The organism is Marisediminitalea alba (genome assembly GCF_002993365.1).
Classification (GTDB): Bacteria; Pseudomonadota; Gammaproteobacteria; order Enterobacterales; family Alteromonadaceae; genus Alteromonas; species Alteromonas alba.
In genome coordinates this window covers 1-50,986 of record NZ_PVNP01000147.1, presented here as the reverse complement: position 1 = coordinate 50,986, position 50,986 = coordinate 1, and the positions used below count along the sequence as shown (strand labels likewise).

The window sequence follows — 50,986 nt, the reverse complement described above, 5'->3', positions numbered from 1 at the left end:
CCACCCTCAAACACAAAACAGGACTGACTGAGTATCGGGCTTCGCGCTATTTTGCACGCTTACCCTCCTGCCTTGCCGAATCAGGTTCACTTTCGTTGTGTACTTCTAACTTCCTATGGCTTCCTTCGAACCCTGCCGTTGGCCAGCAACGCCCTTGCCATTCGGATTATCTTCCCCTCAGTCAGGGTGATTCAGGTTTCTTTCAACCTGACGGGTTTGCCAGCTTCGCTGGGCAAACAAAAAAGGCCGCGAAAGGCGGCCTCAGAATGATAACGGGATCTTATCGAATATTCAGAATCGTCTGATTAAGCTGGTTGTTAACTTCCAGTGCCCGGGAGTTCGCCTGGAAGTTCCGCTGCGCAATAATCATGTCAATAAGTTCAGTAGTCAGGTTAACGTTAGCCTGTTCAAGGGCGGAGGAGTTAATTTCGCCAAAGGTCCCTGTGGTCGCCTCGCCGGCCAGCGCTTCGCCGGACTCGATTGACTCTTTCCAGGCAGTATTGCTTTGCTGGGTCAGGCCCTGCTCATTGGCAAATCGAACCAACGCAACGCGTACTACCGGCTCTGAGGTACCGTTAGAGAAAGTTGCTCTGACCAGGCCGTCTTCACCGATATCCACACCGGTTAAGCGGCCTACTGGCAGACCATCCTGCTCAAGTGAGGTTACTTCAAAGGCGGAGGCGTACTGAGTTGGCTCATTGATAGTCTGGCCACCCAGCGGATCCAGGTTGAAATCGATACCGATGGTTTGAGTTTGATCGGCACCACCAGTTAACGCAATCGCGGCGTCAGGCGAACCGTCATCCCCCAGTGGTACAGTCACGATGCCACCGGCAGGTATTTGCGAGGTAAAGTCCCCACTCTGGTTAAATGACAATCTGGCCGGTAACCAGGCCTCTGTGTTCCCCGGGTTTTGCGGGTCGTCCCTCGTTGGCAGCGGTACACTGGTATCACCGCCTGCAATATCTACCGGGGTATCATCAAGGGTGGCAAACATTAACCAGCTATTGAGCTGATCCGGGCCAGTTGGTGTCGACTGGTCGGTACCATCTTTCACAAAGTAATAAGTCATTATGTGACTTTCACCGAGTGAATCATAAACGGTTACCGAGGTTGCCGCGTTGTAGGTGAGCGTATCATCAGGATTAAATGCTGTCGGATCGAGATAATCGTCGTTCGCCGGCAGATTCATCCGCATGGTGACTTCCTGCGTTGCCTGCGGTGAGCCTGAGGAGTCGGGAATACGCACAGGTTCGGTAGTACTTAACGCCACTGACGAACTGGTGCCATCCGGGTTAACCGGAAAGCCCAGCAGGTTGTCGCCGCTGCTGTTAACCACAAAGTTGTTTTCGTCCAGCTTAAACTGACCGGCACGGGTAAAGGAAAAATCCCGCGAGGTGATATCGGGTACAGTGGCAAAGAAACCATTACCGGTAATGGCTAAATCCAGTGCCGTATTGGTAAACTGCAGGCTACCCTGACTGAACTGTTGGGCCACTTCCTGCGTGAGGACGCCATCACCTACTTTGGTTTTACCGCTGGCTAACAGTGAGGCGGCATATACATCACCAAACTCGGCCCGCGACTCTTTAAAACCTACCGTGTTCACATTGGCAATGTTATTTGCGGTAGTGTCTAAATCTTTTTGTGCGGCAGAGACGCCACTTAATGCAATGTTAAAAGACATGTGCTTTTCTCCTACTAACTGCCGATCTGGATAACGTCGTCAAGATTGATACTGACATCACCCTCTAAATTCAAAATAATGCCCTGGTTGCTGCCAGCCAGGCTTACACTGCTAACGTGGCGATGAATAGCGGTGGAAATTGCTACCCCTTCACCATTCACCTGGCCGTTTGCACTCACCAGATATTCGCCGGGCGGCATTAAATTGCCGCTGCGGTCGGTACCATCCCAGTTGAACTCAATGTTGCCGGCCCCCTGGGTGCCTGCGTCGATGGTTCTGACGACTTCACCGTTGGCATTGGTGATAGTAATTTCCATGTTCTGTACGGTTTGTTCGTTTACCACAAAACCACTGAGGCCGGCGCCTTCACTGCCCATGTAGCCTACGTTGGCTTCTACCAGCACATCCTGGCCAATCAGGCTGGAAGCCTGTAATGCCTGGTTCGACGTCATGAAGGTAGCGAAGCTTTCAAACTTCTCATTCAGTTTGCTGATGCCGTCGGCAGTGGTGAACTGGGTCATCTGCGAAACCATCTGATCGTTATCCACCGGCTTGGTAGGATCCTGATTAGACAGCTGCTCTGTTAACAGGGCGAAAAAGTCTTCCTGAGACAGGTTCTGCTCCGAGCCATCGGACACTTTGACCTTTTCTTCCTGCCAATAGAGGTCAGTATTGAGACCCTGCGTGTTGGTAATTGTACTCACGTTAGTATCCTCTTAATGACCGCTACTACTGACCACGGCCAAGGGTTAACACCCGACGGAAAATGCGCTTAGTGGTATCTGCCAGTTGGACGTTGGTTTCATAAGCTTTGGAGGCAGACATCATATCGGCCATCTCTTCCACGATATTGACGTTCGGCTTATAGATGTAACCATTTTCGTCAGCCAGGGGATTATGCGGTGCATACTCAGTTTGTAGCGGACGGTCGCTCTCGACCACACCCAGTACCTTAACTTCAGAGCCCTTGCTGTAATCATTGGTTGCGCGATTCAGCTCGGCAGCAAAAACAGCATGACGGGCACGATAGGTATCCTGCTCACTACTACTTACCGAATTGGCATTGGCAATATTACTTGCCGTGGTGTTCAGGCGTACGCTTTCAGCATGCATACCTGACGCAGAAATTGACATAACATCAAACAGACTCATTGACCTTGTCCTCCACTTAACGCTTTCTTCATGCCTTTCACTTTACCGTTGAGAAACTCAATAGTGGCCTGATAGCGCATACCTGTATCTAAGAATTCATTACGTTCGCGCTGGACTTCGACGGTATTGCCGTCGCCGGTATCCGGCTGAGAGGGGATCCTAAAGCCGATGTTTGTTGATGACACCATGCCGCCACTCATGTGTTTATCGTGAGTGCGTGTCATCGACTGGCCGCTGGAATTCTGAGCGCTGGCCATTGCTTTTTGAAAATCGATGCCGCGGGCTTTGTAACCCGGCGTGTTGGCATTGGCCAGATTACCGGCAATGACTTCCATCTTATCGTTGCGGATCTTCAAAGCGTTCTGATGAAAACCCACGAGCTTGTCTAAATTAATGGCCATAGCACTTCTCCTCTATCGCAAAGATAAAAGCAAACTAAGTGCCAACAAAAGCAGGAAGTAAGAAATACACGAAAAGAAAAAACTAACTATCTATTTTAATTAGTCTTTTTTGGTGTAATACAAGCCAGGGTTACATTTAACCATGCGGTAACAATCGGCCGCTGCGGCCACCGATTCCGACGCACCGAGAAACAGGATGCCGCCCGGGTTTAACTGGGCGGCAATTTGTTGCAGTATTTTTTGTTTCAGCTCTGTAGAGAAGTAAATCAGCACATTGCGGCAAAAGACAATATCGAACTTGCCCAGCGAAGAATAGCTGTGCAGCAGGTTCAGACTGCGAAAGCTGACCATACGGCGTACTTCAGGCTTCACCTGTAACATGCCGCTGGCATGCTGCTGGAAGTACCTTTGCCGGCGCTCGGCCGATAAACCGCGTGCCAGTGAGAGCTCATCGTAAGCGCCCTCTTCACACTTTCTCAGCATATTACTGGATAAGTCAGTGGCCAGAATCTCCGCAGACAACGAACCGGCGCCGGGGTTATTACGCTGATATTCCAGTAATGACATGGCAATGGAATAAGGCTCCTGACCAGAGGAGCATGCTGCACTCCAGATCCGAATACGTCGTTGCCGGGTGGCAAGGGTGGGCAGTATTTGCCGGATCAATAGTTCAAACGGGTAGCTGTCACGAAACCACAGGGTTTCGTTGGTGGTCATGGCATCGATAACCTGCTGTAGTAATCCGCGGTCGCGACCGGAGATGGATTGCCTTAACAGCTCATCGATATTAGTTAATTGGCGCTCGTGCAACAGCCCGCCCAAACGGCTTCGCACTAAGTACTGCTTATTATCGCCAAGCACGATACCGCACTGCTGTTCCAGAAACTCCCGGAACTGGCGGTACGCGTCAGGCGACACATCCTTATTAATCAATCAGTGTATACTCCGTTGATTATTCTTCAGGACCCAGCCATTTCTGAACAGCGCTAGCCAGTTCATCAGGATGAAATTTAGCAATAAAGTCGTCTGCGCCCACCTTTTTCACCATCGCCTGATTAAATACGCCACTTAAAGAAGTATGCAGAACCACATGCAGTTTTTGCAGCTCCGGGGTATTCTTAATTTCGGCAGTGAGGGTGTACCCATCCATTTCCGGCATTTCAATATCAGACACCAGCACCCCTACCTTGTCGGTAACATCACCGGTTTCCTCGGCAATCTCTTTCAGGCGCTTGAGCGCTTCCAGGCCATTTTTGGCCATTTCAATTTCCATTCCAAGGGTGGTCAGGGCCCTTTTCACCTGATTACGGGCAACGGAAGAATCGTCAGCAATAAAAATAATTTTATCTTTATGTGCGTCAGTATTAAGGGTCGATGCAACCTCAGCGCTCACTTCAGTATTCAGTGGGGAAATCTCATTGAGGATCTTTTCTACATCAAGGATTTCAACCAGTTCACCTTCAACTTCAGTCACGGCGGTCAGGTAGCTGGCCCTGCCGGTTCCCTGCGGGGGTGGCATGATGGCATCCCAATTGGTATTGATAATGCGCTCGACGGCCCCTACCAGAAAGCCTTGTACCGACCGGTTATATTCCGCAATCACAATAAACGCTGTTTTAAGGTCTTCTATGCGCCGTCCACCGGTTGCCATACTCAAATCGATCACTGAGATGGTCTGGCCGCGGATATGCGCAATGCCGCGCACCAATGGGTTCAGCTTGGGCATCGCAGTTAACGCCGGGCACTGTAAGACCTCGCGAACCTTAAACACATTGATGCCAAAACGTTGACGACCATTGAGACGAAACAGCAATAACTCCAGCCGGTTCTGGCCAACCAACTGCGTGCGTTGGTTCACCGAATCTAAAATTCCAGACATACATCACCTCGATATTTCAATATGGGCATAGAGTTTGCGTACTTATTTAATAACATGGGTTGCGTCAATTAACTGTCGCCGCATCTTTGATTAGCAAAACTCGCTGATTTGTATTTAATAATAGTCAAAATGAAAACGTCTGAACATGAAAATATTGAAAACATTACTCACGCCGGTGCGCCTGACTTTCATCTTGACCGCAGGTTTCACCTTAGCTCACTTTAACGCAATTGCCCAAGAAAAAGCCGAAACGGCCCACGAGCAATTGGCGCGCAATGTAGCAGAATATTTAACCCGGCAACTTGAGCCAGGTCAGCAAAATAATTTGGCAGATAATTTAACCATATCCGTAACACCTATTGATAGCCGGATAAACATTCCTGATTGCGATGTGCCCTTTAGCTTTGATGTTGCATCTGACACCTTACATTTAAGTTATCTGAATGTACGGGTTAGTTGCGACACCAGTAACTGGTATTTATTTTCCAGTGCCAAAGTCACCCGTACCCGCACTATCGTTGTCACCGCGTCAATGATTAGCCCGGATACGGTACTATCCGCCAGTCATTTAACGCTGGCAGAAGTAGACATTAAACAGTTACGTCATACGCCGTTTACCAGTATTGAGCAACTCTCGGGGGCACGTTTAAAGTACCGGGTTCGGGAAGGCCAGCCGGTACAAAGCAATATGCTGTGTTTTATATGTAAAGGTGATAAAATCACCATCAGTGGACAGGCGGGCGCAGTGCAGGTTAAAACATCCGGGATTGCACGGCAGGACGGTGTTATTGGCGACACCATTGAAGTCGTTAATGCCAGCTCCAATAAGTCGGTGATTGCCGAGGTGGCCAGCACTCAGGAAGTCATTGTTAACTTGTGATAAGGTTAACGCGCAGTGCAGGATGCGAAAGCGATAACCAGTCCTTTAATTTGATGCGATTTTTTATACAAAAAATGCTAATTTGGTCTAAAGAAAATCTACCCGCAGCCGATATAACTACTGAGGTGTAAAAGGTAGTGGAAACAAATTATGGCAATTAACAATGTAAACAATGGCTTACCAAAAGCGCCTGTTGATAATAACAAGGTCAACAGTCAGCAACAGCCAAAACAAAACCAAACAGCAGTCCAGCAGGCTGCCACATCAACTGCACAAGCTGCGAGCGCGCCGCGTCAGGATTCCGTGTCGTTGACACAATCTGCCCAGCAGTTAAATCAGGTGCAAAAGAAAAGTGCCGAAGCGCCGGTGAATGAGGAAAAAGTGGATAAGCTGAAAAAAGCGATCCAGAATGGCGAATACAAAGTTGACCCGCAGGCGCTGGCGAAAAAAATCGCCCGACTCGAGTCTGAAATTTTTGGTATCAAATCCTGATAAGTGAGTAATATGACGGCCACGCTAATTGATCAGCTAAAACTTCAAACTCAACAGCTCTCTTCATTTAAGGCGATGCTGGACAAAGAGTTACATCTGATCGGTAGCCGTGACGCCGAAGCACTGATGACGCTTCTGCATGACAAAGAAGCCCTTTTGTCCGCTATTCAGAACCTCGATGAGACCGTTAATCCCCAGTTGGCGGCGCTACAACAGGATGCGCCGTTGTCTGATGAAATACTCGCCCTGATTGAGCAATCCAAAACGCTGTTGATTGAATGTCAGTACTGTACAGAAGTAAACCAGAGAGCGATTGAACAAGGCCAGTTACGCTTAGCCCATTTACGTAATCTGATGATGGATATTCGTGCCAAAGAATCATTGACCTACGATAAGGCCGGTAAGAAAAAAGGCGGTTTTTCAGGTAAAGGCGTAAGCGCGTAAACCACAATAACTTAAACAATTAAATACGTGCCTTAAAGATTTTGCACACATAGGTTAAGTTATGCTGAACTTGCACGGTCTGTATTTCGCTCACATGCATAAACGGATTAGTCGGGACAGAACCGCTGCCGGCAAACACGAAGCACCTAACGCTGTTCAGCCAGAATGAAAGATCTATTAATTAAAAATATCAAAATCAGATTAATGAGTTCCTCATGACATACCAAACTGAGCAAGAAAATTTTTGGGCTGGAAACTTCGGCGAAGACTACATCAAAAGAAACAATTCTGAATCGCTGCTTAATTCTAAAGTTGCCATGTGGTCGCGAATGCTAAGGGCTGCACATAATGTGACTTCTGCTCAGGAACTTGGTTGTAACATTGGCCTCAACCTGGTTGCTCTGAAGCGCTTAAACCCCGCGCTTCAGCTCAGTGGTTACGAAATAAATGAATCAGCGGCTAAACAGGCTGAAAGTTTTGGTGTCGCCGACATTACTGTTGGTTCAATACTCGATTCTATTGAACATTCGCCTAAAGCAGACCTGACGTTTACCGCTGGCGTGCTTATTCATATCAACCCTGACTATTTAGATAACGTTTACCAGAATTTGGTAAATGGCTCTAATCGCTATGTGCTTGTGGCGGAATATTACAATCCATCGCCTACCCAAATCACCTATAAAGGCCATCAAAATAAGTTATTTAAACGTGATTTTGCCGGCGATTTGATTGATAACTATGGTTTGAAACTGATTGACTATGGGTTTATCTACAAGCGAGATAACTGGGCACCGCAAGATGACATCACCTGGTTCTTACTCGAAAAGTAAGCATTAATCCCCTTCCCGCCCGCTTAACCAGCCATTAATCAACCTGATTTAAGATGTTTCAACATACCTGGAACACGCAGGCTCAACACGATGATGACGGCGTCAAAAATGATCCTGGTGCTATTTAATTAGCGCACAATTTACCAACAATGCCAGGCTTAATACCGCTTATTATGATTTCTCTGGCTGAATACTATCCGGGCAATAATGAGTTGGGTCAGGTAATAACCGGTAGTGCCTTAATAATACTTTACCGTTTTTAAGCGCTGGGGGCGGGCTGTCGACACATAAATGTTATACACCTGCTGCATGTCGAGTTCCAGTTCGGTGGCATAGGTATCCTCCCCTACCGGATAGGCTTTTACTACCTTAGCGCCGCGGATCACCCCTTCTACCGATGCCTGCAACTGCGCGTTGTTAATAACCATGTTGGCCAGTGACTGCTGACCATTGATTCGTTGCCCGTAGACCTGTTCAGCCAGTTCTCGGTATGCATCGAGCTTTGATGCTTTCATGGCCATAATATTCTTTTCTGAATCGGAGCCGCCATGCTGCGAGGCGATTGGTGCATAGCCCACCGCGGTTAGCACAGGGTATTCGTCGGGCTCAACGGTTTCCCATTCGACATGCTTATCAAACATGGATGTGCAGCCACTGATGAATAACAGGCAGCCTAGCAAAGCAAGCGCTTTGTTAATGTGTGTTAAAACCGTCATAAAACCACCGTAATTTTGTGCAGTCTGAATAGTGCTGTTATCCGCTGCGCGTAACCAGGCGTTGGCAAAACGGACAATCACTTTGTACTTGTCAGAAGTTAGCAATATTTATGCCCAGTGACAGGATGAATTTTGGGAACGATATATGCAGAGCCAACTACAACAATGACTAAACGAGTCATAGGATTGACACTTTGCATACCGCTCACGGCTCCTCGGGGCTTTTGTATAAAGGGCGCAGCAAGAGCAATATCAGCAAACAACAAGCGCATTGCAACAGCCAATAAGTGGTGAGAGTAATAGTAATGAAGACAATGTACACACTGATTGCCCGGTTAACCGTTTTTTTATCGGCGACAACCTGCCTGCTATTAGCCTTTGCAGGGCAAAGTTATGCCGTTTGGTATGAGACCCAGGGGCAGTCAGTGGTATTAAACGGCAATAAGGTTCAGGCCAAACATCAGGCGACTGAAGAAGCTCTGCGCCAGGCCATGTTATTCGCCGGCGCTTCGGTACGCAGCGTTCAGCAGCTTACCGACGGCTTACTCAATGATGAACGCCTTGAGGTGAGCGCGTCGGGAGAAGTTCGCCAGTTAGAGCTTATCTCAGAAACCTGGCATGATAATGCGGTCACGGTACGGATCCGTGCCGATATCTTTCCCAGTCAACAACAGTGCTCTGCCGCCCCTTTCAGCAAAACCATTGCCACCAGCTATTTCCCGTTGCTTGAGCGTCAGCACGCCCAGGACGGTCAGATTCAGGAACTGGGGCGTCTCGTCACCGCCCGCTTAAAGCGTGAATTCGATCAATCAGCGCAACATGCAGTGATCAGCAGTATTGAGCCTTATGTAGTGCACTGGCAGTCCAGGCAAATTCGCGATCAGGCTACGGCTCTGGCTACGCAAACCAAAAGTCAGTTTGTTCTAACCGGCGTAATTGAGGACCTCAGCGTTTACCGGCCGGAAGGGAACGCCCTGGCTTTCTGGCAGGACGACTCGGCCACCCGGAGCTTTCGGTTAAGGGTAGAACTTATCGACGGTATCAATGGTGCCCCGCTATTAAATAAAACCTATGAGACCGAATCAGAATGGGAGTTCGACCGCTTCGCGCAACTCGATGCATCTTCCAACCAGTTCTGGCAAAGCGCCTATGGCCTGGCCCTGCAAAACCAGCTACGCCAGTTGCAAAGCGATGTAGACTCGACACTGGCCTGTGTCCCCGCCACAGGTCGGGTGATCAGTATCAACGGCGGCAATGAATTGAGTATCTCTCTGGGTCGCCAGCACGGTCTTAAACCGGGCGATACCCTGTCGATATATCAGATTCAGGAGGTCACCGATTATCGTGGTGTGAAATTTACCCAGTATCACCTGTATCCCGAAGAAGTAACAGTCATTGAAGCCTACGCCGATAACGCGCGGGTAAAAGCCGCCGAAGAGGGCCTTCTGGCCAATATTCAGCCAAACGACTTCGTTGCTAAGCGTTAGGGCTTTAGATTTTCGCCCGCCTATCTATAATGGGGATTCGTGTCCCCATAGTTTAACTGGATAAAACAAGAACCTCCTAAGTTTTAGATCTGCGTTCGAGTCGCGGTGGGGACGCCATCCAACTACTACAACTTCGATAAGTACTGAACTTTAACGCCAGTCGCGCGTAATATAAAACAGAGACTTAGTTGATCGGGGGAGATATGCGGGACGACGATCAGGATTTTGAACAACTGGATAGCTTTCAGGATTTCCTGCAGGAACTCGGCGATGTAAAACCGATAAAGTCTGACGATAAAGTTCACCTCCAGCAAACCCAGCAAGCCATTGAAAAGCAAATGCGTCGTGACGCCCTGCTAGCTCAGAAGCCCAAAGAAAGTCCGTTAACTTTTGAAGGAGTTAAACCGGTCAAGCCGGACGATTTTCTTGAATTTAAACAGGCCGGCATACAGGATGGCGTGTACAAAAATCTGCGCCAGGGCAAATATCCGATTGAGCAAAAAATTTCGCTGGCCGGGCTCTCATTGCGGGATTCCAGCATCACGCTGTATCAGAAGATTAATGCTGCCCATGAACGTGGCGCAAGAACTCTGTTGATTCAACATGGCAAGGGAGAGCAAAGTCAGCCCTTCCCCGCTTTGAAAAAATCTTACGTAAATCACTGGCTGGTGCAGTTTAATAACGTGATTGCCTTTCATACTGCCCAACCTATGCACGGCGGATTGGGGGCGACTTACGTTTTACTCAAGAAACACCCTAACCAAAAGATGATAAATCGCGAAAAACAGGCAAAACGATAACCTGCCATAAATGACATAATTATCGTTAACTAATTAATTTTATTAATTATTTTGAAGTGATTTGTTGAACTTCGGTAGATAATTCAGCTGACTGGGCGGAGGTTCCAAACGCTGCTGTAACGATCATAAGCAGCACTGCAACAGCCACGCCGGTTAAGCCGAAACCTTTTGAAGAACGATTCATATTCGTCTCTTATTATTTCTAGACCACTGTAAAATTGAGCACAGCGATGTTAACCCATCCCCTACAAGTCCTTGTAACCACACAGCATTCCATACTGCATGCACTACTTTAATGCAGTAGAAGGGCGCTGGCAAGGTGTCTGGACAATTATTTGACACCTTACCGTCATTTTTTTGAAATTAATCAACAAAACGCCGTGCATTGCGGAAAATGCGCATCCACGGAGAATCTTCCTGCCACTCATCAGCACGCCATGAGTTAGCTACCGCTCTGAATACACGCTCAGGGTGCGGCATCATGATAGTACAGCGGCCATCATCAGTCGTAAGGCCAGTGATCCCCATTGGCGAGCCATTCGGGTTAGCCGGATACTGAGACGCCACTTCGCCGTAGTTATTTACATAACGAAGAGCCACTTTGTCCTGTACCGACTGTAAGTCAGTTTGTGCTGCAAATTCTGCACGCCCTTCACCGTGAGAAACGGCAATCGGCATTCTCGAGCCTGCCATATCGGCAAACAGTACCGATTTGGACTGTTGCACCTCGACCATGGCAACGCGCGCTTCAAAGCGCTCTGACTTATTGGTTACAAAGTGTGGCCAATGTGCCGTTCCGGGGATCAGAGATTTAAGGTTCGACAGCATCTGACAACCATTACAAACCCCGAGGCTAAAGGTGTCGTCGCGGTGGAAGAAACCTTCAAACTGTTCACGGGCACGCTGATTAAACAGAATAGACTTCGCCCAGCCCTCACCAGCACCAAGCACGTCACCATAAGAGAAGCCACCACAGGCCGCCAGGCCTTTGAAGTCTTCCAGCGCAACAGCGCCCGACAGCACATCGCTCATGTGAACATCGATGGCGGTAAATCCGGCCCGGCTAAAGGCTGCCGCCATCTCCAGATGAGAGTTCACCCCCTGCTCGCGCAGGATAGCTATACGTGGCTTGATGCCCTTAGCAATATACGGTGCAGCCACATCATCGTTGATGTCGTAACTCAGTTTAGCGTGCAGGCCAGGATCTTTGGCGTCTTGTTTGGCTTTATGTTCCTCATCTGCACATTCCGGGTTATCCCGCAAACGCTGCATAGCGTGTGTGGTTTCGGCCCACATTGCACGGTAAGTGGTTCGTGCCTCGCTAAGCACAACTTCGCCGCCACGGGTAAACTCGATGGTATCAGTAGGATTTAATGTCCCTACGTTATGCACCATCTCGCCCAGGCCATTTGCGGCGAATACGGCAAGAACGCTCTCCACATCGTCAGCAGAGACCTGCAATACTGCACCCAGCTCTTCGCTGTATAGCGCTGCCAGGTCGTCATCGCCCAGCGAATCAAGCGCTACACTCACACCGGTTTTACCCGCAAAGGCCATTTCGGCTACGCTTACAAATAAACCACCGTCAGAGCGATCGTGATAGGCCAGCAGTTTGCCATCCGCCAGTAATACCTGCACGGCATTAAAGAAATTAAGCAGTAATTCCGGCGCATCCAGATCAACCGGCGTTTTTCCTAACTGGTTATAGACCTGAGCCAGACAGCTGGCGCCTAACCGGTTTTTACCTGCACCTAAGTCAACCAGCAATAAGGCTGTCTCGCCTTTGTCGGTGCGCAGTTGAGGCGTTACCGTTTTGCGAATATCCGTTGCTGCACCAAAGGCGGTGATCACCAGTGACAGTGGCGCGGTAACCGACTTATCTTCACCGTTGTCTTGCCAGGCGGTTTTCATCGACATAGAGTCTTTGCCCACCGGAATGGTCAGGCCCAGTGCCGGGCATAATTCTTCACCTACCGCTTTTACCGCTTCATATAAGCCCGCGTCTTCGCCCGGATGTCCGGCTGCCGCCATCCAGTTCGCCGACAATTTAATGCGTTTCATGTCACCAATGTGGGCGGCTGCGATATTGGTAATAGACTCACCTACTGCCAGTCGTGCAGAAGCTGCGTAATCGAGCAAGGCAACCGGGGTACGTTCACCCATCGCCATTGCTTCACCATGATAGGTGTCGAATGCCGATGCAGTTACGGCAACATCGGCAACCGGTACCTGCCAAGGGCCCACCATCTGGTCGCGGCTCACCAAACCGGTTACGCTGCGATCGCCTATAGTGATTAAGAATGTTTTCTCAGCTATGGCCGGTAAGCGCAGCAAACGCTCAGCGGCGTCGGCAACACTAATCTCTGCACAATCCAGTTCAGCTGAACTGTGTGTGGCGCTGGCCACATCCCGATGCATCTTAGGCGGCTTGCCTAATAAAACTTCCAGCGGTAAATCGATAGGCTGGTTATCAAAATGCTCGTCATTCAGCAACAGGTGTTGCGCTTCAGTGGCTTCGCCAATTACCGCGAAAGGCGCGCGCTCACGCTGACAAATAGCTTCGAACACAGCCAGTTTATCCGGCGCTACCGACATGACGTAACGTTCCTGGGATTCGTTACACCAGATTTCCAGTGGCGACATGCCCGGCTCGTCTGACAACACTTTACGCAGTTCAAAGCGTCCGCCGCGACCACCATCGTTCACCAGCTCCGGCATTGCGTTGGATAAACCACCCGCCCCCACATCGTGGATAAACTGAATAGGGTTGTCTTCACCTAACTGCCAGCAGGCGTCGATAACTTCCTGACAGCGGCGTTCCATCTCCGGGTTATCCCGTTGTACCGAGGCAAAGTCGAGATCTTCACTGGACTGCCCGGATGTCATGGAAGAAGCGGCACCGCCGCCCAGGCCAATGTTCATTGCCGGGCCGCCAAGAACGATGAGTTTAGCGCCAACTGTAATTTCACCTTTTTCGACGTGATCCTGACGAATGTTACCTAAACCACCGGCCAGCATAATCGGTTTGTGATAACCACGTACTTCGTTGCCGTTAAAGCTGTTTACTTCCTGCTCGTAGGTACGGAAATACCCTAACAGGTTAGGACGGCCAAACTCGTTGTTGAACGCGGCACCACCAAGTGGGCCATCGATCATAATATCCAGCGCGCTAACTATACGGGTAGGCTTGCCATAATCGACTTCCCATGGACGCACTGCATCAGGCAGTTTCAGGTTCGACACGGTAAAACCAACCAGACCGGCTTTTGGCTTAGAACCACGACCGGTAGCCCCTTCGTCACGAATTTCACCACCAGAACCCGTTGCAGCACCAGGGAATGGTGAAATTGCAGTGGGATGGTTGTGGGTTTCTACCTTCATCAGGATAGCGATATCTTCGTGATGATAAGTGTACTCATGAGACTGTGGCTCAGGGAAGAATCGGCCAGCCTGCCAGCCTTCCATTACCGCAGCGTTATCTTTATAGGCTGAGAATACATACTCCGGGCATAGCTCGAAGGTGTTCTTGATCATTTTGAACAATGACTTAGGCTGCACCTCGCCATCAATGGTCCAGTCGGCATTGAAAATTTTATGGCGACAGTGCTCAGAGTTAGCCTGAGCAAACATGTAAAGCTCAATATCGTTAGGGTTACGCCCCAACTTCACAAAATTATCAAACAGGTAGTCAATTTCGTCATCAGCCAGGGCCAGACCCAGCGTTTGGTTGGCTGAAACCAGCGCGTCTTTACCCGCGCCTAGAATATCTACCGAGTTGAACTCCCGGGGCTGATGCTTATCAAACAGTACCAACGCGTCCTCTGGCGCAGCAAATACGCTTTCGGTCATACGATCATGAAGCGCTGCGGCTACCAGCTTACGCTGTTCATCTGTGAACGGCTGTGCCGCTGTCACATAAAAAGCACAACCACGTTCAACCCGGGCAATCGCCGTTAATCCGCAGTTATAGGCAATGTCGGTAGCTTTACTTGACCACGGCGAGATAGTGCCGGGACGGGGAGTAACGAAAAAACATTCGCCGGTGGCAGCTTCCTGTGCCTGCTTCGGTCCATAGGTTAACAATTTATCCAACACCGATAATTGTTCTTCAGTTAACGCCTGTTGCGTATCCACTAGATGAACATATTCGCTGTAAAGGTGAGTAACGTCGACACCGGATTGCTGCAGTCGTTGGATTAATTTAGCTGTGCGGAAGTCAGATAACGCCGGAGCGCCACGTAGGACCAACATAGTTTGCTACCTAATTTGTGAGAACCGCCGGGTAGAAAACGCCAATCTGCCGTCGGTCCTGGTTGTGAACTTGTTTGGCGCGGATTATAGTGGAAAAGCGGCGGCTTGATAACCAGCAAGGGTTATTCAACCGTAATTTTTTTACCCAAATAACCCGATCCTGTGGTTTTAGCACTAACAGCAGTAATATAGAATAATAATGAATCCCCTACTTCACCACTTATCAGGCAAAGTCCTTCTGGTTGCAATCACCTTGAGCTGGTTGTTACCCGCCAGTGCCCAGGCCCAGTCCACGCTTAATACCGTTCTTGAGGAGCAGGTTTTGAAGGTTGGCCTGATTAATGACAGGCACCATTACCATCTGACCGGAGACGGCCCGACTGGTTTTGATTACGGCTATGCCCGTGGTCTGGCTGACTATCTGGGAGTCACTCTACAAGTCGTACCATTTTACAGCGAGGCAAAGCTCTACCAGGCACTTACCAATAACACTGTCCATATAGCAGCGCCTCGTTTTCGCCCTGCCGCCCTCAGGCCTGATCTGACCTATGGGCCGGTCTTGTTTACCGCAACGCTGGTTGAAATTGGGCCAGACAATGACGCCAGTCCCTGTGCCACGACAGAGCCACAGCAACGACGGGTACTACCATACTTGCAGGATACAGTGACGGCCATTACCGGTAGCGACTGGCAAAAATCCGACAGTGCCGACAGCGTAACACTATTAACTGAGATGCTCAGCCAGGCCGAATTCTGCACCATTCTTCCCAACACCTGGCGCGCTGCGCTCAAGGGGTATTTTCCATCCTTAAACGAGCAAGTATTGCCTGATGTCACGCTATCCAAGCAATGGTTGGTACGCGCTGAGGATACAGCGTTGCTTAGTACGCTATATGAATTTACTCATTTAAGCCGCACCAATGGCTCACTTGCCGTGCTGAAAGATAAGATACATGAACCGCAAAAAGTACTGGTGAAACCCGATCCCAGACAGCTGGTTGAGCATATCAATACCCGCTACCCGGCTATACAGCAGGCTGCTGAAGGGGTTCAAAGTACGCTGGACGGGGCTTACATCGCAGCTATCGATTACCTCCTCAACGATTGGCAAGCAGCGCAACATGAACAGGCCAAAGAAAACGAAAAGCCAGCCATAAGACTGGCACAGATAGGCCGCAAACTGGACACATTGCAAGCGCAATTACCCGCCCGGATCCAGGGCACTGACCGCACCTGGTTTATTCTGGCCGCCTATTATCTGGGGGCAGAGCATATCGACGATGCCAGGCAACTCACCGTTCAGGCCGGTGCAAACCCAGATTTATGGGTTGATGTAAAACAACAGTTACCCCTGCTACAGACTGATTACTCAGCCACGCGCGCGGGATTCGCTAATGGCGCGCAGGCCGTTACTTTTGTGGATCAGGTACGCTACGTAGCAGAAACGTTAACACTGTTAATGAAAGGCACTTGATCTTTTGTCATATCACCTTCATATATGTCTATTAGAGTGAACAAGGTAATCACTGGGTTGGAACAAGACAAATAACGCAACCCACTAATAATCATGGAGATTAATATGAAAAATACGAACAGAAGACGACATCAGATGCGTAAGACAAGCCAGAAAATTTTTCACAGACGCCGTCAGTTTTTGAATTTTGATCTGGTACAAATGGCAAAAGCAAATTAACCCACCGCTTTTGCCGCTTTCTTTTCTGCCCTTCGCCGTTTAAAAAACTCAGAAATAATTCCCCCGCACTCATCCGCTAATACACCACCGCTTATTTCAAGCTGATGGTTTAGCTGCGGATGCTGACACAGTTGCATGACACTGCCAGCCGCGCCGGTTTTAGCATCAAAGGCGCCGAATACTAACCGATTAATGCGGCTGTGCACAAGCAAACCTGCGCACATAGGGCAAGGTTCGAGAGTGACATATAGTGTTGCATTAATTACCCGGTAATTCTCAATGGTCCGAGCGGCCATGCGAATAGCTTTCATTTCTGCGTGAGCGGAAGGATCGTGATCCACAATAGGCGTATTGTATCCCTCACCGATTATCTGATCCTCGGCAACTACCACAGCACCTACCGGAATTTCGTTCATCGCTTCGGCCTTCGCGGCTAGCGATAATGCATAACGCATCCAGTGCTCGTCTTGACTAACTTGCTCACTCATTAGTGAAAAAACCCAATTCAATGGTCAAAATAGCGATAGCTATTATAGTTCCTTACCACAGAAATAACATAACTATATGTTTTAAAAACACTTTAAGTTTATGGCGAAGTACTTGCTATACTATTCCAAACGATGCTAACCGTCGCATCAACCACACCGATAAACTGGCCCGGTAAATGCGACGTTAAGCATCTGATTATACGAAACTGATTAACGAAGGGAAAATATTATGAGCTTTTGGACTGCAGTAGTTGTGATCGTTGCCATTTTAGCCGGCACCATTATTTCCACATCCAAGCATAAGGCAAAACATAATAGCGCAGATAATGACAAAACCAACGAGCTCGAAAAAGAAATCGAAGCGCTCAAAGCTCGCATTGTCACCTTAGAAAAAATTGTTACAGACCCTGGCTACGACCTGAAGAAGCAATTTAAAGATCTGGAAGATGACCGGGTTGCGTAATTTCCTGCTCAAGACAATGACACCAGCAGTAAAATGCTGGTGTCAGGCTATTAGCGCCTCACTATCATTCGCGCAACGCTTGTTGCGCTCTCCTTTCAAAGAGCTTCTGTAATTTAACGCTAACCACCCGAATATTAAGCCAAAATTCTTGCCAACGGCAGGTTAATACAATATCGTTATGGGCGAGTTTTCTTGCACACCGGCTGTAACAGGGAGTGGTTGTATGCGTCAGTCATCGGGTTTTACGTTAATCGAACTGATTATTGTTGTCGTGCTAATTGGCGTACTGTCGGTAGTTGCTCTGCCAAAGTTTATTGATTTTTCCGGCGATGCCAGCCAGGCGACATTTCGTTCAACCGCCAGCGCGTTTAAGTCCGGGGTCGAATTCATTCACCTGAAATGGCAAGTCGCGGGTAATAACCAAGCGCAGCAGGATTTTATCCCCATCGCTGATCCGGGCGTCGGCGGAGACTTAAGCGTTAATGCCAATGGCTTTCCGGCAGATACCCGCGGCACCAGCTTAACGCTCAATAGCGACAACGATTGCCTTGATGTGTGGCGGGCAGTGCTCAATACTCGTGATGCCAGTGTTGCAACGAATGACAGCGCCCTTTATGAGGCGCAGTACAATAACAACTTTACCTGCACCTACTCATTGGTAAGCAATCCTTCATTAACCGTTGATTATGATTCCACCAACGGAGAGGTAACCATTAATTTCTAACCTGTTAACGTATTTCAGTAACCATCCAGAAGGTAACGCTCGGCGCGTTCGATTCGCCTTGGCTTGCCAGCAATGACCAGAATATCGCCCGGTATTAGCCGCTCCTGAAAATCCTCGGCTGTAAATTCCTGGCCGGCGCGGCGCACCGACTTAATTTTGACCTTATCTATCATCGCGGTCAGTTCATGCAACTGCTTATCTACCGCAAACGCATCTGTGCCCAGTGCTATAGCATGGATAAACTCCAGTTTATCGGCGGTGTTATAGCTGATTTCGGTCGTCTCGCCGGGATAGAAACCGTGCAGGTGATCGTATCGCCCTTTACGTTCTTCACGCACCCGCTTAAGAATTTTTGACATCGGTACCCCGGCGTAATGCATCACCTGCGAGATAAGCATCAGGCTACCTTCCTGAAGTTCCGGCACTACCTGACTTGCCCCGGCGCTATAGAGCGCTTCGAGCTCCACATCCCGCGGCGTTCGTACCATCACATCAACGTCATCTTTTACCTGACGTGCGGCATTGATCACCAGCTTGGCTTTTTCTGCCTCAGAAAAAGTGACCAAAACCAATTTGGCTTGTTCTAAACGGGCGCTGTGCAGCAGGTCTTTTTGCGTGGCATCACCATAAATAACATGCTCACCGGCACTGCGGCTCTCAAAGACCCGGATCGGATCAACATCAATAACCAGATAAGTTACGTCTTCCATGCTGAGCATTCTGGCCACCGATTGCCCTACCCGACCAAAACCACAGATGATCACATGATCGCGCATACCGCTAACATCAATCTCAGGTACTTCCGGCTCAATATTATCGTGCGTTACAGAACTTAAACGCTGTGCTAATTCAAGGCTGTGCTCAACTAACCAGGGAGTCACAGCCATACTAATGACCCCCATGGAAATCAAAATCGACGACTGAGTCGGGCTAATCACTGAGTGACTGTTAGCCAAAGCCGCAATAACAAAGCTGAACTCCCCCACCTGACAAAGCTTTAACCCGGCCGACCAGCCATCAATAGAAGAAATAGAAAACACGCTGGCAGACAATCGCACGAGCACTACCTTGGTAACCATCAGCAGGATAACGCCAAGCACAATCCAGTGGCCGTAACTCATCAGCACAGAGAGCTCTAACTGCATTCCCACGGTGACGAAAAACAGTCCCATAAGGATGTCACGGAAGGGGCGGATATCGGCTTCCAGCTGATATTTGTACTGGCTTTCACCAAGCATCATCCCGGCCAGGAAAGCGCCCAGCGCCATAGACAAGCCAAAGGCATAGGTAAGACCGCCTGCCAGTAACGCTACCAGAATGGTACTCAGCACAAACAACTCATCGGTGCGGGTACGCGCCACTTCCCTGAAAACCCAGGGCAGCACCCATTTGCCCACAGACATGAGCATACCCACTACCAGTACGCCTTTTACCAGCGCCAGGGCCAGTGCCATTGCCAGACTGGTCTCGCTTTCCCCGGATAGCAGCGGAATAACTATCAGAAAAGGCACCACGGCGAGGTCCTGAAACAGCAGAATACTGACCGCCAGTTGCGTGCGGACATTATTTAATATGCCCATCTCAGTTACTTGCTTGATAACAATAGCAGTGGAACTAAGCGCCAGCATGCCGCCAATCACAATGGCCGCCGACAAGCTGGTATCCACCAGCATCCATACCGCTACTGAGCCCAGTACGGTGGTCAGCACCATCTGCATCAGCCCGGCGCCAAATACCAGCGAGCGCATTGCCATCAGTTTAGGCAATGAAAATTCAAGACCAAGGGAAAACAACAGAAAGACAATGCCAACTTCGGCGGCGAGATGCATGTCTTCAGGGTGAGAATAAAGGGCAAAGCTACTGGGACCAGCAATAATACCGGCAAATAAATAAGCGAGAATGGGTGGCAAATAGATCCGCTTGAATAAAGCCACACTCACCACTGCTATAAGCATTAACAGTACAATTTGAACGAAACCGTGTTCTACCACCTAAATTCCCCGCAATGCATTTTGGGCATGTGTTTTGCTTAGTTAATGGCAACGATACCATTAAGTCTAATCAAAGCACACATTTTCGCAAGAAACGACATTTTTTTGTCATCCTTAAAGTGAAGTGGGTGCCAGACATTGAGTCAAGGGGCAGCACTTGGATATTTCAATGATTCACTTTGAACACGCTACAGCAGAAAGCAGCTTTCTTGGCGGTGCTGAGCCTGAAGTTTTGACCAGTGATCAGGTCAATACGGTGCTCAACCAATTAACCTCAACGATTGAAATCTATACACTGGTATCACTCTATTTTACACAGGTAAACAGATACTTGCCTCTGGTAGGTATCGATATGTCAGAGTTTGACAAAACATTGAATGCGGGTCTGCTTAGCAGCGAATTTGCCGTGAGTCTGCCGGTCAGCGCGGTTCGCCTGGACCAGGGCAAACACGCCGCTTTCGTGCGCTATATTTTTGACGAAAACTTGTCACCGTCCCAGCGCCGTGTGCTGGCAACATTACATCAGTTATTTACCCGGCCGCTCATTCACGCCATGGAGTTCCAGCGTTTACGCCTGCTGGCCACTAAGGATCCACTGACTAACCTGGGCAACCGCAATGGATTTAATGAAGCCGCTCAGCGTTTAATTAACCGTCACACCCGCAACGGCCAGTCGTTTGGTCTGCTGGTGGTAGATTTGGATAACTTCAAGCAGGTCAACGATAAGCACGGTCACCAACAGGGTGACGAAGTCCTTATGATCACAGCGTCGGTGCTTACCGACACGATCCGCGGCCATGAAGAAGCGTATCGCTTTGGTGGTGATGAGTTTTGCTGTTTGCTGGATGTCAGCTGTCCGCGGGAATTATCGGCCATTGCTGGCAGGATCCACGACGCCATGCACGCCCACCCGCTACTCAAAGCGCATCATGTCACTTGTAGCATAGGCGGCTCACTGCTGCGCGAAAACGACAGTATGGGGGACTTATTTGACCGCGCCGATAAAGCCCTTTACGAAGCAAAAGAAGACGGCAAAGACACTTACCAGGCCGCCTGAAACGGCAACCACTTGCCGATGGCCAGCCATCGGATTGCCACTTTCTACAGCGCGTAAAGCTGCAGTGAAAACTGATACTGCCCCGTTGCAGAAAGCGCTATTATCCGCCCCTTTCCGACCAAGGCCAACGGCTGCTCTGTATCACTCAATAGTAACCAGTCACTGCGCTCCCAGGGCGGTACCTGCCATTGCTTAAACCATTGTTTCAAGGGTTTATGATGCGCCTCTCCTGCCGGTTTAACCGCTAAAGATAATACTGGCTGGCTAAGCGAGAAATGGCTTTCGGCGGCGGCCATACTTACAGAACATACAGCCCCCTCTTGCCGCTTGCCAATCATTAGTTGTTGCTGCTGTGGCTCGATGGAGATGTATTCCTGAGTACTAAAACTAACGGTATTGAAACACCAGGGCGGTTGCCCTTTGTCAAGGCAGTAAAGCGTATCCTGATAACGGCGTAGCTGCGTATTTCCCAAAACAATATGAGGTTGCGCATCAGGCCTGGCGGTCAGCATTTGCTGAATTTGCATCAATTGCTTCGCCCCTGGCATAGCAACCTTATTGCGCTCAAGCCAACGCCGCAGCAAGGCTCGTTGCCAGGCAGGCGAAGCGGCGTTTAAACCACTCACAGAAATGCGCCCGGGCTTGCCGCATAATCGCTCGAGACGCTCATCACAGACTTCATCCAGCAGGCCTTGTTGCTCGGCACATAAGCCGGCACTGCGGGAAGCCGTCTGCCCAAATGAGGGCCAGCGTCCCAGCAGTGAGGGGAGCACACTGTGGCGCAAGAAATTGCGGTCGAAGCTTTCGTCACTGTTGGACTCATCTTCTATCCAGCGCAGGCCATTTTGCTCTGCATAAGCGAGTATTTGCGCTCGGCTTAAGGGTAACAATGGCCGACTAACAGGTACTGAGTACATTACACTGAACGCTGGAATCCCCGACAATCCCTTTGGCCCTGCCCCACGCTTTAACTGGAGTAACAGGGTTTCAAGTTGATCATTCTGATGATGGGCGGTAACAATAACGCTTTTGGCCGCTTTCGCATGTTCGCACAAGGCTGCGTAGCGCCGGTCACGAGCACAGGCCTCCAGACTTTCCCTGGCGCGAGGTGTTACTTCAACAGCAATAGCAGTAAAGCTTACGTCGAGCGCTTTACAAAGCCCAGCACAAAACTGTTGCCAGTCATCGGCATGGGCACTGAGGCCATGATTAACATAAACCGCTTCAATGGGTGGCACGGCTAGTTCGCCGCTACGGGATAACTGCATAAGTGAATGCAACAGCACCACGGAGTCGAGGCCACCACTTAAGCCAACAATCAGTTTGTCGGGCTGCTCGCGGGCTATCAGCGTGCTGAAATGTGTACTTAATGCAGAAAAAACCGGATCCATAAACGGGACTTTACCAGATGAAAAACGACGTAAAAAAAGGCCGTAACCGGCCCTTTTATTAAGCTAATTGATTTGTTATGGCCTAGCAATAGCCAAATGACATCAGGCGCTCGTAGCGCTCATCCATCAACTTATCCAGCGACAGCGACTGTAACTGGCTCAGTTGCTGTTTCAGGGTGGCTTTCAGGTTAGCCGCCATGCTGTCGTGATCGCGATGGGCGCCACCGAGTGGTTCATCAACAATGGCATTGATCAGGCCCAGCTCTTTGATCTGCTGTGCGCTCACGCCCATAGCTTCTGCAGCCTGAGGCGCTTTATCTGCGCTCTTCCACAAAATTGACGCACAGCCTTCCGGTGAGATCACAGAATATGTGCTGTATTGCAGCATGTTGACCCGATCGCCTACACCAATAGCCAGAGCACCACCAGAACCACCTTCACCGATAACAGTACAAATGATTGGCACCTTAAGTTCAGCCATTTCTTTCAGGTTGCGGGCGATTGCTTCGCTCTGACCTCGCTCTTCGGCGCCTACGCCCGGATACGCCCCGGGAGTGTCGATAAGCGTAATAATGGGCAGCTTAAAGCGCTCTGCCATCTTCATCAGGCGCAACGCCTTACGATAGCCCTCTGGCTTAGGCATACCGAAGTTACGTTTAATCTTCTCCGGTACGTCACGACCTTTCTGGTGACCAATGATCATCACCGGCTGGTCATCTAACTTTGCCAAACCACCTACGATGGCTTTATCGTCGGCATAAGCACGATCGCCGGCCAGCTCGTCGAATTCCTGGAAGGTACGCCCAAGATAATCCAACGTGTACGGACGCATTGGATGACGCGCCAACTGAGAAATCTGCCAGGCGCCGAGATTAGAGAAAATTTTACCGGTTAACTCGGCACTTTTGGTGCGCAGACGGGTGATCTCTTCTTCGATCCCCACATCAAACTCGCCGCCCTGATTTACCAACCGCAGCTCTTCTATTTTTGCTTCTAGTTCGGCTATTGGTTGTTCAAAATCCAAAAACTGTATACTCATTACGTGTCCTACTTTTACTCCCCGATTGGCCTGACCTTCACCGATTAGTGAAAAGTCAGCCGAACCGACTGCTCACCCAGGCACTGTTTTAACTCGTGCAATAACTGATCTTCGGGTGTAATAAACCAGTGTGCGTCACATTTTAATGAAACTGCCACATCCGGATGTAAAATATCTAACTGAACCGGGCAACTACCGCCCGCATAATTACGTAAAATCGACTGCAACGATGATAACTTATCTGGTTTACACCATTGTGTGTCGACTTGCAATGCCAGGGAACGCGCATTTTTCTCACGCGCCTGAACGATATCCATAGCATCCCGGGCGGTGATTGTATTGCCCCCCGAGAAATCATCAAAGCTGACCTGTCCTTTAATCACCAAAATACGATCAGGTTCGAGCACTGATTCAAAAGTTTCATACATTTCAGGGAAGAACCTGACGTCCATTCTAGCACTTTTATCGTCAAGTGTAACAATTGCCCAGCGCCGGCCTTTCTTATTGGTCATTACCCGCACACCAAGCACCAAGCCAACCGCCGTAGCCATCTGATCTTTGCCGGTTGGACGCAGATCTACCAGGCGTCCGTCCACATAGTTACGCACTTCTTCGGCATATTGATTAATCGGATGGCCGGTTAAGTAAAGACCCAGAGTTTCTTTTTCCCCATCCAGCCAGACTTTTTCCGGCCACTGGGGGACTTCAGCAAACGCCTGACGCACTTGCTCTGGCTCAGTGGTCAGCAGTCCAAACATATCAGACTGACCAAAAGATTCGGCCTTAGCATGCTGATCGGCCGCCGCGATAGCTTCCGGAAGCGACGCCATGATAGCAGCCCGGTGCGGGCCAAGATTATCCATGGCACCCGCCAGTACCAGTTTTTCCAATACCCGTTTATTCACCCGCTTTAGATCCACTTTGGCACAGAAATCAAACAAATCAGAAAATTCGCCCTGAGTTTCCCGGGCTTCAATAATCGCTTCAATGGGGTTTTCACCCACTCCTTTGATGGCACCGATGCCGTAAACAATGCGCCCCTGAGGATCAACGGTAAACTTATAACGCCCTTTATTAAGGTCTGGCGGCAGAATTTCCAGTCCCATCCGACCCACTTCATCCACCAGGGTCACTATCTTATCGGTGTTATCCATATCGGCCGACATTACCGCTGCCATAAACTCAGCCGGATAATGCACTTTCAGCCATAACGTCTGGTAAGACACCAGTGCGTAGGCGGCCGAGTGTGACTTGTTAAAACCGTAACCGGCGAATTTTTCCACCAAATCGAAAATTTTCATCGCGAGATCTGGGTCGATATTGTTGTTCTTCGACCCTTCCGCAAAGACCGCCCGCTGCTTTTCCATCTCCTCGGGCTTTTTCTTACCCATTGCCCGGCGCAGCAAGTCAGCGCCACCGAGCGAATAACCTGCCATTTCCTGGGCAATCTGCATTACCTGTTCCTGGTAAAGGATAATTCCGTAGGTTGGCTCCAGAATTTCTTTAAGGCATTCGTGCTGATAATCGGCATCAGGGTAGGAGATTTCCTCGCGGCCATGTTTACGGTCGATAAAGTTATCTACCATGCCCGACTGCAGAGGTCCCGGACGAAACAGGGCCACCAATGCGATGATATCTTCAAAGCAATCCGGCTTAAGGCGTTTGATGAGTTCTTTCATACCGCGGGATTCAAGCTGAAATACCGCAGTGGTTTCGGCGGCCTGCAATGACCGGAAACTCTTTTTGTCTTCTAACGGAATGGCGGCAATATCAACGTCTTTGCCCTGCCCTTCCTTAATCATATCCAGCGCCCACTGGATGATGGTCAGGGTGCGTAACCCGAGGAAGTCAAACTTAACCAGACCGGCGGTTTCCACATCGTTTTTATCGAACTGGGTAACCGGGTTTTTGCCCTCATCATCACAGTAGAGCGGTGAGAAATCGGTAATTTTAGTCGGCGCAATCACCACGCCACCGGCGTGCTTACCGGCGTTTCGGGTTACCCCTTCAAGGATGCGCGCCATATCGATAAGATCGCGGACTTCTTCATCCTGATCATACAGTTCGGGTAAACGCGGCTCCGCTTCGAAGGCTTTGCTCAGAGTCATGCCCGGATCCGGCGGAATTAACTTTGAAATGCGATCAACAAAACCATAGGGATGACCCAGTACACGGCCCACGTCGCGGACCACCGCTTTGGCTGCCATGGTACCAAAAGTAATGATCTGTGATACCGCATCCCGGCCATACAGCTCAGCAACGTGGTCGATAACCTCGTCACGCCGGTCCATACAAAAGTCAACGTCAAAGTCGGGCATCGATACCCGCTCAGGGTTAAGGAACCGTTCGAATAGCAGGTCAAATTCCAGCGGATCAAGATCGGTGATCTTCAGGGCATAAGCCACCAGTGACCCAGCACCAGAACCACGGCCTGGCCCAACCGGAATGTCGTTGTCTTTACTCCACTGGATAAATTCCATGACGATCAGGAAGTAACCTGGGAAGCCCATCTGATTGATTACGCCCAGCTCAATTTCAAGCCGTTCGTCGTAGGCCGTGCGCTTTTCCTGGCGCTCTTTTTCATCCGGGAACAAAAACTCAAGACGTTCTTCAAGACCTTCTTCTGAAACCTTTACCAGAAAGTCCTCAGTAGTCATGCCGCCAGTTGGAAACTGTGGCAGGAAGTACTCGCCCAGACGCACGGTTACATTACAGCGCTTAGCAATTTCTACCGTATTTTCAATAGCCTCGGGAATGTCCTCGAACAGCGCGACCATTTCTTCGCTACTACGTAGATACTGCTGTTCACTGTACAGTTTCGGGCGACGCTTATCATCCAGCGTGTAACCATCATGGATACTTACGCGGATTTCATGGGCGTCAAATTTATCCCGATCGATAAAGCATACTTCGTTAGTAGCGACTACCGGCAGTCCGCGTTCTTCGGCTAACGCAAAGGCGGCATGGTTGTAGTCTTCTTCACCGCGCCGCCCGGTACGAACCATTTCCAGATAGAAACGATCGGTAAAATGGCTGGTGTAAAATGCCAGGTTATCTTCCAGCATTTTAGGGTTGTTTTTAGTCAGTAACTGGCCAACATCGCCTTTGGTTCCACCAGAGAGCACAATCACGCCATCGGCATGTTCCGCCAGCCATTGTTTATCAATCATCGCCCGATGATGGACATGGCCTCGCAGGTACGCTTTCGAAATTAACAAGGTGATATTTTTATATCCCTCGTTGTTCATGGCCAGTAAGGTGAGGCGGAACGGCTCGTCGGGAAAGTCTTCGCTTTGCACCCAGAAATCGGTGCCAATGATGGGTTTTATCCCGCGGGAGTGCGCTTCTGAGTAATATTTTACCAGACCACACATATTCATCTGATCGGTGATAGCCACCGCCGGCATGCCCAGCTCTTCCACTTTGGCCAGAATAGGTTTGACCTTATTCAGACCATCCATCATGGAAAAGTCACTGTGTACCCGTAAATGAACAAAGTTCGCTGACATTTTTTATTAACCTTTAGTTGTCACCGAGGATTCTGCAGCAGTAAGTAATGCCTGCACCGGTTTAAAACTTTTGCGATAACACGATAATACACCGTTGTCGGCCAGCGCTGCAAAGTGCGCTTTGGTGGGATAGCCTTTGTGCGCGGCAAATCCATAGGCAGGATATTGCTTATCCAGCTCCAGCATATCGTTATCCCGCTCCACTTTGGCCAGAATCGATGCGGCCGAAATTTCGGGATGCAGGCTATCGCCTTTTACCACCGCTTCCGCAGCATAAGACCAGGGCGGTAAACGGTTACCGTCCACCAATACGAAGTCTGGCGTTAGTAACAGATTATCTACGGCGCGGGTCATGGCCAGCATGGTGGCGTGCAGAATATTAAGTTTGTCGATTTCGGCCGGCGTTGCCCGGCCAATTGCCCACGCCAGCGCTTTTTGTTTGATTTCAGCGGATAACGCATTGCGCTTTTTCTCGCTGAGTTTTTTAGAGTCCGTTAGTCCCTCTATGGGATTGTTCGGATCGAGGATCACCGCAGCGGTGACCACATCGCCTACTAAAGGGCCCCGGCCAACTTCATCTACGCCGGCAATATACTTACTACTCATTGATTACTTCCAGAACGGCTTCTGCCGCACGCTCATCGGCGTTTTGCTTTAACGACTGGTGCAATTCAACAAACCGCTCTGTTAACGACGTGGTATCGGCATCAAACAAGTTGAGCAGTTCACTGCACAGCCGATCGGGATTGACATCCTCCTGCAACAGCTCCGGCACCAGTGCTTCGTTAGCCAGAATATTCGGTAATGAAAAATACGCCGGTTTGTATAACCGCATCATCATTTTGTGGGTTAACCAGGATAGCAGGTAGGCCGATACCATGGGCCGCTTGCACAGCATGGCTTCCAGTGTAGCCGTGCCGGAAGCAAGCAGAATAACATCGCTGGCAATCATGGCTTCACGGGACTGCCCCGCTAACACTGTCACGCGACTATCTTTAAGCCAGTCCGGTTTAGTGGTTTGCAGATATTGCTCTATTTGTTGCAAGCGTCGGTCATTGGCGGCCGGGATAACAATCTGACAATCAGGCTTCTGCTGCCATATTTGCTCTACTGTATCGGTAAATACTGGCAGCAATTTTGCCACCTCTCCGCCCCGGCTACCGGGCAACAATGCCAGGCACTGGTTGTCGTTGCTCAGGCCTAACGTTGCTCTGGCTTCGGCCTGATCCGGATGCAGCGGAATAATGTCGGCCATGGTGTGGCCGACAAAGCTATAAGATACCTGATACTTATCGTAGACGTCCTGCTCGAAAGGAAAAATGCCCAGTACCCGGTTAGTGGCCCGGGCAATTTTAACGATCCGCTTTTCCCGCCATGCCCAGACAGTTGGGCTGACATAGTGCACGGTTTTAATGCCATGCTGCTTCAAGGCAGTTTCTACACGCAGGTTAAAATCGGGAGCATCTACGCCAATATACACGTCGGGAGGGTGCTTTATAAAATGAGCGATGAGTTCATTTTTGAGTTTCAGAATGGGCCGGATGCTGGATAACACTTCCACCAACCCCATCACAGAGAGCGTCTCGATATCAAACAGACTGGTGCAACCCGCCGCCTGCATGTGCGGCCCGGCAATGCCTTCGAATATTGCGTCCGGATAGCGCTTTTTCAGTGCTTTGATGAGTCCGGCGGCGAGCACGTCGCCGGACGCTTCACCGGCAACCACGGCAATGCGTAGCGCTTTGGTTGTCATCGATTAACGTACGATGCCGCGTTCTGACTCCGCCAGAAACGTAATTAACATGCCAACTTCGGGATGGCCTTCTGCCATTTCGGTCAGTTTCTTAATTGCTTCTTCAACCGTGTTGTTATCGCGGTAAATTACTTTATAAGCACGCTTAATGGCCATGATGGTTTCTTTGCCAAATCCGCGACGACGAAGACCTTCAGAATTGATCCCCTGAGGGACGTGCTTGGTACCGCTAATCATCACAAAAGGAGGGATGTCGCGCAGCACGATAGCACCGCCACCGGTAAAAGCATGCTTGCCAATTTTACAGAACTGGTGAACAGCCGTGGTGCCGCCAAGAATAGCGTAATCACCAATTTCCACATGACCGGCAACCGCCACATTATTGGCCAGGATGGTGCCATTACCAATCACACAGTCGTGTGCGATGTGAGCATTCACCATCACCAGATTATCGTTTCCAATACGGGTTACGCTCTGATCCTGAACCGTACCGCGGTGTACCGTAACGCCTTCACGAAAAACGTTGTTATCACCAATAATTAACTCTGTGCGTTCGCCGGCGTATTTTTTATCCTGGCAGTCTTCACCAATAGATGTGAACTGGTAAAAATGATTACCTCGTCCGATACGCGATGGCCCTTTAATCACCACATGCGACTCCACCCGGCAATCATCGCCAAGTACCACGTCGTCTCCAATCACTGAAAACGGGCCAACGGCCACGTTGTTACCGAGTTTGGCATTGGGGGAAATCACTGCAGTTTCATGAATCACGTTAATCTTTCTCTCTCATTGCACACATAAATTCCGCGCAGCAGGCTTCTTCACCGTCGACGCTTGCTACGCCTTTAAATTTCCATATCCCGCGGCGTTCTTTAACAATGCAGACATCAAAGTCGAGTCTGTCGCCTGGCGTTACCGGGCGCTTAAAACGCGCGTTGTCTATTCCAGCGTATAAGTATAGCTTATCGTTTTTACCTATCGTCTTAAATCCAAGCACTCCAGCGGCCTGCGCCATTGCTTCGAGGATCAATACCCCCGGGAAAATAGGGTAATCAGGAAAATGTCCGGTAAAACAAGGTTCGTTCAGGGTAATGTTTTTATACGCTTTGATGCTAACACCCAGTTCGTAATCCGTAACTCTGTCAATAAGCAGAAACGGATATCGATGAGGCAGCAAATCCATGATTTCACGGATTTCGATAGTATTAAGTGGGTTGGCCAAAAATTATCTCCTTCGACACGGTACAAGCAGACAACTCCCTTTATGGTGACTTTGTCGCTATAACTTCATATGGGCCGCAACCTTACGCGTTAATCACTTAAAAACAAATCAGACCAACACACTGCGCTGGCCTGATTGATTACGATTAGATACTAGTTGTTGCTGTAAGTACCTGCTGACTTACAGAGCAGTATTCAACGTCTGCTCTGTATTTACCAGCCGCTGATTAGTTTAATTTGCTCAGCTGATCCAGTACTTTTTGTGACAGGTCGTTGCTTTCGTCTGCATAAACTACAGCCGGTGCATCCAGAACCAGATCGTAGTCGTTGTCTGCGGCAACTGAATCAATCGCTTGCTTGATAAGCGCTAAGATTTTGTTGCGCTCTTCATTCTGACGACGCTGAATATTTTGCTGAAGTGGCTGAACTTTCTGAGAAAGTTGCTCACGAACAGTCAGGATTTTCTCTTCCAGCTCTTTCTTTTCAGCGGCACTCATGGTTGCCGCATCACGCTGTAATTTCTCGGCGTATAACTGGCCATCACGCTGCAGCATGTTGACTTCGTCAACTTGCTCCTTGAATTCCATAGAGATGGCATTCTGGATCTCAGCCGCTTGTGGCAGCGCCTGAAAAATGCCCTGTACGTTTACCACGCCGATTTTTTGCTCTGCCATTGCTGCAGAACTAAACATCGCACTACCTAACATTGCCGATGCAATTGCGTATTTTGCCAACTGTTTCAAAAGGTGCTCCTTTTATTTTCTGGTCTGTGCCAGCTAATATTAAAATGTTTGACCGATATTAAATGTAAAGAATTTCGCATCATCGCCTTCGCGTTCCTTAATAGCTCGCGAGAAGCTGAAGACCATTGGGCCCATGGGTGAAATCCATTGTACAGAAATACCGGCTGAACTGCGAAATAAAGACCAATCGGAATAATCCAGCAGTTCGTCTCGACCTCTGTTATCTAACTGCAGATACTCGTTATAGTCAAACTCTGTATCCCATACGTTACCCACATCAACGAATACACTGGTACGAACCGAGTTAGACGCATCTTCTTCCACGAACGGTGTCGGGGTAATCAGCTCAAGGCTACCAAGGGCCATGGCATTACCACCCAAACTACGACGGGAAAGCACGTAAGTATCGCCCGAAGGACTGCCAGGAATGACGGTACCATCCGGTAATGTAACTGAGTTTGAACCCGTTACACGCTGTATACCTCTGGGGCCTACAGTGTTGTTCTCAAAACCACGTAGTGTATCGGCACCACCAGCTGTAAAGTTCTCGGTAAACGGCAGGATCTGATCGTTACCGTTAATATCACCATAACCGTTACCATACCCCAGTCTCACCTTGGTCAGAACCGACCAGCGCTGATCACGGCTAAGCGGGAAGTAAAAGCGGCCGTCGTAAATGGTTTTAAAGAAGTTCACATCTGAGTTCGGCGTGGTAATGCTAAATGACGCACGCTGTGATGAACCAGCCGTTGGGAACAAACCACGGTTTAAGGTGCTACGACTCCAGGATACTGAGCTTTGCAGGCTGGTATAGGAAATCGGCGCGTCCGGATTCTGATCGTCAGTAAACTGACTGTAGAAACGGTTAGTTTGCTCGTAATACCCCCGGTTAGACAGCTCTACATCAGAGTAGGTTAAACCAAAGTTAATCCGGTTAAACTCGTCAATCGGGTAACCCATATTGGCGCCGACCGACCAACGCTTGGAGTTGTACTGAATAACGTTAAAGCTGGAACCATCGAACTCACTGAACGCTACAGTTCCACCCAGACTGATACCGTCGATGGTAAAGAATGGGTCCGTGTAAGACAGCTGCGCCGACTTTTGGTACGACACTGTACTCACGTTAACACCGATACGCTTACCGGTACCCAGGAAGTTATCCTGCTGAATACCCGCTTGCAGACCTAACTTAGTCTGATCCCCATAGCTGATACCCGCGTTAAATGAACCAGAAGGTTGCTCTTTCACTTTAAACTGCACGTCGACCTGGTCATCTTTACCCGGAATACGGACGGTTTCAAATTCTACTTCTTCCATGTAGGTCAAACGGGACATGGCGTTCTTCGAGCTTTCCAGCAGATCGTTGGATAACCACGTACCTTCCATTTGCACTACGTTCTGACGTAACACTTCGTCGGCCGTAATGGTGTTACCGTTAAAGTTAATCCGGCGCACATAAATTCGTTTACCTGGATCCACCCGCAGGGTCAGCTTAACGGTTTTATCTTCGTCGTTAATTTCCGGCACGGTGGTTACCGTTGGATATGCATAACCAAAACGGCCCAGGTATTTACTGATAAACTCTTCGGTGTAAGTCACTTCTGCCTGGTTGTATAACTCACCCGGCGTAAGTGGTAAGACTCGCTCAATGTAGTTCTCGTGACCCAGCATTTCACCCACCAACTCAACTTCTGAGATGGTGTACTGCTCGCCCTCGGTGACGTTCAGTGAAATATAGATACCGTCTTTTTCAGGAGTCATGGCCACCTGAGTGGAGTCGACATTGAAACGCAGGTAACCGCGGTCCATGTAGAAATTGGTCAGGGTTTCCATGTCACCCTGCAGCGTTTGCTGCTGATAACGGGTTTCTGACAGGAAATCATACCAGGCAGTATTAAACTGCAACTCAAAGTCTTCCAGCAGTTCCTGATCGGAGAACAGCTCGTTACCAACGATATTGATTTGTTTGATATCGGCGGCATCGCCCTCTTCAAACAATAGCTTCAGATCCACACGGTTACGCGGTAGGGGCGTAATAATTGCGGTGACGTCGGCGTTATATTTACCAATACTGTAAAAGAAGTCCTTCAGGCCATTTTCAATAGAAGTCAGAACGGTTTTATCCAGCGGCTCACCCACCCGAATATTACTGCCGTCCAGACTTTCCTGAAGCTGCTCATCTTTAATGTCATCGTTGCCGTCAAAAATAATGTTACTGATGGTCGGACGTTCGGCAACTTTTATCACCAGTGTATTGCCATCACGCAATACCTGAATATTTTCAAAGTGTGTTGACGAATACAGCGAGCGAATCAACTGTGTAATTCGAAATGAATTGACTTCGTCACCTTTTTGCACCGGAATGTAGGTTAGCGCGGCGCCCAAAGCAACTCGCTGCAGGCCTTCAACCCGGATATCTTCTACGACAAACTCACTGTTGCCTGAAGCAGCGTTGGCTAAGCTAGCACTGGAGCATAACAATCCGGCTACTACTAACTGATTAAACTTCATCTATTCTTTTTCTTCCTGCTGCGTTCGCTTATTCTTGCTGACGTCTGCATTCTTACGACAAACGTGTAATATCATTAAATATGGCAATGCTCATTATAGTAAATAACAGCATGGCACCAATTCTAAATCCCCATTCCTGAACTTCCTCGGGTACCGGGCGGCCGGTAATCCACTCGATGGTAAAGTACATCAGGTGACCGCCGTCTAGCATTGGCAGGGGCAGTAAATTCACTATCCCCAGGTTCACACTGATCAGGGCCAGAAAACTTAAAAAGTAAACAAGGCCATATCCTGCACTGTTACCTGCGCCCTGCGCGATAGCAATCGGGCCGCTCAGGTTTTTCACTGATACATCGCCAGTAATCAGTTTCCCTATCATTTCGACGCTTAAGGTCATTAAGCGCCAGGTCTTATCGACCGCTTTGCCCACTGCTTCCAGTAGTCCGTACTGGTGGGTAAACACATAACCTTCAGGCCATGGCTCAGCAAAAGGACTGACTCCAAGGTAACCGTCCTGCCCCTCTGGCGTATCACGGCGCCCAATTGTGGCAGAAAGGTCATAGGTTTGACCAGCCCTGTTTACCTGAATCTCTACCTGTTCACCCGGGCGGTTCTTAATTTGGGCAACCAAATCTTCCCAGGCAGTCACCGATTGTCCATCCAGCGCCACAATCTCGTCGTTTTGCTGAAGGCCGGCTTCACTTGCCGCTGTCTGTTCAGCCACGTATGCAACGGTTAATGTTGCCCCGGGCCTGTATGGCGAAATTCCCAGACTGCGTAAAGGAGACTCCGAATCCGGATCAAAGTTCCATCCGGCAATATCTAAAACGCGTTGGCGGGCGCTATCGCTCTCTGATACCACCGTTACCGGCATGCTTTCCTGGCCAATGTATGACATCAGTTCCAGATTCACGGCTTCCCAGTCAGGCGTTTCCCTTGAGCCGACGGCGATAATTTCCATATTGCCGGTCAGGCCCGCTTGCGCAGCGATGCTATCAGGACTCACCTCGCCAATCACCGGCTTAATGGTGCTGATACCAATTAAAAACATCACGTACAAGGCAATAGCAGCAAAGATAAAGTTAACGCCCGGGCCAGCAGCAATAATGGCCATTCGCTTGCCTACAGACTTGTTGTTAAACGCCTGAGAAGCCATTTCAGGTGGCACTTCATCCACCCGTTCATCGAGCATACGCACGTAACCACCTAACGGAATAGCTGCCAGGGCAAACTCGGTACCGTGCTTATCTACTTTGCTCCAGATAGGCTTACCAAAGCCAATGGAAAACCGTTTTACGTACACGCCACACAGGCGCGCAATGTAGTAGTGCCCCCATTCGTGAACAGCAACTAAAATACCCAGGGCAATAATAAATGCACCGGCATTACGCAAAAATTCAAACACGCTTTAACTTTCCTCTACCATTGCTATTGCAGCCAGTCTTGCCTGTTTGTCTAACTCAAGCACCTGTTGGATGGACGAAACGGCGGTTGGTTCAAAACGATTCAGAATTTCCTCGTTTATTTGTGCTATTTGGTTAAAGCTTATGCGATTGTCCAAAAATGCCTGCACTGCAATTTCATTGGCTGCGTTCAGTCGCGTAGTAGCGGCCTGGCCACTGCGGCAGGCTTCAATAGCAAGATATAAATTAGGAAAGCGATGAGTATCCGGGGTCGAAAAGCTCAATTCACTGAGCGTAGCAAAATCGAGTGGTGCCACACCGGCATCAATTCGGTTGGGATACCCTAACCCATAGGCAATAGGTGTTCGCATATCAGGATTGCCCATTTGTGCAATCACAGACCCATCAACATACTGAACCATGGAATGAATGGTGCTTTGTGGATGCAGCACCACCTGAATATCGTCTGGCTGCAAACCAAACAACCAACAGGCTTCAATAAACTCCAATCCTTTGTTCATCATGGTGGCTGAGTCTACCGAGATTTTGCGCCCCATATCCCAGTTGGGGTGGGCACAGGCCTGTTCGGGTGTAATTTCAGCAAAAGTCGACAGCGCCCGCTCCCGGAACGGACCACCAGAGCCTGTAAGCAATATTTTACTGATACCGGAGGCGCTTAATTCGCCGTAGTTGAAATCTGCCGGTAAGCACTGAAAAATGGCGTTGTGCTCGCTGTCGATGGGCAATATCTCGGCATGGGACTGTCTGGCGGCCTCTAAAAACAACGCACCGGACATCACCAGCGATTCTTTATTCGCCAACAGGACCCGCTTGCCTGCTTTCACCGCTGCCAGCGTAGGCTCAAGACCCGCGGCACCAACAATAGCCGCCATAACCGAATCGACTTCCGGCGCTGACGAGACTTCTTCCAGTGCCCTTTTGCCACTTAGCACTTCCGAGGACAGTTCATAGTCTCTAGCCAGGCTGATTGCCTGTTCGTAATCCGCATCACTGGCCACGACCAGATACCGCGCGTGACAGGCTTTCGCCTGCTGTACCAGTCTTTCCACCTGACGGTGGCCGGTGATCGCAAAAACCCGGTATAAGTCCGGGTGGCGGGCAATAACATCAAGCGTACTTTGACCGATGGAGCCGGTCGCACCAAGAATCGTAACCGTTTGCATCAGGCCATCCAGGTGACGTAGCAGTAGGCAAATACAGGGAAAGCTGCGGTCAGGCTATCGATACGGTCCATCAGACCACCATGACCAGGTAAAATCCGGCCACTGTCTTTAATACCGGCGCAACGTTTGAACATACTTTCATTGAGGTCGCCCAGTGCAGAAACAGCCACGGTTAAACCGCCAATAAGCAAATGCAACCAGATTCGTGACGTCTCCACCTGATAATGCAGCGCTGCAAAGGCAATGATCGCAAAAGACGCCATGATGCCTCCGAAGAGCCCTTCAAAGGTTTTACCCGGCGACACATTAGGACGTAGCTTATGACGGCCGAATTTCACGCCTACAAAGAAAGCACCAATATCGGCAGCCCAGACAATCCCGAGCACATAAAAAATCAACGACGCACCATAAAAAGTGTCTACTTCGTAAAGACTGGAGCGCAGGGCCACAACAGCAACCCAGGTTGGAATAAGGGTTAACACGCCAAATAAACAGCGAATTATCCAGCTTTGACGCCAGAACGCCGAATAGCGCGGATACGCGAGGATCATAAAGAATGAAGCCAGCCACCACACGGCGGCCACTGACAGGATCCAATGGTAGAACTCATTGAGTGCTCCCTGAGACCAAATCAAATCCACATCCACAATGCCAATCAGGCTAAGGCAGCCCGCCAGCAAAATAAGCCCGAAAGCTATCTTATAGGGGCGACCAGTAATCCCTGACATATTTGCCCATTCGTAACCGCCCAGGGCGACCACACCAGCTATTACATACTGAAATATGTGAATGGGTAAAAACAAGATGGCCATAATAGCCAGTGGCGCCAGGATAAGCGCCGTAATAATGCGTTGCTTTAACATGCGATGGGTCTTTTATAGGCTAGTTGCCGGCAACAGGCAGTCATTAGGAGTTTGCAACCTCTGTGGTCTCCACCTGCTCGCCAATAAGGCCAAAGCGGCGCTGACGCTCACTGTAATCTTTCACAGCCAGATAGAAGGCTTCTTCGTCAAAATCAGGCCACAACACATCGGTGAAATACAATTCAGTATAGGCGCACTGCCAAAGCAGGAAGTTACTGATGCGATGTTCGCCACCGGTTCGGATCAGTAAGTCGAGTTCAGGCAGGCCCTGGGTGGACATATGCTGATCAAAAACGGCTTCATCAATCTGCTTAGCATTGAGGCTGCCATCGCTTACTTTATCAGCGAGCTGTCTGGCGGCATTAACGATATCCCAACGGCCGCCATAGTTGGCTGCAATGTTAAGCACCAACTCCTTATTGTCCGCGGTCATCGCTTCAGCTTTATTGATTTTATCAACCAGTTTGCGGTCAAAACGCGAGGTATCACCCAACACCTTTAATCGCACACCGTTTTTATTTAAACGCTTAGCTTCGCTGTTCAATACCAGATTAAACAAGTCCATTAAAACACTGACTTCTTCTTCCGGCCGCTTCCAGTTCTCACTGCTAAACGCAAACAAGGTGAGTGACTGGATGGCATTTTTGCGTGCAAAACGCACTGCAGCGCGCACTGACTCAACACCAGCGCGATGCCCGAAAGTACGAATCTTCCCTTTCTTTTTGGCCCAGCGTCCGTTGCCATCCATAATAATGGCCACGTGCTTAGGCATATTCAGCAACGTCAGTCTCTCGTCCAGCGTTGCTTCGTCAGTCTGCGATCGCGACATGCTCTTATTTATACTTCCATTAACTCAGTTTCTTTATCAGACAGCATGTTATCAACTTTTTTGATAAATTCATTGGTTAGTGTCTGGATATTTTCTTCACCCGCGCGACATTCGTCTTCGCTGATTTCTTTTTCTTTGAGTAATTCTTTGATATCGCTGTTGGCATCGCGACGAATATTACGAATCGCCACCCGGCCTTGTTCGGCTTCGTTACGTACCACCCGGATCAGGTCTTTCCGACGCTCTTCGGTCAGCGGTGGTAATGGTATACGAATGGTCGTACCGGCGCTCATGGGGTTTAAACCCAGATCGGCCTGCATGATGGCCTTTTCTACTGCCTGAATTGAGCTCTTATCAAATACCGTTAACGCCAGCGTGCGGCTATCTTCGGTGATAACATTGGCGAGTTGACGCAGAGGTGTGTCGGCGCCGTAATACGACACTTGAATCCCGTCAAGTAAGCTTGGGTGCGCGCGACCAGTGCGAATTTTACTTAGCTGGCCTTTTAACGCCGTAATACTCTTTTCCATACGCTCTTGCGCATCTAATTCTATTTCATCAATCACGATTTCATTCCTGTATTATTATTCAGTAACACTCTCGACATGGTCGATTAACGTGCCTTCAGGTTCGCCCATCACGACCCGCTTGAGACAACCGGGCTTGTTCATATTGTATACTCGGATAGGTAAGCTATGATCACGTGCCAGCGTAAAGGCCGACAGGTCCATTACTTTTAATTCTTTTTCCAGTACGTCCTGGTATGACAGCTGCGAATACAGTTTCGCTTCAGGGTTTTTCACCGGATCATCGCTAAACACACCATCAACCTTGGTCCCTTTCAGAACAGCGTCGGCTTCAATTTCGATACCGCGTAAACACGCAGCAGAATCGGTGGTAAAAAATGGATTGCCGGTGCCGGCAGAAAAAATAACCACACGACCTGATTTCAGCAGGCTAATGGCTTCAGCCCAGTTGTAGGCATCACAGACGCCATTAAGGGGAATAGCTGACATCAAGCGGGCATTTACAAAGGCACGGTGCAGTGCGTCACGCATTGCCAGGCCATTCATTACCGTGGCCAGCATGCCCATGTGGTCGCCTACCACCCGATTCATACCCGCTTTGGCGAGTCCTTCACCACGAAACAAGTTACCACCGCCGATAACCAGTCCAACCTGAACACCCAATTCTACCAGTTCTTTGATTTCCTGGGCCATGCGGTCCAGCACTTTGGGATCAATACCAAAGCCTTCATTCCCCATTAGCGCTTCGCCGCTGAGTTTAAGCAGGATGCGTCGGTAGGCGGATTTTGGTGCGATGCTCATTGTTGTTTTTTCCTCTTGATTCGGCTTGGGTCATATTTTGTACACAAACTATGAGCCAAACCGACTTAATCGGTCGTCATCTTCCGGTATAGCCGGCGCTTAACTTACAGCTATAAAAAAGCACCTCCGAAGAGGTGCTCGTAGTGTATCCGACATTGGCCGGATGCAAAAGTCAAACCGCTAATTATTTCTTAGCAGCTGCCATTTGCGCGGCAACTTCGGCAGCGAAGTCTTCAGACTTCTTCTCGATACCTTCACCTACTTCAAAGCGAACAAAGTTAACAACGTCTGCGCCGTTAGACTTCAGTAATTCGCCTACTGATACAGAAGGATCTTTAACGAAAGGCTGACCAGTCAGGCTGATTTCGCCGGTGAATTTCTTCATGCGGCCAACAACCATTTTCTCAGCGATTTCGGCAGGCTTGCCAGACTGCATCGCGATTTCGATTTGGATAGCTTTTTCTTTCTCTACAACTTCAGCTGGTACTTGCTCTGGCTTAACAAACTGCGGGCTTGAAGCGGCAACGTGCATAGCAACGTCTTTTGCCAGCTCTTCTTCACCACCAGTTAAGATAGCAACTACACCGATACGGCCACCGTGCACGTAGGCACCTAAGTTGTCACCTTCAACAGTCAGTACACGACGTGGAGAAATGTTTTCACCGATTTTAGCAACCAGTGCGTCACGTACGTCGCTGGCTACACCACCTTCGATTTCAGACGCATTCAGTGCTTCGATGTCGTTCAGACCTTTTTCAAAAGCAACGTCCAGCAGTTTGTTACCAAACGCCAGGAAACCTTCATCACGTGCTACGAAGTCAGTTTCACAGTTAACTTCAAGCATGGTCGCTTTGCCTGCTTCAACTTTAGTCAGGATAACACCTTCAGCGGCGATACGGCCGGCTTTTTTAGCGGCTTTAGCCTGACCAGACTTACGCATGTTTTCGATGGCCAGTTCGATGTCACCATCAGTTTCAACTAACGCTTTTTTGCAATCCAGCATGCCGGCGCCAGTACGCTCACGCAATTCTTTTACGAGTGCTGCAGTCACTGCCATTTTCAATTCCTCAGCAATATTTAAATTCAGTGTAAAAGGGGCGAACGCCCCTCTTAATTAATTCTTAATCTTCGATCAGAGTTGATCGGTACAACTAATCTGAGGCTCAGTTGAGCCTCAGATTAAGCAAGCGGATTACTCAGCTGCTTCAACAAACTCGTCTTCAGCTTGTACTTCCAGGTTGCTGTTGCGACCTGCGCTTACTGCGTCAGCAGCAGCGTTTAAGTACAGTTGAACGGCACGAATTGCATCGTCGTTACCAGGGATGATGTAATCAACACCATCTGGGTTTGAGTTAGTATCAACAACTGATACAACCGGGATACCCAGGTTGCGGGCTTCAGTTACCGCGATGTGCTCGTGATCGGCGTCGATGACGAACAGTACGTCAGGCAGACCGCCCATGTCTTTGATACCACCCAGGCTGCTTTCCAGCTTGTCCATTTCACGCTGAAGCATCAGCGCTTCTTTTTTGGTCAGCTTTTCGAAAGTACCGTCCTGGCTTTGTTGCTCAAGGTCTTTAAGACGCTTGATTGACTGACGAACCGTTTTCCAGTTAGTCAGCATACCGCCCAACCAACGCTTGTTCACATAGAATTGGTCACATTTCTGTGCTGCTTCTTTAACTGCATCACCGGCTGCGCGCTTAGTACCAACGAACAGAACTTTACCTTTCTTGGCAGAAACGCCAGACAGGAAGTTAAGAGCTTCGTTGAATAAAGGAACAGTTTTTTCCAGGTTGATGATATGAACTTTGTTACGAGCGCCAAAGATGTAAGGTTTCATCTTAGGGTTCCAGTAACGGGTTTGGTGACCGAAATGCACGCCGGCTTTCAGCATGTCACGCATAGAAACGTTTGCCATGTTTAATTCCTCAATTGGGGTTAGGCCTCCATACACCCTTTGTATCGATCCGCTGACGTTACCATCGCAGACACCCCGATACGCAGTCACAGTGTATGTGTGTTTTAATTTAAGTAATGTACTTCTTTGAAGTAGCCAAAGTAACTTGCGGTGAATTAAAATCCACAGCAATATTCGGGTTAATTCAAAAAGCGCGCGCTTTATACCATGTAGCGCCCGCCATCTCAAGTTAAAGTTAGGTTTCAGGCCGGTAAACTGACGCTTTTTGCCAGTACAAAACCCACAGGCGCTATACACGCGCAGTGGTATTCGCTAACATACAGCCTTTTGAAAATAATAGAACTACGGCACGGCCCGTTGCTGTTATTTATTCTACTGTCTAATTTAAAGAGGACTCAGGTGGCTGCAATAATTAAAACCGCTGAAGAAATCGAAAAAATGCGCGTTGCCGGTAAACTGGCTGCAGACGTATTAATGATGTTAGGTGAACACGTTAAAAAAGGCGTGACCACCGATGAGCTTAACACTATTTGCCATGACTATATTGTTAATGAGCAACAAGCGATTCCAGCACCTCTTAATTACGGTCACCCGCCCTTCCCCAAATCCATTTGTACGTCGGTAAACCATGTGATCTGCCACGGCATACCGGCTGATAAGAAGCTCAAGGATGGCGACATTGTTAATGTTGACGTGACCGTAATAAAAGACGGCTACCATGGCGATACCTCAAAAATGTTTATGGTGGGCAAGCCCAGCATTCTGGCTGACCGTTTGGTGAGAGTGACTCAGGAATGCCTTTATAAGGCTATCAAGGAAGTCAAACCGGGTATGCGCCTGGGCGATATCGGCCATATTTGTCAGACTCACGCTGAAGCGCACAATTATTCAATTGTCCGCGAGTACTGCGGACACGGCATTGGCGCAGGCTTCCACGAAGAACCGCAGATCGTTCACTACGGCCGTCCCGGTACCGGTGACGAACTGGTTCCCGGCATGTGCTTCACTATTGAACCCATGGTGAATGCCGGTAAACGTTATTCAAAAATCTTACCAGACCAGTGGACCGTGGTAACCAAAGACCGCAGCCTCAGTGCACAGTGGGAACATACACTGTTAGTGACCGAGGATGGCGTTGAAGTACTGACGCTTCGGGATGACGAAGATCTCGAACGAATTTATCACCACAGTTAATAAATAATGCCGCCTCCGGGCGGCATTCGCTTGCTTAGGCAGCGAAAAATGCCGGGTTAATCCTAACGGGTTAGTTCACAGAGAGTGTTCTGAAGTATTCATTGGGTGAGTTGTGAAATTAAAATCGTTATGTGAAGAAATCGCTAGCATTGACTCTGTCGACGACATCAAATCAATTAAACAACTGGTATCTCAAAGCTATGAGTGGTTAGAGGCAGCCTTTACTCTGCACCCCATCGACGAACTGGTTACGGGGCGCGCAATATTTATTGATACGTTGTTGCAACGCTTGTGGAGCCTTTACGGTCTGGCAAATGAAAGAGGCCTGGCGCTTTGTGCCGTGGGTGGTTACGGTCGCGGCCATTTGCAACCCTACTCCGACATCGACCTGCTGATTGTCAGCAAAAAACCGCTTAAGCGTGACGTGCAGGATAAAGTCGGCCAGTTTATTACTATGCTGTGGGACATTAAGCTTGATGTCGGTCAGTCGGTACGCACCATCAAAGAAACGGTAAAACTTGCCAAGGATGATATTTCCATTGCCACCAATCTGGTAGAAAGCCGTATGCTGAGTGGCTGCGACCAAACCTTTGTGGACATGTGGCACGCGGTCAACGAAAAAGATACCTGTTGGACCAGCAAAGCTTTCTTCGCCGCCAAGTACGAAGAACAAAAAGCCCGCCATGCTAAGTTTAATGGCACGTCTTACAACCTTGAACCGAATATCAAGGAAAACCCGGGCTGTTTACGCGACATTCAGTCAATCGGCTGGGTCGCTAAAAAACACTTTAAAGAATACGATGGTAAAGGGCTGGTTGGTCATGGCTATTTCACCAAGGATGAACTCGATGAGTTAGTCGAATGCCGTATGTCGTTGTGGCGTATGCGCTTTGCTCTGCACCTGGTCGCCGGACGCAGCGAAAACCGCTTATTGTTCGATTATCAGCCAGATGTGGCCGCCATGATGGGCTATGGTGATGACAGTAAAACCGCGGTTGAAAAGATGATGCGGGCTTTTTTCCGCATTGTACGCCGTATCAGCGAACTCAACCAGATGCTGCTGCAGCGCTTCCGCTACGACATGCTGAACCAGACTATCCAGAGTCGCAAAACCATCAACGACGATTTTTGTTTGCTTGACGGTAATATTTCTCCTACGCACAACAACGTTTTTGAATCGCCTGAAGATATCCTCAAGTTTCTTCAAACCATTGCGGATAACCCTGATATTCAGGGCCTGGATACCAACTGTATCCGCCAGTTGCGCAATGCCCGCCGTCGTTTTCAGTCGGCCTATTATGTTGAGCGAGCGGAATGTCGTCAGTTAATTATTGAGCTGTTTAAACACCCACATTTTTTTGATTTCGCGTGGGATATCATGCATCAGTACGGCATTCTGCAGGCTTACCTGCCGGAGTGGGATCACATTGTGGGCATGATGCAGTTTGACTTGTTCCACGCCTACACGGTAGATGAGCATACACATCGCCTGGTGAAACATGTTAACCATTACTTTCAGCCTCACAATAGCGAGTTTCCTCGTTGTGGCCGTATAGTGCGGAATTTCGACAAGCCGGAGCTGATTTATATTGCGGCAATCTTTCATGATATTGCCAAAGGCCGCAATGGTGATCATTCTACGCTGGGTGCGAAGGATGTGGCGATTTTCTGCGAAGCTCACGGTATTGAAAAATCCGACGCCGATCTGATTGCCTGGTTAGTAGAAAATCACCTGCTAATGTCGGTAGTAGCGCAGCGCCGGGACATCTACGATCCGGATGTCGTAAATGACTTTGCTACAGCCGTACGTAGTCACACGCATCTGAACCTGCTTTATGTGCTGACCCTGGCGGATATTCGTGCAACCAACGACAACCTTTGGAACGACTGGAAAGCATCGCTTTTAAGAGAGCTTTACAGTATGACCCAAAAAGCCCTGGATAATGGCCTGCAATGCGGCGTAACCATGCGCGAACGGGTGGATTCACACAAAGCCAAAGCGCTCAAACTGCTGACCGCAGCGAAAGCAGACGCTAGTCGTTTAGACGCCTTATGGTCACGCTTCGAAGACGACTATTTTGCGCGGTTTAAGCCAGAGCAAATCAGCTGGCACAGCCAGGCCATCCTGGCCTTTGAGCTCGACCATGAAGCTGGCGAAATGCTAATCAAAACCAACAATGAACTGGCCAAAGGCGGTACCGAGTTACTGCTGTACGGCGAAGATCGCCCTGCCCTGTTTGCCCAGATTGCCTCGGTTCTCGATAGTCGTAACTGTTCCATTCATGATGCGCATATCGCCGTTACTCGCGACGGCCATGTGTTTGACAGCATCTTAATATTAGAAAACGACGGTTCCCGTATTGAAGGCGAATCACGACTGCGCTCCATTGAACAGGCCATAGCCGAACAATTATCTAAACCCGGACGCAGTCACAACAATACCCGCAAGCTTTCCCGCCAGCACAAGCAATTGGATGTGCCGGTTAAAGTGCGTTTTTATTCTTCACAGGATGATGCCACATTAATTGAGCTGGAAGCATTGGACGCGCCGGGAATTCTTGCTAAAGTCGGTCACGCTTTCGTAGACTGCAATCTCACATTAAAATTAGCCAAAATTGCCACAATCGGTGAACGCGCAGAAGACGTATTTATCGTATCGAATGAGCATGGCAAAGCCCTGACGCCGGAAGAACAGACGACGCTTAAAAAGCGGATATTGTTTAAACTCGATCAACTTGAAGATATCAACATACCATGACTGAATTAAAAGCCATTATTGAAGCGGCCTTTGAAGACCGCGCAAGTATTACACCTTCCGCTGCCCCTGCTGAAGTTAAACAAGCAGTGAGCGATGCCATTGCCTTACTCAACAGCGGCGAAGCACGTGTGGCCGAAAAAATTGCCGGTGAATGGGTTGTTCACCAGTGGCTGAAAAAAGCAGTATTGCTATTTTTCCGCCTGCACAATAATGACGTAATGGAAGGCGCAGAGAGCCGCTTCTACGATAAAGTACCATTGAAATATGCCGATTACACTGCCGAGCAGTTTGCTGCTGACGGCGTTCGCATCGTGCCACCGGCGGCTGTACGCACCGGCTCTTTCGTGGGCAAAAACGTTGTGGTGATGCCTTCATACGTTAATATCGGCGCGTTTGTCGACGAAGGCACCATGGTTGATACCTGGGCTACCGTTGGCTCATGTGCACAAATTGGTAAAAACGTTCACTTATCGGGTGGCGTTGGCATTGGCGGTGTTTTGGAGCCATTGCAGGCTAACCCAACCATCATCGAAGACAACTGCTTTATCGGCGCGCGCTCTGAAATTGTTGAGGGCGTTATCGTTGAGGAAGGCGCAGTTATCTCGATGGGCGTATACATCGGCCAGTCTACCCGTATTTATGACCGCGAAACCGGCGAAGTACACTACGGCCGCGTACCTGCTGGTGCGGTAGTTGTACCGGGTAACCTGCCAAGTAAGGACGGTAAATACAGCCTGTATGCTGCCATCATCGTGAAAAAGGTTGATGCAAAAACCCGCGCTAAAGTAGGGATCAACGCCCTGTTGCGTGGCGCTGAATAAGCATTCAGCGGTTACTTTGAAAAGGCGCCTGATGGCGCCTTTTTACTTTGGGATAAACCCCGAGCCATTTTGCTCATGTATCGCACTCTGGTGATAATTAGCCGGCATTAGCAATTTTTCCGTGATACTGCTAGAGTAAAATCGTGAACAAGGTGTTAGCGCATTTTTGAGAAGTTTAGCGGAACAAGGAGTAATGCGTAACATCAGTCCAAAGCCAAAATTAAGGAAGATATGATGCGATTACCACAAATCGTCAGTGCCACATCATTAGCGCTGTTACTGGCATTCAGTCAGGACGCTAGCGCCTTTTCTGGTACTACGGAAACCAAAAAATACTGTGTTGACGAAGACTGCAAAGCACAACTGCGTAACCTGGTACAACTGGCCAGAAATGGTAGTGGTCGGGCAGCAGCCATTGTTGCCATGGCCTATGCCTCCGGCGATGGCTTTGAGAAAAACTTCGAAAAAGCTGAACACTATATAATTCTTGGCGCACGCTCCCGCGATCCGGTTGCCGCCTATCTAATGGCGGATTGGTTGCGAAATGGATTTGTACTCGATCAGGACATTGCCAAAGCCGATGAAATGCTCGACCTCTCGATTAAATATGGTTATGCGCCGGCCATGTATGAAAAAGCACTGCAGATTCTGAAATCCAGCGACAGCGATAAAACGGATCAAGCGGTGGCTTTACTCGAGAGCGCTGCTGAACAAAACAATATGCGGGCGATGTTTTTGCTGGCCCGCATGAAAGAAACCGGCACAGGGGCTGCCAAAGATGTAGAAGGCGCAGTGGATTTATTTCAGCGTTTAGCCAGGGCGCGGCATCCAGAAGCCATGGCATACCTGAAAGACCTGGCCGAACGCTCAGCTAATGCTAAGCAGGATTCCGCCATCCTCGCTAAGCTGGAATTGGATAAAAACATTGAAGTTATCGAAGTTACTGGCGAAGCCTTTGAAGTGTCACTGGTACTCGATGGCCTGGTGGATACGCTGGTAAGCAGCGGAAAGTACGATCAAAACTCAATTGGCAGCCGGATTCGTGGGGTAAGCTGCAATGAATCTTTCAAATGCGGCAGTATAAAACCCGGCGATGACCCTGCAGCCAGCACGATATGGGAATTAATTAGCGGACGAAAACGCTGGCGGTAACAGGTGGATAAGTAATCTTAGCCAGAGATACTTTTAAGCTGCATTCAAAGAAAAGGCGCCATCTGGCGCCTTTCGCGTTTTCGTCTGCTACCTTAATCTTTCTGAGTTTCCCGGGGCTGTTCCGGTTGAACAGGCATTTGTTTGTCGGTTGATTTACCAATCCCCTGCCAGTGTTGTTTAGGGTTAATAATCACAGGCCGGGTGAGCACCAGGTTATTGGGGTAAGCAATCTCTTCATCATCTTTGGTGATCAAACGCGTGGTGAATAAATTGATGTCGGCAATATAGCCTTCCATATAGTTATCGCCATCGATAATGCGAATAAAGTTGCCCTTAGTATAAGAGTTCTGAAACAGCAGCACAAAGTAAGAAGTGATATTACTCAGCAGCGACCAACTGGCAAACAAGGCAACCCCCGTGAGCGCAATGATAGACGTGGAAAGAACAATCAGGCCGCTAAAATCTACGCCCCACACCAACAACAACACTGCAATGGTAATAACGCCAGTGATTAATCTGGCCGTGTGATAGGTTTTCTTGCGAGCTTCTTCACTCAGCTTACTACTGGTGGCCAGCTTCTCGATTTGCGGCAACAATAACCGGTTCACCCCCATAAAAAGGATCAGTACCAGTACGGTTACAATCAGATTGGACATGTAAAATGTTGCCCAGTCGGTAAAACGGCTCATCACATCATTCATAAAAAACGAGTCCTCAGGCGCGCTGTTATAAGCGCTGCTAACTGGGCAAACGAAGGGCGCTGGCCAGCGCCTACCCCGAAAAATTTAAGCGATCAGTTTATCCTGAATGCCTTTGAACCAGTTAAGTACATCCTGCTCCGGTTCCAGTGTTTCCATGGCATCGACTTCCAGCATGTCTGCTACCGGAAAGCCCTGTAATTCAGTTAACAGCTCCTGGCAAATTCTGCCACCGCCACAGTAGGAATCACCGTAGCTGCTATCCCCTAACGCAGCTACCGCAAAGGGCTTCTGTTCAAGCAGCGGAAACTGAGTGCGTAGCTCATCGATGGGAAACTCCAGATTAGGCGGCAAGTCGCCTGCGCCGGTAGTGGATGTGATCACTAACAAGGCCTGCGGATCGGTGAAGTCACTGACATCCGGATCTTTAAAGACTTCCGCGTCAAAGCCTTGATCTTCACAATAAGACTGTACTTCTTCTGCTACATTTTCTGCATTACCGTAAACCGAACCGACGATGATATTCAGCGTTGCCATGGACCTACCTTACTTTTATTGACTCCAGGTTAAAAACGGCTGCCAGCTTACCAATAACTGTTCTATTTCGCTATCGACTTGCGTCTGAATAGTCAGCCATTCACCGCTAATCGGGTGGTAAAAGCCCATCGACACGCACACCAGCATCAACCGGTGGCAACCGAACTGGTCGCGTAAAAAGCCATTGTGTTTGCCATCACCATGGGTGGTATCGCCCACAATAGGATGACGTAAATGCAACATGTGCCGTCTTAACTGATGCTTACGCCCGGTGTGAGGTGTTAAGCCCAGCCAGGAATAGCGTGCCGTGGCATAGCGGCCGACCGCAAACGGCAGCTCATAATGGGCCAGTGGCCAGTAATCTGAATGAGCGGTTTGCGGTGCAACCTGTTTAGTGCGGTCGGCATCGGCATACTTATCCCAGCGATATTTGAGCGCATAGTCGATCATCCCGGCTGCGTTAACATAACCCCTGACCAGCGCCCGATAAGACTTTTGCATGCCATTACTCATCATTTGTGCATTCATTGCCGAAGCCGTTTCGCTATCCAGCGCAAATAACAGTAAACCAGCAGTTGGCCGGTCCAGCCGGTGTAGCGGAAACACATGCCGCCCAAGCTGGTCGCGCAGCAACTGCACTGCAAAGCGGGTTTCATGTTTATCTATCGGGCTACGATGGACCAGCAATCCGGCCGGTTTATAAATGGCTACAATGTGCTCATCCTGATACACCACATGTAATTCATTGTTACCCATGTTGGCACTGACTCCAACTGTCGAAACGCGCCAGAACCCGTTGTACAAGAAGATGTTTACCTTGCCAGATAACTTCAGCCATAGGCTGAATTTGCATGGGTGGGGGTAAGGTATTAGTTTTCAGCAAAGCCTGTAGACGCGGAATAAAGATAAACTGTAGCCACTGCTCAAAAGCAAGCGTGTCACAGGCGAATGGCTGCTGGCTGGCCAGCGCTTCCTGTGAAGGCGTGACCGCCGACCACAAACCCGCAGCTTTTAATATTTCTTCCAGCTCAAACAACAAATCTGAGCCCTGTTCAATGGATTTGGGATCATGAATCATTACGCGCTTACTCCAATGCCTGTTACACTATCGGCAAATTTTGTCATAGTAAAAATCAGCATGAATTCAAAAAGTATTCACTCGCTGAGCGAGTTCTTATTACATGCGGGCACGGATTATCGCATTTTTGATTTAGGTCGTGGAGTTTATCCTGTTGCGTCGCAAACATTTTTAGATATCGAGAACGGTAAAGTATGCCCTCCCCGCCCTCGTCAGCAACACGCCTGGTATGCCGTAGTGTTCTGGCAAACCAATCCTCAAGCCCAGCGTTATATCTGGTTTGTTAAGTTTCCGCTGGATGAACAGGGTTTACTAATACAGGCAGCGCGCAACCATTTTTTACAAATCATCGTCGATGCACTAGGCAACCAGATTGCCGGTGAACAAAGCAGTAATGAATTGCACGATAACCCTTATACCTTTGTGCCCAGTCAGCAGCTTATGGCGCAGTTTTCGGCCATTGCCCGTCTGGCGCTGAACGACAAGAAAAGCGAGGCACTGGAACAAGCCCGGCAATATCTGCAGGCACCTGCCATTATCGACTGGCAACAATTACCGGTTCAGGCCATTGCCGACCTCGCGGTAGCAATTGATGATAAACAAGCTGCTCACATTATCGAAAATTTCGGACACTTCAGCGAACCGTTTTTAGAAACATTGTTCAGCAGCCTCGAAAGCGTTGCGTTGCCTGACAACCTGCAAACCTTTTTTATTGAGCAGCTTAATATGGTTGCCAAAGATGAAGCGCAAAAGCACGTCATGCTAGGCCTGCTCAGAGCATTAAGCACACCAGACTATCACCCGCAAATCAACCAGGCGGTGAATGAGCTGTTAGAGAACATATCGCAGCCTGATATGCATTTACTGAGTGTGATCGCCGGGCGACATGATGCGCAGTTAGATACCTTAACGGCGCAGCGCTTTCTGGAAGCGGCGGCAAAGGCGGATGCCGAAGGTGCCTATAAACATGAGCTGTTTATTGGCCTGTTCAGCGATTTGGTGCAAATTCCTGCGCTGCGCAGAACCATGCTAACCCTGGCCCGGGCACATCAGAATAATCCACTGATGCAGGCGCCGCTAAATACCCTTTTCAACAAGGCAGGATAAGACCCGGTGAATTTATTTGATGTATTGCTATTGGTGTTACTGTGCGCTGGCGCCGCGTTTTTCTGGCGGATCCGAACTATTTCTGAGTGCGCAAACCAATACCTGCACCGCTACTGCGAACAGCAGCGTTTGCAGTTAGTCAGTGTGGCCAGAAAAACTACTCGACCGATGTTATTCCGGGGCAAGCTCGATTGGCGCAGCGAGTTTTTATTTGAGTTTTCATCCACCGGCGATGACTGCTACCGGGGCACCTTGTTGCTCAATGGACTGACGGTAGTCAAAACCGAAACGCCACCCCATCGCATCAACACTCACTGAGTGCACCGATCGAGTAGGAGGGAGTTTCGCAACTCCCGTCCTCTCACACCACCGGGCATACGGTTCCGTACCACGGCGGTTCCTGTCTGTATTGACCATAGTCAATACCTGAGTCTGTTTCGTTCATCGTGTCGCCGCTTTATCGTTTAGAACTCCGCAAACACCGCCCAGGTTTCCGACCCTTCTT

General features: G+C 49.2%; 48 protein-coding genes and 1 tRNA gene. 17 read left to right on the top strand and 32 right to left on the bottom strand.

Features of this window, described 5'->3' with window-relative positions; translation table 11 throughout:
- Positions 1 to 280: 280 nt before the first annotated feature.
- The 6 genes from flgE to C6Y40_RS13685 form a co-directional block, all read right to left on the bottom strand.
- Positions 281 to 1,687 (bottom strand): flagellar hook protein FlgE, encoded by a 1,407-nt coding sequence (flgE, locus tag C6Y40_RS13710; protein ID WP_105935077.1) that lies wholly within the window; start codon positions 1,685 to 1,687, stop codon positions 281 to 283.
- A 14-nt stretch (positions 1,688 to 1,701) separates the two neighbouring features.
- Complete coding sequence (gene flgD / locus C6Y40_RS13705) at positions 1,702 to 2,391, bottom strand: flagellar hook assembly protein FlgD (protein ID WP_105935076.1); 690 nt, start codon at positions 2,389 to 2,391, stop codon at positions 1,702 to 1,704.
- 25 nt (positions 2,392 to 2,416) lie between these two features.
- Entirely contained in the window at positions 2,417 to 2,839 is a 423-nt protein-coding gene (gene flgC / locus C6Y40_RS13700; protein ID WP_105935075.1) for a flagellar basal body rod protein FlgC, read from the bottom strand.
- Positions 2,836 to 3,240, bottom strand: coding sequence for a flagellar basal body rod protein FlgB (flgB, locus tag C6Y40_RS13695; RefSeq protein ID WP_105935074.1), 405 nt, complete (start codon positions 3,238 to 3,240; stop codon positions 2,836 to 2,838). The genes flgC and flgB overlap by 4 nt, the downstream gene beginning before the upstream one ends.
- A gap of 99 nt (positions 3,241 to 3,339) precedes the next feature.
- Positions 3,340 to 4,173 (bottom strand): CheR family methyltransferase, encoded by an 834-nt coding sequence (locus C6Y40_RS13690; RefSeq protein ID WP_105935073.1) that lies wholly within the window; start codon positions 4,171 to 4,173, stop codon positions 3,340 to 3,342.
- Between the two features lie 19 nt (positions 4,174 to 4,192).
- Positions 4,193 to 5,119: a chemotaxis protein CheV gene (locus tag C6Y40_RS13685; protein WP_105935072.1), complete on the bottom strand. Its 927-nt coding sequence runs from the start codon at positions 5,117 to 5,119 to the stop codon at positions 4,193 to 4,195.
- Between the two features lie 145 nt (positions 5,120 to 5,264).
- Here C6Y40_RS13685 and flgA point away from each other — a divergent pair, with 145 nt between their 5' ends.
- The 4 genes from flgA (at position 5,265) to C6Y40_RS13665 (ending at position 7,765) form a co-directional block, all read left to right on the top strand.
- On the top strand, positions 5,265 to 5,999 hold the full coding sequence (flgA, locus tag C6Y40_RS13680; protein ID WP_105935071.1) for a flagellar basal body P-ring formation chaperone FlgA: 735 nt from the start codon (positions 5,265 to 5,267) through the stop codon (positions 5,997 to 5,999).
- Positions 6,000 to 6,149: 150 nt separating this feature from the next.
- Complete coding sequence (gene flgM / locus C6Y40_RS13675) at positions 6,150 to 6,491, top strand: flagellar biosynthesis anti-sigma factor FlgM (protein WP_105935070.1); 342 nt, start codon at positions 6,150 to 6,152, stop codon at positions 6,489 to 6,491.
- 12 nt (positions 6,492 to 6,503) lie between these two features.
- Positions 6,504 to 6,935 (top strand): flagellar export chaperone FlgN, encoded by a 432-nt coding sequence (gene flgN / locus C6Y40_RS13670; RefSeq protein WP_105935069.1) that lies wholly within the window; start codon positions 6,504 to 6,506, stop codon positions 6,933 to 6,935.
- A gap of 215 nt (positions 6,936 to 7,150) precedes the next feature.
- The gene (locus C6Y40_RS13665) at positions 7,151 to 7,765 is read left to right on the top strand and encodes a pseudaminic acid biosynthesis-associated methylase (RefSeq protein ID WP_105935068.1); all 615 of its coding nucleotides are present in this window, start codon (positions 7,151 to 7,153) and stop codon (positions 7,763 to 7,765) included.
- A 239-nt stretch (positions 7,766 to 8,004) separates the two neighbouring features.
- Here C6Y40_RS13665 and C6Y40_RS13660 read toward each other — a convergent pair whose 3' ends face one another.
- Positions 8,005 to 8,481 carry an LPP20 family lipoprotein gene (locus C6Y40_RS13660; protein WP_170308492.1) on the bottom strand — a complete coding sequence of 159 codons (477 nt, stop codon included), beginning with the start codon at positions 8,479 to 8,481 and terminating at the stop codon, positions 8,005 to 8,007.
- 305 nt (positions 8,482 to 8,786) lie between these two features.
- On the opposite strand from C6Y40_RS13660, the gene C6Y40_RS13655 reads away from it, so the two are divergent.
- The 3 genes from C6Y40_RS13655 to smrA all read left to right on the top strand — a co-directional run bounded on the left by C6Y40_RS13655 (position 8,787) and on the right by smrA (position 10,768).
- The gene (locus C6Y40_RS13655; RefSeq protein WP_105935067.1) at positions 8,787 to 9,968 is read left to right on the top strand and encodes a flagellar assembly protein T N-terminal domain-containing protein; all 1,182 of its coding nucleotides are present in this window, start codon (positions 8,787 to 8,789) and stop codon (positions 9,966 to 9,968) included.
- 41 nt (positions 9,969 to 10,009) lie between these two features.
- A tRNA-Arg gene (locus C6Y40_RS13650) sits at positions 10,010 to 10,085 on the top strand.
- A gap of 86 nt (positions 10,086 to 10,171) precedes the next feature.
- On the top strand, positions 10,172 to 10,768 hold the full coding sequence (gene smrA, locus C6Y40_RS13645) for a DNA endonuclease SmrA (protein ID WP_105935066.1): 597 nt from the start codon (positions 10,172 to 10,174) through the stop codon (positions 10,766 to 10,768).
- Positions 10,769 to 10,814: 46 nt separating this feature from the next.
- Here the strand turns inward: smrA and C6Y40_RS24780 are convergent, their stop codons facing one another.
- Both C6Y40_RS24780 and purL read right to left on the bottom strand, forming a co-directional pair.
- A complete protein-coding gene (locus tag C6Y40_RS24780; RefSeq protein WP_164464596.1) occupies positions 10,815 to 10,952 on the bottom strand; it encodes a hypothetical protein in 138 nt (45 codons plus the stop codon).
- Between the two features lie 179 nt (positions 10,953 to 11,131).
- Positions 11,132 to 15,019, bottom strand: a complete 3,888-nt coding sequence (gene purL / locus C6Y40_RS13640; RefSeq protein ID WP_105935065.1) for a phosphoribosylformylglycinamidine synthase — start codon at positions 15,017 to 15,019, stop codon at positions 11,132 to 11,134.
- A gap of 199 nt (positions 15,020 to 15,218) precedes the next feature.
- Here purL and C6Y40_RS13635 point away from each other — a divergent pair, with 199 nt between their 5' ends.
- Positions 15,219 to 16,493, top strand: coding sequence for a membrane-bound lytic murein transglycosylase MltF (locus C6Y40_RS13635; RefSeq protein ID WP_105935064.1), 1,275 nt, complete (start codon positions 15,219 to 15,221; stop codon positions 16,491 to 16,493).
- Positions 16,494 to 16,708: 215 nt separating this feature from the next.
- Here C6Y40_RS13635 and tadA read toward each other — a convergent pair whose 3' ends face one another.
- Positions 16,709 to 17,200 (bottom strand): tRNA adenosine(34) deaminase TadA, encoded by a 492-nt coding sequence (gene tadA / locus C6Y40_RS13630; RefSeq protein ID WP_105935081.1) that lies wholly within the window; start codon positions 17,198 to 17,200, stop codon positions 16,709 to 16,711.
- 229 nt (positions 17,201 to 17,429) lie between these two features.
- On the opposite strand from tadA, the gene C6Y40_RS13625 reads away from it, so the two are divergent.
- Both C6Y40_RS13625 and C6Y40_RS13620 read left to right on the top strand, forming a co-directional pair.
- Positions 17,430 to 17,663, top strand: a complete 234-nt coding sequence (locus C6Y40_RS13625; RefSeq protein WP_105935063.1) for a hypothetical protein — start codon at positions 17,430 to 17,432, stop codon at positions 17,661 to 17,663.
- A 223-nt stretch (positions 17,664 to 17,886) separates the two neighbouring features.
- Complete coding sequence (locus C6Y40_RS13620; RefSeq protein ID WP_170308491.1) at positions 17,887 to 18,387, top strand: type II secretion system protein; 501 nt, start codon at positions 17,887 to 17,889, stop codon at positions 18,385 to 18,387.
- 14 nt (positions 18,388 to 18,401) lie between these two features.
- Here C6Y40_RS13620 and C6Y40_RS13615 read toward each other — a convergent pair whose 3' ends face one another.
- Positions 18,402 to 20,342: a cation:proton antiporter domain-containing protein gene (locus C6Y40_RS13615; protein ID WP_105935080.1), complete on the bottom strand. Its 1,941-nt coding sequence runs from the start codon at positions 20,340 to 20,342 to the stop codon at positions 18,402 to 18,404.
- Between the two features lie 193 nt (positions 20,343 to 20,535).
- Between C6Y40_RS13615 and C6Y40_RS13610 the strand changes: the two genes are divergently transcribed.
- The gene (locus tag C6Y40_RS13610) at positions 20,536 to 21,435 is read left to right on the top strand and encodes a GGDEF domain-containing protein (protein ID WP_105935061.1); all 900 of its coding nucleotides are present in this window, start codon (positions 20,536 to 20,538) and stop codon (positions 21,433 to 21,435) included.
- Positions 21,436 to 21,479: 44 nt separating this feature from the next.
- On the opposite strand, the gene tilS is transcribed toward C6Y40_RS13610, so the two are convergent.
- From tilS to rpsB, 17 genes are all read right to left on the bottom strand, one after another.
- Complete coding sequence (gene tilS / locus C6Y40_RS13605) at positions 21,480 to 22,826, bottom strand: tRNA lysidine(34) synthetase TilS (RefSeq protein ID WP_105935060.1); 1,347 nt, start codon at positions 22,824 to 22,826, stop codon at positions 21,480 to 21,482.
- 82 nt (positions 22,827 to 22,908) lie between these two features.
- On the bottom strand, positions 22,909 to 23,865 hold the full coding sequence (gene accA, locus C6Y40_RS13600; RefSeq protein WP_105935059.1) for an acetyl-CoA carboxylase carboxyl transferase subunit alpha: 957 nt from the start codon (positions 23,863 to 23,865) through the stop codon (positions 22,909 to 22,911).
- 44 nt (positions 23,866 to 23,909) lie between these two features.
- On the bottom strand, positions 23,910 to 27,374 hold the full coding sequence (gene dnaE / locus C6Y40_RS13595) for a DNA polymerase III subunit alpha (RefSeq protein ID WP_105935058.1): 3,465 nt from the start codon (positions 27,372 to 27,374) through the stop codon (positions 23,910 to 23,912).
- Between the two features lie 6 nt (positions 27,375 to 27,380).
- On the bottom strand, positions 27,381 to 27,980 hold the full coding sequence (gene rnhB, locus C6Y40_RS13590; RefSeq protein ID WP_105935057.1) for a ribonuclease HII: 600 nt from the start codon (positions 27,978 to 27,980) through the stop codon (positions 27,381 to 27,383).
- Positions 27,973 to 29,127, bottom strand: coding sequence for a lipid-A-disaccharide synthase (lpxB, locus tag C6Y40_RS13585; RefSeq protein WP_105935056.1), 1,155 nt, complete (start codon positions 29,125 to 29,127; stop codon positions 27,973 to 27,975). Before lpxB ends, rnhB begins: the two co-directional genes overlap by 8 nt.
- A gap of 3 nt (positions 29,128 to 29,130) precedes the next feature.
- Positions 29,131 to 29,901, bottom strand: coding sequence for an acyl-ACP--UDP-N-acetylglucosamine O-acyltransferase (lpxA, locus tag C6Y40_RS13580; RefSeq protein ID WP_105935055.1), 771 nt, complete (start codon positions 29,899 to 29,901; stop codon positions 29,131 to 29,133).
- A 1-nt stretch (position 29,902) separates the two neighbouring features.
- On the bottom strand, positions 29,903 to 30,352 hold the full coding sequence (fabZ, locus tag C6Y40_RS13575) for a 3-hydroxyacyl-ACP dehydratase FabZ (protein WP_105935054.1): 450 nt from the start codon (positions 30,350 to 30,352) through the stop codon (positions 29,903 to 29,905).
- A gap of 226 nt (positions 30,353 to 30,578) precedes the next feature.
- Entirely contained in the window at positions 30,579 to 31,094 is a 516-nt protein-coding gene (locus C6Y40_RS13570) for an OmpH family outer membrane protein (RefSeq protein ID WP_105935053.1), read from the bottom strand.
- A gap of 39 nt (positions 31,095 to 31,133) precedes the next feature.
- Positions 31,134 to 33,608 carry an outer membrane protein assembly factor BamA gene (gene bamA, locus C6Y40_RS13565; RefSeq protein ID WP_105935052.1) on the bottom strand — a complete coding sequence of 825 codons (2,475 nt, stop codon included), beginning with the start codon at positions 33,606 to 33,608 and terminating at the stop codon, positions 31,134 to 31,136.
- A 52-nt stretch (positions 33,609 to 33,660) separates the two neighbouring features.
- A complete protein-coding gene (rseP, locus tag C6Y40_RS13560; protein ID WP_105935051.1) occupies positions 33,661 to 35,013 on the bottom strand; it encodes a sigma E protease regulator RseP in 1,353 nt (450 codons plus the stop codon).
- Positions 35,014 to 35,016: 3 nt separating this feature from the next.
- Positions 35,017 to 36,195 (bottom strand): 1-deoxy-D-xylulose-5-phosphate reductoisomerase, encoded by a 1,179-nt coding sequence (ispC, locus tag C6Y40_RS13555; protein ID WP_105935050.1) that lies wholly within the window; start codon positions 36,193 to 36,195, stop codon positions 35,017 to 35,019.
- Positions 36,195 to 37,058 carry a phosphatidate cytidylyltransferase gene (locus tag C6Y40_RS13550; protein ID WP_105935049.1) on the bottom strand — a complete coding sequence of 288 codons (864 nt, stop codon included), beginning with the start codon at positions 37,056 to 37,058 and terminating at the stop codon, positions 36,195 to 36,197. The genes ispC and C6Y40_RS13550 overlap by 1 nt, the downstream gene beginning before the upstream one ends.
- A 43-nt stretch (positions 37,059 to 37,101) precedes the next feature.
- Positions 37,102 to 37,887, bottom strand: a complete 786-nt coding sequence (gene uppS / locus C6Y40_RS13545) for a polyprenyl diphosphate synthase (RefSeq protein WP_105935048.1) — start codon at positions 37,885 to 37,887, stop codon at positions 37,102 to 37,104.
- Positions 37,888 to 37,895: 8 nt separating this feature from the next.
- The gene (gene frr / locus C6Y40_RS13540; RefSeq protein ID WP_105935047.1) at positions 37,896 to 38,453 is read right to left on the bottom strand and encodes a ribosome recycling factor; all 558 of its coding nucleotides are present in this window, start codon (positions 38,451 to 38,453) and stop codon (positions 37,896 to 37,898) included.
- 18 nt (positions 38,454 to 38,471) lie between these two features.
- Entirely contained in the window at positions 38,472 to 39,215 is a 744-nt protein-coding gene (gene pyrH / locus C6Y40_RS13535; protein WP_105935046.1) for a UMP kinase, read from the bottom strand.
- A 184-nt stretch (positions 39,216 to 39,399) separates the two neighbouring features.
- Positions 39,400 to 40,272, bottom strand: a complete 873-nt coding sequence (gene tsf / locus C6Y40_RS13530) for a translation elongation factor Ts (RefSeq protein ID WP_105935045.1) — start codon at positions 40,270 to 40,272, stop codon at positions 39,400 to 39,402.
- A gap of 135 nt (positions 40,273 to 40,407) precedes the next feature.
- Positions 40,408 to 41,136, bottom strand: a complete 729-nt coding sequence (gene rpsB, locus C6Y40_RS13525) for a 30S ribosomal protein S2 (RefSeq protein WP_105935044.1) — start codon at positions 41,134 to 41,136, stop codon at positions 40,408 to 40,410.
- A gap of 399 nt (positions 41,137 to 41,535) precedes the next feature.
- Here rpsB and map point away from each other — a divergent pair, with 399 nt between their 5' ends.
- The 4 genes from map (at position 41,536) to C6Y40_RS13505 (ending at position 47,061) form a co-directional block, all read left to right on the top strand.
- Entirely contained in the window at positions 41,536 to 42,330 is a 795-nt protein-coding gene (gene map, locus C6Y40_RS13520) for a type I methionyl aminopeptidase (protein ID WP_105935079.1), read from the top strand.
- A gap of 112 nt (positions 42,331 to 42,442) precedes the next feature.
- The gene (gene glnD, locus C6Y40_RS13515; protein WP_105935043.1) at positions 42,443 to 45,088 is read left to right on the top strand and encodes a [protein-PII] uridylyltransferase; all 2,646 of its coding nucleotides are present in this window, start codon (positions 42,443 to 42,445) and stop codon (positions 45,086 to 45,088) included.
- Positions 45,085 to 45,909, top strand: a complete 825-nt coding sequence (gene dapD / locus C6Y40_RS13510) for a 2,3,4,5-tetrahydropyridine-2,6-dicarboxylate N-succinyltransferase (protein WP_105935042.1) — start codon at positions 45,085 to 45,087, stop codon at positions 45,907 to 45,909. Before glnD ends, dapD begins: the two co-directional genes overlap by 4 nt.
- Before the next feature lie 231 nt (positions 45,910 to 46,140).
- Positions 46,141 to 47,061, top strand: coding sequence for a tetratricopeptide repeat protein (locus tag C6Y40_RS13505; RefSeq protein WP_205664772.1), 921 nt, complete (start codon positions 46,141 to 46,143; stop codon positions 47,059 to 47,061).
- Positions 47,062 to 47,153: 92 nt separating this feature from the next.
- Here the strand turns inward: C6Y40_RS13505 and C6Y40_RS13500 are convergent, their stop codons facing one another.
- From C6Y40_RS13500 to C6Y40_RS13485, 4 genes are all read right to left on the bottom strand, one after another.
- Entirely contained in the window at positions 47,154 to 47,762 is a 609-nt protein-coding gene (locus C6Y40_RS13500) for a mechanosensitive ion channel domain-containing protein (RefSeq protein ID WP_105935041.1), read from the bottom strand.
- An 84-nt stretch (positions 47,763 to 47,846) separates the two neighbouring features.
- Positions 47,847 to 48,296 carry a flavodoxin domain-containing protein gene (locus tag C6Y40_RS13495; protein ID WP_105935040.1) on the bottom strand — a complete coding sequence of 150 codons (450 nt, stop codon included), beginning with the start codon at positions 48,294 to 48,296 and terminating at the stop codon, positions 47,847 to 47,849.
- 15 nt (positions 48,297 to 48,311) lie between these two features.
- Positions 48,312 to 49,052 (bottom strand): pseudouridine synthase, encoded by a 741-nt coding sequence (locus C6Y40_RS13490; protein ID WP_105935039.1) that lies wholly within the window; start codon positions 49,050 to 49,052, stop codon positions 48,312 to 48,314.
- Entirely contained in the window at positions 49,045 to 49,374 is a 330-nt protein-coding gene (locus C6Y40_RS13485) for a YqcC family protein (RefSeq protein WP_105935038.1), read from the bottom strand. The genes C6Y40_RS13490 and C6Y40_RS13485 overlap by 8 nt, the downstream gene beginning before the upstream one ends.
- Before the next feature lie 60 nt (positions 49,375 to 49,434).
- On the opposite strand from C6Y40_RS13485, the gene C6Y40_RS13480 reads away from it, so the two are divergent.
- Positions 49,435 to 50,481 carry a DUF3549 family protein gene (locus C6Y40_RS13480; protein WP_170308490.1) on the top strand — a complete coding sequence of 349 codons (1,047 nt, stop codon included), beginning with the start codon at positions 49,435 to 49,437 and terminating at the stop codon, positions 50,479 to 50,481.
- A gap of 6 nt (positions 50,482 to 50,487) precedes the next feature.
- Positions 50,488 to 50,799 carry a DUF3301 domain-containing protein gene (locus C6Y40_RS13475; RefSeq protein ID WP_105935036.1) on the top strand — a complete coding sequence of 104 codons (312 nt, stop codon included), beginning with the start codon at positions 50,488 to 50,490 and terminating at the stop codon, positions 50,797 to 50,799.
- Positions 50,800 to 50,986 lie beyond the last annotated feature (187 nt).

Excerpts from the sequence above, each read along its gene's own strand:
- flgE (WP_105935077.1), bottom strand. The coding sequence starts at position 1,687 with ATGTCTTTTAACATTGCATTAAGTGGCGTCTCTGCCGCACAAAAAGAT.
- flgC (WP_105935075.1), bottom strand. The coding sequence starts at position 2,839 with ATGAGTCTGTTTGATGTTATGTCAATTTCTGCGTCAGGTATGCATGCT.
- flgB (WP_105935074.1), bottom strand. The coding sequence starts at position 3,240 with ATGGCCATTAATTTAGACAAGCTCGTGGGTTTTCATCAGAACGCTTTG.
- C6Y40_RS13685 (WP_105935072.1), bottom strand. The coding sequence starts at position 5,119 with ATGTCTGGAATTTTAGATTCGGTGAACCAACGCACGCAGTTGGTTGGC.
- flgA (WP_105935071.1), top strand. The coding sequence starts at position 5,265 with ATGAAAATATTGAAAACATTACTCACGCCGGTGCGCCTGACTTTCATC.
- flgM (WP_105935070.1), top strand. The coding sequence starts at position 6,150 with ATGGCAATTAACAATGTAAACAATGGCTTACCAAAAGCGCCTGTTGAT.
- flgN (WP_105935069.1), top strand. The coding sequence starts at position 6,504 with ATGACGGCCACGCTAATTGATCAGCTAAAACTTCAAACTCAACAGCTC.
- C6Y40_RS13665 (WP_105935068.1), top strand. The coding sequence starts at position 7,151 with ATGACATACCAAACTGAGCAAGAAAATTTTTGGGCTGGAAACTTCGGC.
- C6Y40_RS13660 (WP_170308492.1), bottom strand. The coding sequence starts at position 8,481 with ATGACGGTTTTAACACACATTAACAAAGCGCTTGCTTTGCTAGGCTGC.
- C6Y40_RS13655 (WP_105935067.1), top strand. The coding sequence starts at position 8,787 with ATGAAGACAATGTACACACTGATTGCCCGGTTAACCGTTTTTTTATCG.
- smrA (WP_105935066.1), top strand. The coding sequence starts at position 10,172 with ATGCGGGACGACGATCAGGATTTTGAACAACTGGATAGCTTTCAGGAT.
- C6Y40_RS24780 (WP_164464596.1), bottom strand. The coding sequence starts at position 10,952 with ATGAATCGTTCTTCAAAAGGTTTCGGCTTAACCGGCGTGGCTGTTGCA.
- purL (WP_105935065.1), bottom strand. The coding sequence starts at position 15,019 with ATGTTGGTCCTACGTGGCGCTCCGGCGTTATCTGACTTCCGCACAGCT.
- C6Y40_RS13635 (WP_105935064.1), top strand. The coding sequence starts at position 15,219 with ATGAATCCCCTACTTCACCACTTATCAGGCAAAGTCCTTCTGGTTGCA.
- tadA (WP_105935081.1), bottom strand. The coding sequence starts at position 17,200 with ATGAGTGAGCAAGTTAGTCAAGACGAGCACTGGATGCGTTATGCATTA.
- C6Y40_RS13625 (WP_105935063.1), top strand. The coding sequence starts at position 17,430 with ATGAGCTTTTGGACTGCAGTAGTTGTGATCGTTGCCATTTTAGCCGGC.
- C6Y40_RS13620 (WP_170308491.1), top strand. The coding sequence starts at position 17,887 with ATGCGTCAGTCATCGGGTTTTACGTTAATCGAACTGATTATTGTTGTC.
- C6Y40_RS13615 (WP_105935080.1), bottom strand. The coding sequence starts at position 20,342 with ATGCTTATAGCAGTGGTGAGTGTGGCTTTATTCAAGCGGATCTATTTG.
- tilS (WP_105935060.1), bottom strand. The coding sequence starts at position 22,826 with ATGGATCCGGTTTTTTCTGCATTAAGTACACATTTCAGCACGCTGATA.
- accA (WP_105935059.1), bottom strand. The coding sequence starts at position 23,865 with ATGAGTATACAGTTTTTGGATTTTGAACAACCAATAGCCGAACTAGAA.
- dnaE (WP_105935058.1), bottom strand. The coding sequence starts at position 27,374 with ATGTCAGCGAACTTTGTTCATTTACGGGTACACAGTGACTTTTCCATG.
- rnhB (WP_105935057.1), bottom strand. The coding sequence starts at position 27,980 with ATGAGTAGTAAGTATATTGCCGGCGTAGATGAAGTTGGCCGGGGCCCT.
- lpxB (WP_105935056.1), bottom strand. The coding sequence starts at position 29,127 with ATGACAACCAAAGCGCTACGCATTGCCGTGGTTGCCGGTGAAGCGTCC.
- bamA (WP_105935052.1), bottom strand. The coding sequence starts at position 33,608 with ATGAAGTTTAATCAGTTAGTAGTAGCCGGATTGTTATGCTCCAGTGCT.
- ispC (WP_105935050.1), bottom strand. The coding sequence starts at position 36,195 with ATGCAAACGGTTACGATTCTTGGTGCGACCGGCTCCATCGGTCAAAGT.
- C6Y40_RS13550 (WP_105935049.1), bottom strand. The coding sequence starts at position 37,058 with ATGTTAAAGCAACGCATTATTACGGCGCTTATCCTGGCGCCACTGGCT.
- uppS (WP_105935048.1), bottom strand. The coding sequence starts at position 37,887 with ATGTCGCGATCGCAGACTGACGAAGCAACGCTGGACGAGAGACTGACG.
- pyrH (WP_105935046.1), bottom strand. The coding sequence starts at position 39,215 with ATGAGCATCGCACCAAAATCCGCCTACCGACGCATCCTGCTTAAACTC.
- tsf (WP_105935045.1), bottom strand. The coding sequence starts at position 40,272 with ATGGCAGTGACTGCAGCACTCGTAAAAGAATTGCGTGAGCGTACTGGC.
- rpsB (WP_105935044.1), bottom strand. The coding sequence starts at position 41,136 with ATGGCAAACGTTTCTATGCGTGACATGCTGAAAGCCGGCGTGCATTTC.
- dapD (WP_105935042.1), top strand. The coding sequence starts at position 45,085 with ATGACTGAATTAAAAGCCATTATTGAAGCGGCCTTTGAAGACCGCGCA.
- C6Y40_RS13505 (WP_205664772.1), top strand. The coding sequence starts at position 46,141 with ATGATGCGATTACCACAAATCGTCAGTGCCACATCATTAGCGCTGTTA.
- C6Y40_RS13500 (WP_105935041.1), bottom strand. The coding sequence starts at position 47,762 with ATGAATGATGTGATGAGCCGTTTTACCGACTGGGCAACATTTTACATG.
- C6Y40_RS13495 (WP_105935040.1), bottom strand. The coding sequence starts at position 48,296 with ATGGCAACGCTGAATATCATCGTCGGTTCGGTTTACGGTAATGCAGAA.
- C6Y40_RS13490 (WP_105935039.1), bottom strand. The coding sequence starts at position 49,052 with ATGGGTAACAATGAATTACATGTGGTGTATCAGGATGAGCACATTGTA.
- C6Y40_RS13485 (WP_105935038.1), bottom strand. The coding sequence starts at position 49,374 with ATGATTCATGATCCCAAATCCATTGAACAGGGCTCAGATTTGTTGTTT.
- C6Y40_RS13480 (WP_170308490.1), top strand. The coding sequence starts at position 49,435 with ATGAATTCAAAAAGTATTCACTCGCTGAGCGAGTTCTTATTACATGCG.